This window comes from Methylobacterium sp. 37f, assembly GCF_023093475.1.
Taxonomy (GTDB): Bacteria; Pseudomonadota; Alphaproteobacteria; order Rhizobiales; family Beijerinckiaceae; genus Methylobacterium.
Map to the genome: position 1 here is coordinate 57,494 of NZ_JAGHKN010000008.1, position 57,142 is coordinate 114,635.

General features: G+C 68.8%; 53 protein-coding genes, 1 tRNA gene and 1 riboswitch (1 of these 55 only partly in view). Of the genes, 21 read left to right on the forward strand and 33 right to left on the reverse strand.

Translation table 11 applies throughout. The features are described from left to right. The first annotated feature begins 103 nt into the window (after positions 1–103). From J7U37_RS07565 to J7U37_RS07590, 6 genes are all read left to right on the forward strand, one after another. Complete coding sequence (locus J7U37_RS07565; RefSeq protein WP_247635318.1) at positions 104–709, forward strand: CvpA family protein; 606 nt, start codon at positions 104–106, stop codon at positions 707–709. Between the two features lie 108 nt (positions 710–817). Then, the gene (gene purF, locus J7U37_RS07570) at positions 818–2,308 is read left to right on the forward strand and encodes an amidophosphoribosyltransferase (protein WP_056190038.1); all 1,491 of its coding nucleotides are present in this window, start codon (positions 818–820) and stop codon (positions 2,306–2,308) included. Between the two features lie 8 nt (positions 2,309–2,316). Continuing rightward, positions 2,317–3,066, forward strand: coding sequence for an SDR family NAD(P)-dependent oxidoreductase (locus tag J7U37_RS07575; RefSeq protein WP_247635319.1), 750 nt, complete (start codon positions 2,317–2,319; stop codon positions 3,064–3,066). Positions 3,067–3,911: 845 nt separating this feature from the next. Next, positions 3,912–5,636 (forward strand): FAD-dependent oxidoreductase, encoded by a 1,725-nt coding sequence (locus J7U37_RS07580; protein ID WP_247635320.1) that lies wholly within the window; start codon positions 3,912–3,914, stop codon positions 5,634–5,636. Between the two features lie 283 nt (positions 5,637–5,919). After that, a complete protein-coding gene (locus J7U37_RS07585) occupies positions 5,920–6,339 on the forward strand; it encodes a dihydrofolate reductase (RefSeq protein ID WP_056478903.1) in 420 nt (139 codons plus the stop codon). A gap of 36 nt (positions 6,340–6,375) precedes the next feature. Continuing rightward, entirely contained in the window at positions 6,376–7,503 is a 1,128-nt protein-coding gene (locus J7U37_RS07590; protein ID WP_247635321.1) for a carboxylate-amine ligase, read from the forward strand. A 9-nt stretch (positions 7,504–7,512) separates the two neighbouring features. Here the strand turns inward: J7U37_RS07590 and der are convergent, their stop codons facing one another. The 3 genes from der to J7U37_RS07605 all read right to left on the reverse strand — a co-directional run bounded on the left by der (position 7,513) and on the right by J7U37_RS07605 (position 10,339). Then, a complete protein-coding gene (gene der, locus J7U37_RS07595) occupies positions 7,513–8,871 on the reverse strand; it encodes a ribosome biogenesis GTPase Der (protein WP_056190028.1) in 1,359 nt (452 codons plus the stop codon). A gap of 46 nt (positions 8,872–8,917) precedes the next feature. Further along, on the reverse strand, positions 8,918–9,631 hold the full coding sequence (locus tag J7U37_RS07600) for a tetratricopeptide repeat protein (protein ID WP_247635322.1): 714 nt from the start codon (positions 9,629–9,631) through the stop codon (positions 8,918–8,920). A 99-nt stretch (positions 9,632–9,730) separates the two neighbouring features. After that, entirely contained in the window at positions 9,731–10,339 is a 609-nt protein-coding gene (locus J7U37_RS07605; protein ID WP_247635323.1) for an NnrU family protein, read from the reverse strand. A gap of 117 nt (positions 10,340–10,456) precedes the next feature. Here J7U37_RS07605 and J7U37_RS07610 point away from each other — a divergent pair, with 117 nt between their 5' ends. Next, entirely contained in the window at positions 10,457–11,650 is a 1,194-nt protein-coding gene (locus J7U37_RS07610; RefSeq protein WP_056190022.1) for a hypothetical protein, read from the forward strand. Here J7U37_RS07610 and J7U37_RS07615 read toward each other — a convergent pair. Then, positions 11,634–12,545, reverse strand: a complete 912-nt coding sequence (locus J7U37_RS07615) for a LysR family transcriptional regulator (protein WP_056190020.1) — start codon at positions 12,543–12,545, stop codon at positions 11,634–11,636. The genes J7U37_RS07610 and J7U37_RS07615 overlap by 17 nt on opposite strands. A gap of 101 nt (positions 12,546–12,646) precedes the next feature. Here J7U37_RS07615 and J7U37_RS07620 point away from each other — a divergent pair, with 101 nt between their 5' ends. After that, positions 12,647–13,633 (forward strand): aldo/keto reductase, encoded by a 987-nt coding sequence (locus J7U37_RS07620; RefSeq protein WP_247635324.1) that lies wholly within the window; start codon positions 12,647–12,649, stop codon positions 13,631–13,633. Between the two features lie 10 nt (positions 13,634–13,643). On the opposite strand, the gene J7U37_RS07625 is transcribed toward J7U37_RS07620, so the two are convergent. Next, a complete protein-coding gene (locus tag J7U37_RS07625; RefSeq protein WP_247635325.1) occupies positions 13,644–16,223 on the reverse strand; it encodes an FtsX-like permease family protein in 2,580 nt (859 codons plus the stop codon). A gap of 4 nt (positions 16,224–16,227) precedes the next feature. After that, the gene (locus tag J7U37_RS07630; protein ID WP_056190016.1) at positions 16,228–16,941 is read right to left on the reverse strand and encodes an ABC transporter ATP-binding protein; all 714 of its coding nucleotides are present in this window, start codon (positions 16,939–16,941) and stop codon (positions 16,228–16,230) included. A 61-nt stretch (positions 16,942–17,002) separates the two neighbouring features. Between J7U37_RS07630 and J7U37_RS07635 the strand changes: the two genes are divergently transcribed. Then, entirely contained in the window at positions 17,003–17,716 is a 714-nt protein-coding gene (locus J7U37_RS07635) for an arylesterase (RefSeq protein WP_247635326.1), read from the forward strand. Positions 17,717–17,720: 4 nt separating this feature from the next. Next, positions 17,721–18,260 (forward strand): RNA 2',3'-cyclic phosphodiesterase, encoded by a 540-nt coding sequence (thpR, locus tag J7U37_RS07640; RefSeq protein ID WP_247635327.1) that lies wholly within the window; start codon positions 17,721–17,723, stop codon positions 18,258–18,260. A 21-nt stretch (positions 18,261–18,281) separates the two neighbouring features. Here thpR and coaA read toward each other — a convergent pair whose 3' ends face one another. From coaA to petA, 11 genes are all read right to left on the reverse strand, one after another. Further along, positions 18,282–19,253, reverse strand: a complete 972-nt coding sequence (gene coaA / locus J7U37_RS07645) for a type I pantothenate kinase (protein WP_056190110.1) — start codon at positions 19,251–19,253, stop codon at positions 18,282–18,284. A gap of 65 nt (positions 19,254–19,318) precedes the next feature. Beyond that, a complete protein-coding gene (locus J7U37_RS07650) occupies positions 19,319–19,642 on the reverse strand; it encodes a phosphoribosyl-ATP diphosphatase (RefSeq protein ID WP_056190012.1) in 324 nt (107 codons plus the stop codon). Between the two features lie 93 nt (positions 19,643–19,735). Further along, on the reverse strand, positions 19,736–20,512 hold the full coding sequence (hisF, locus tag J7U37_RS07655) for an imidazole glycerol phosphate synthase subunit HisF (RefSeq protein WP_056190010.1): 777 nt from the start codon (positions 20,510–20,512) through the stop codon (positions 19,736–19,738). A gap of 18 nt (positions 20,513–20,530) precedes the next feature. Continuing rightward, positions 20,531–21,289, reverse strand: coding sequence for a 1-(5-phosphoribosyl)-5-[(5-phosphoribosylamino)methylideneamino]imidazole-4-carboxamide isomerase (gene hisA, locus J7U37_RS07660; protein ID WP_247635328.1), 759 nt, complete (start codon positions 21,287–21,289; stop codon positions 20,531–20,533). Between the two features lie 47 nt (positions 21,290–21,336). Beyond that, complete coding sequence (gene hisH, locus J7U37_RS07665) at positions 21,337–21,999, reverse strand: imidazole glycerol phosphate synthase subunit HisH (RefSeq protein WP_247635329.1); 663 nt, start codon at positions 21,997–21,999, stop codon at positions 21,337–21,339. Continuing rightward, complete coding sequence (locus tag J7U37_RS07670) at positions 21,996–22,481, reverse strand: DUF2628 domain-containing protein (RefSeq protein ID WP_247635372.1); 486 nt, start codon at positions 22,479–22,481, stop codon at positions 21,996–21,998. The genes hisH and J7U37_RS07670 overlap by 4 nt, the downstream gene beginning before the upstream one ends. Before the next feature lie 40 nt (positions 22,482–22,521). Next, positions 22,522–23,124 carry an imidazoleglycerol-phosphate dehydratase HisB gene (gene hisB, locus J7U37_RS07675; protein ID WP_247635330.1) on the reverse strand — a complete coding sequence of 201 codons (603 nt, stop codon included), beginning with the start codon at positions 23,122–23,124 and terminating at the stop codon, positions 22,522–22,524. Positions 23,125–23,223: 99 nt separating this feature from the next. After that, entirely contained in the window at positions 23,224–24,099 is an 876-nt protein-coding gene (locus J7U37_RS07680; protein ID WP_247635331.1) for an S-methyl-5'-thioadenosine phosphorylase, read from the reverse strand. 199 nt (positions 24,100–24,298) lie between these two features. Then, a complete protein-coding gene (locus J7U37_RS07685) occupies positions 24,299–25,195 on the reverse strand; it encodes a cytochrome c1 (protein WP_247635332.1) in 897 nt (298 codons plus the stop codon). Positions 25,196–25,217: 22 nt separating this feature from the next. Next, positions 25,218–26,504 (reverse strand): cytochrome b N-terminal domain-containing protein, encoded by a 1,287-nt coding sequence (locus J7U37_RS07690; protein WP_056189996.1) that lies wholly within the window; start codon positions 26,502–26,504, stop codon positions 25,218–25,220. Positions 26,505–26,537: 33 nt separating this feature from the next. After that, positions 26,538–27,113: a ubiquinol-cytochrome c reductase iron-sulfur subunit gene (petA, locus tag J7U37_RS07695; protein WP_056189994.1), complete on the reverse strand. Its 576-nt coding sequence runs from the start codon at positions 27,111–27,113 to the stop codon at positions 26,538–26,540. Positions 27,114–27,669: 556 nt separating this feature from the next. On the opposite strand from petA, the gene J7U37_RS07700 reads away from it, so the two are divergent. Further along, positions 27,670–27,981 (forward strand): hypothetical protein, encoded by a 312-nt coding sequence (locus tag J7U37_RS07700; RefSeq protein WP_056189992.1) that lies wholly within the window; start codon positions 27,670–27,672, stop codon positions 27,979–27,981. A gap of 50 nt (positions 27,982–28,031) precedes the next feature. Then, on the forward strand, positions 28,032–30,989 hold the full coding sequence (locus J7U37_RS07705; protein WP_247635333.1) for an ATP-binding protein: 2,958 nt from the start codon (positions 28,032–28,034) through the stop codon (positions 30,987–30,989). Positions 30,990–31,132: 143 nt separating this feature from the next. Here J7U37_RS07705 and J7U37_RS07710 read toward each other — a convergent pair whose 3' ends face one another. The 5 genes from J7U37_RS07710 to J7U37_RS07730 form a co-directional block, all read right to left on the reverse strand. Then, on the reverse strand, positions 31,133–32,062 hold the full coding sequence (locus J7U37_RS07710; RefSeq protein WP_247635334.1) for an amino acid ABC transporter substrate-binding protein: 930 nt from the start codon (positions 32,060–32,062) through the stop codon (positions 31,133–31,135). A gap of 337 nt (positions 32,063–32,399) precedes the next feature. Then, positions 32,400–34,061, reverse strand: a complete 1,662-nt coding sequence (locus tag J7U37_RS07715) for a porin (protein ID WP_056478870.1) — start codon at positions 34,059–34,061, stop codon at positions 32,400–32,402. Positions 34,062–34,780: 719 nt separating this feature from the next. Next, positions 34,781–35,395, reverse strand: coding sequence for a bifunctional 4-hydroxy-2-oxoglutarate aldolase/2-dehydro-3-deoxy-phosphogluconate aldolase (gene eda / locus J7U37_RS07720; RefSeq protein WP_247635335.1), 615 nt, complete (start codon positions 35,393–35,395; stop codon positions 34,781–34,783). A gap of 32 nt (positions 35,396–35,427) precedes the next feature. Then, complete coding sequence (gene edd / locus J7U37_RS07725; RefSeq protein ID WP_056189983.1) at positions 35,428–37,251, reverse strand: phosphogluconate dehydratase; 1,824 nt, start codon at positions 37,249–37,251, stop codon at positions 35,428–35,430. A gap of 256 nt (positions 37,252–37,507) precedes the next feature. Further along, on the reverse strand, positions 37,508–38,986 hold the full coding sequence (locus J7U37_RS07730; RefSeq protein WP_156375908.1) for a SulP family inorganic anion transporter: 1,479 nt from the start codon (positions 38,984–38,986) through the stop codon (positions 37,508–37,510). A 359-nt stretch (positions 38,987–39,345) separates the two neighbouring features. On the opposite strand from J7U37_RS07730, the gene J7U37_RS07735 reads away from it, so the two are divergent. Continuing rightward, positions 39,346–40,716, forward strand: a complete 1,371-nt coding sequence (locus tag J7U37_RS07735; protein WP_247635336.1) for a GGDEF domain-containing protein — start codon at positions 39,346–39,348, stop codon at positions 40,714–40,716. 28 nt (positions 40,717–40,744) lie between these two features. Here the strand turns inward: J7U37_RS07735 and J7U37_RS07740 are convergent, their stop codons facing one another. Continuing rightward, positions 40,745–41,377 (reverse strand): L,D-transpeptidase, encoded by a 633-nt coding sequence (locus J7U37_RS07740; protein ID WP_247635373.1) that lies wholly within the window; start codon positions 41,375–41,377, stop codon positions 40,745–40,747. A gap of 86 nt (positions 41,378–41,463) precedes the next feature. Further along, entirely contained in the window at positions 41,464–41,901 is a 438-nt protein-coding gene (locus tag J7U37_RS07745; RefSeq protein WP_056189981.1) for a globin family protein, read from the reverse strand. A 314-nt stretch (positions 41,902–42,215) separates the two neighbouring features. Between J7U37_RS07745 and J7U37_RS07750 the strand changes: the two genes are divergently transcribed. Both J7U37_RS07750 and J7U37_RS07755 read left to right on the forward strand, forming a co-directional pair. Continuing rightward, positions 42,216–43,097 carry a DUF4336 domain-containing protein gene (locus J7U37_RS07750; RefSeq protein WP_247635337.1) on the forward strand — a complete coding sequence of 294 codons (882 nt, stop codon included), beginning with the start codon at positions 42,216–42,218 and terminating at the stop codon, positions 43,095–43,097. A 206-nt stretch (positions 43,098–43,303) separates the two neighbouring features. Next, positions 43,304–44,233 carry a hypothetical protein gene (locus tag J7U37_RS07755; RefSeq protein ID WP_247635338.1) on the forward strand — a complete coding sequence of 310 codons (930 nt, stop codon included), beginning with the start codon at positions 43,304–43,306 and terminating at the stop codon, positions 44,231–44,233. A 46-nt stretch (positions 44,234–44,279) separates the two neighbouring features. Here J7U37_RS07755 and J7U37_RS07760 read toward each other — a convergent pair. The 3 genes from J7U37_RS07760 to J7U37_RS07770 all read right to left on the reverse strand — a co-directional run bounded on the left by J7U37_RS07760 (position 44,280) and on the right by J7U37_RS07770 (position 45,909). Then, a tRNA-Leu gene (locus J7U37_RS07760) sits at positions 44,280–44,366 on the reverse strand. A gap of 65 nt (positions 44,367–44,431) precedes the next feature. Beyond that, positions 44,432–45,622: an FAD-dependent monooxygenase gene (locus tag J7U37_RS07765; RefSeq protein WP_056190106.1), complete on the reverse strand. Its 1,191-nt coding sequence runs from the start codon at positions 45,620–45,622 to the stop codon at positions 44,432–44,434. Positions 45,623–45,654: 32 nt separating this feature from the next. After that, complete coding sequence (locus J7U37_RS07770) at positions 45,655–45,909, reverse strand: zinc-finger domain-containing protein (protein ID WP_247635339.1); 255 nt, start codon at positions 45,907–45,909, stop codon at positions 45,655–45,657. Between the two features lie 212 nt (positions 45,910–46,121). On the opposite strand from J7U37_RS07770, the gene map reads away from it, so the two are divergent. The 6 genes from map (at position 46,122) to J7U37_RS07800 (ending at position 51,971) form a co-directional block, all read left to right on the forward strand. Next, complete coding sequence (map, locus tag J7U37_RS07775; protein ID WP_247635340.1) at positions 46,122–46,952, forward strand: type I methionyl aminopeptidase; 831 nt, start codon at positions 46,122–46,124, stop codon at positions 46,950–46,952. 10 nt (positions 46,953–46,962) lie between these two features. Further along, entirely contained in the window at positions 46,963–47,709 is a 747-nt protein-coding gene (gene radC / locus J7U37_RS07780; RefSeq protein ID WP_247635341.1) for a DNA repair protein RadC, read from the forward strand. 99 nt (positions 47,710–47,808) lie between these two features. After that, positions 47,809–49,248, forward strand: a complete 1,440-nt coding sequence (locus J7U37_RS07785; RefSeq protein WP_056189972.1) for a circularly permuted type 2 ATP-grasp protein — start codon at positions 47,809–47,811, stop codon at positions 49,246–49,248. A gap of 129 nt (positions 49,249–49,377) precedes the next feature. Continuing rightward, complete coding sequence (locus J7U37_RS07790) at positions 49,378–50,322, forward strand: alpha-E domain-containing protein (protein WP_056189969.1); 945 nt, start codon at positions 49,378–49,380, stop codon at positions 50,320–50,322. 37 nt (positions 50,323–50,359) lie between these two features. Further along, on the forward strand, positions 50,360–51,187 hold the full coding sequence (locus J7U37_RS07795) for a transglutaminase family protein (RefSeq protein ID WP_056189966.1): 828 nt from the start codon (positions 50,360–50,362) through the stop codon (positions 51,185–51,187). A 31-nt stretch (positions 51,188–51,218) separates the two neighbouring features. Further along, positions 51,219–51,971, forward strand: coding sequence for a hypothetical protein (locus J7U37_RS07800; RefSeq protein ID WP_056189963.1), 753 nt, complete (start codon positions 51,219–51,221; stop codon positions 51,969–51,971). Positions 51,972–51,978: 7 nt separating this feature from the next. Here the strand turns inward: J7U37_RS07800 and J7U37_RS07805 are convergent, their stop codons facing one another. The 6 genes from J7U37_RS07805 to J7U37_RS07830 all read right to left on the reverse strand — a co-directional run. After that, complete coding sequence (locus J7U37_RS07805) at positions 51,979–53,046, reverse strand: nitronate monooxygenase (RefSeq protein WP_247635342.1); 1,068 nt, start codon at positions 53,044–53,046, stop codon at positions 51,979–51,981. 3 nt (positions 53,047–53,049) lie between these two features. Beyond that, entirely contained in the window at positions 53,050–53,673 is a 624-nt protein-coding gene (locus J7U37_RS07810; RefSeq protein ID WP_348772982.1) for a thiamine phosphate synthase, read from the reverse strand. Between the two features lie 97 nt (positions 53,674–53,770). After that, positions 53,771–54,556, reverse strand: coding sequence for a thiazole synthase (locus J7U37_RS07815; protein ID WP_247635343.1), 786 nt, complete (start codon positions 54,554–54,556; stop codon positions 53,771–53,773). A 3-nt stretch (positions 54,557–54,559) separates the two neighbouring features. Continuing rightward, positions 54,560–54,772 carry a sulfur carrier protein ThiS gene (gene thiS / locus J7U37_RS07820; RefSeq protein ID WP_056189952.1) on the reverse strand — a complete coding sequence of 71 codons (213 nt, stop codon included), beginning with the start codon at positions 54,770–54,772 and terminating at the stop codon, positions 54,560–54,562. Next, complete coding sequence (gene thiO / locus J7U37_RS07825) at positions 54,769–55,953, reverse strand: glycine oxidase ThiO (protein WP_247635375.1); 1,185 nt, start codon at positions 55,951–55,953, stop codon at positions 54,769–54,771. Before thiO ends, thiS begins: the two co-directional genes overlap by 4 nt. A gap of 101 nt (positions 55,954–56,054) precedes the next feature. Then, positions 56,055–56,183: riboswitch (TPP riboswitch) on the reverse strand. Positions 56,184–56,336: 153 nt separating this feature from the next. Continuing rightward, positions 56,337–57,142, reverse strand: the 3' portion of a protein-coding gene (locus J7U37_RS07830) for an adenylate/guanylate cyclase domain-containing protein (RefSeq protein ID WP_247635344.1). 442 nt of this gene lie beyond the right edge of the window; only the last 806 of its 1,248 coding nucleotides appear in the window; its start codon lies off the right edge, out of view; the stop codon is at positions 56,337–56,339.

The following is a 57,142-nucleotide window of genomic DNA, read 5'->3' on the forward strand; positions in this document are numbered from 1 at the left end:
GTGACGGCCGAGGTTCCGCACGATATACAGAGCCGCGGCCGGGGGAAGCCGCACGATCCGGTCATCGTCGCCGCTCCGCCCCATGAAGTGACAATCGTCAGAGATGCCGTTCTCCGTTCTCGATCTCGTCGTGCTGGGTATTGTCGTGGTCTCGGCGCTGCTGGCCGCCGTCCGTGGCGCGACCCGCGAAGTGCTTGCCATCATCGCCTGGGTCGCGGCCGCCGCCATCGCGTGGAAATTCCATCCCCTGCTGCTGCCCACGGTCAGCCAGCATGTGAGCAACCCGACCGTGGCCCTCGTCGCCTCGATCGCGGCGATCTTCCTGCTCACCCTGATCGTCGTGTCCATTCTCACCGTGAAGGTGTCGGACATGATCCTCGATTCGCGCATCGGCGCCATCGACCGCTCGCTGGGCTTCCTGTTCGGGGCCGGACGCGGCTTCCTGATCTGCGTCATCGGCTGGGTGTTCCTGGCCTGGCTGGTGCAGGGCAAGATGCCGCCCTGGGCCTCCGAGGCGCGCAGCCGACCGATGCTGGAGAAGTCCGGCGAGGCCCTGGTGGCGCAGCTCCCGGAGAATCCCGAGGGTCTTCTGAAGCAGTTCAAGAAGCCGAAAGCCGACGCGCCGGCCGATCCGGTCGAGCCGCCGGAAGGCGAGGTTCCGGCCCAGCGCCGCACCGAGGCGCCAGCCACGCCCGCCCCGCGACGCTGATCTGCGTCGCCGTGCGCTTGGTCGCGCGGCGAAGGCCGATTACATGACGGTCATCTGACGGCGCCTGCGCGGGGATTCGCACGGGGCCAACCAGGGAACGACATCATCATGTCTGTAGCCAAGTCGAGTGCCCGTCCCCCGGTCGAGGTCGTGGACGGGCTCGACCGCGACGGCGATACGCTGCGCGAAGAGTGCGGCGTCTTCGGCATCTTCGGCCACCCGGACGCCTCCGCCATCGTCGCGCTGGGGCTCCATGCCCTGCAGCACCGGGGCCAGGAAGCGGCCGGCATCGTCTCCTTCGACGGGGCGGTGTTCCATTCCGAGCGTCGTCCGGGCCTCGTCGGCGATTCGTTCTCGGACCGCTCGACCATCGAGCATCTCGAAGGCCCGGCCGCCATCGGCCATGTCCGCTACTCCACCACCGGCGGCACCATCCTGCGCAACGTGCAGCCGCTCTTCGCCGAGCTGGCCAGTGGGGGCTTGGCGGTCGCCCACAACGGCAATCTCACCAACGCCCTGTCGATCCGCCGCGACCTGGTGCGCGACGGTGCCATCACGCAATCGACCTCCGACACCGAGGTGATCCTGCATCTCGCCGCGCGCTCCCGTGCGCCCCGCATCGTCGAGCGCTTCACCGAGGCCCTGCGCCAGATCGAGGGCGCCTACGCCATCGTGGCGCTGACCAACAAGAAGCTGATCGGCGCCCGCGATCCGCTGGGCATCCGCCCCCTGGTGCTCGGCGAACTCGACGGCCGCTATATCCTCGCCTCCGAGACCTGTGCCCTCGACATCATCGGCGCCAAGTTCATCCGCGACATCGAGAACGGCGAGATCGTGGTGATCTCGGAAGAGGGCATCGAGTCGATCCGCTTCGCGCCCGCGCAGCCGATGCGCCCGTGCATCTTCGAGTACATCTACTTCGCGCGCCCCGATTCGGTGGTGAACGGCAAGAGCGTCTACGCGGTGCGCAAGAATATCGGCCACGAATTGGCCCGCGAATCGGCGACCGCGGCCGACGTGGTCATTCCGGTGCCGGATTCCGGTGTGCCCGCCGCCCTCGGCTTCGCCCAGGAGACCGGCCTGCCCTTCGAGATGGGCATCATCCGCAACCACTATGTCGGCCGCACCTTCATCCAGCCGACCCAGTCGGTGCGCGAACTTGGCGTGCGGATGAAGCATTCGGCCAACCGCGCCGTGGTCGAGGGCAAGCGCATCGTGCTGGTCGACGACAGCCTCGTGCGCGGCACCACCTCGGTGAAGATCGTCCGCATGATGCGGGAGGCCGGCGCCAAGGAGGTGCATTTCCGCATCGCCTCGCCGCCGATCACCTATCCGGACTTCTACGGCATCGACACGCCGGAGCGGGAGAAGCTGCTGGCCGCCACCCACGACCTCGAGGGCATGCGCCGCTACATCGGTGCCGATTCGCTGGCCTTCCTGTCCATCGACGGTCTGTACAAGGCCATGGGCGAGGCCCGCCGCGATGAGGCCTGCCCGCAATACACCGACCATTGCTTCACCGGCGACTACCCGACCGGCCTGACCGATCTGGCCATCGCGGGGCCGCGCCGCCTCGCCATGCTGGCCGAAGCGGACTGAGCCGGCCGATGAGCACGCCCGAAAAAACCCTCGCCGGCCGCGTCGCCGTCGTCACCGGGGCGTCGCGGGGCATCGGCCATGCCGCCGCCCTGGCGCTGGCCGAGGCCGGCGCCCACATCGTCGCGGTCGCCCGCACGCAGGGCGGCCTGGAAGCGCTCGACGATGCCATTCGGGCGCGCGGCGGCAGCGCCACCCTCGTGCCCCTCGACCTCACCGATTACGACGCCATCGACCGGCTCGGCGCCGGCATTCACGAACGCTGGAAGCGCCTCGACATCCTGGTGGGCAATGCCGGCATCCTGGGCAATCTCACACCGATCGGGCACGTGACTCCGAAGACCTGGGCGCAGGTGATGGAGATCAACGTCACCGCCAATTACCGGCTGATCCGCTCCCTCGATCCGCTGCTGCGGATGTCCGACGCCGGCCGCGCCATCTTCGTCACCTCCGGGGCGGCGCAGAAGTGCCGGGCGTATTGGGGCCCCTATTCGGTGTCGAAGGCGGCTCTCGATGCCCTGGTGCGGACTTACGCAGCCGAGACCGCGACGACTCCGGTGCGCGCCATGCTGCTCAACCCCGGCCCCCTGCGCACCACCATGCGCAAGGCGGCGATGCCGGGCGAGGACGAGATGACCCTGAAGACGCCGGAAGACCTCGCCCCGCACTTCGTGCGCCTCGCGAGCCCGGATTTCTCGGAATCGGGCAAGATCTACGACTTCCCGAGCGACCGGATCCTGACGCCCCAGATGGCAGGCTGACGCCGCAGCGTCGGCACAGTCGCCGCCGGACCCCGGCCGCGACCGATCACCGGTGAAGGCAGCCCCGCTCGGTTCCGAAGCCGCCCTCCCCCCTCCCGGCATCGCGCGACCGGGACATCGCCTCCGCGTGATCGTCCCGCTGGCTCTCTCCGACGACCCGGTTCGCCTCGGACGGCCGAACCATGGGCGGAGGCTATCGAGGCTCGGTCGCCACCAGATGGACCCATGCCCCCGCGCGGCATCGTCGCCGCCGCCCGGCGAGGCGGATGACAGCGGCGCATGAGGGCCGCTCGTGCATCGAGCGAGCGGGCTATCCCGATCTGCCGGGATCAAACCGTTCGCGATCGATCTGCACCAAGGCCAAGGCTTGGGACGTCTCTCGCGCAGATGCGGTATTTGGGTGCCTTCCCGGCCAGAAGCCCCTCGACCGGCCCCTTGCCTCGCCCGGACCCTTGCCTCGCCCCGACCAGCGGTCGAACTCCTTCCCGTCTCCCGGGTGGTCTCGCAACGCCGCGAAGCGCGAGACGATGGGTCCGACCACGATCACGCCCGAGGCATAAACATCGTTGCTAATCTAATCAGATCTGCTGCGAGACATGGTACTTCGAGAAGAACCAATTTTTATCAAATAGTCGGCCAGGACGCGGGATCACATTTATCACTGTTCAAGTTGCCCTATAGAAACAGGAGCATTTTTCTGTTTCCGATCGCGAATAAATTCGAAAGGTCAGACTGCGCAGAATCCGATTCGACTCATTGACCATATGTGACAAGCCGATACGTGGTTTTCCGTTCTGTATGATCGTCGATCGCGCTTTTGAAGAAACTCCGAGAGACTCCCCATCATGGTTTCGCGACGTTCTTTTCTCGGGGGTGCCGCCGCAACGCTTCTCTATCCGCTCTCCGCTCGGGCCGGACACTTGAGCTTCGACATCGTCGTCTACGGCGCGACCAGCGGCGGTATCGCGGCAGCGTTCGAGGCCAAGCGCCAGGGTCGCTCCGTCGCGCTGGTCGGCGGTTGGCGGGAGAGTCACCTGGGCGGCATGATGTCGGGCGGGCTCGGGTATTCCGATGTGGACTCGCCGCGCGCCTACGGTGGGCTGGCCCGTTACGTGATCGACCGCATCAACGAACGCGCCGGACATCCCCCGGGGACCTTCGCGTTCCAGCCGCGATTCGCCGAAGCCGTGTTCCAGGATCTGCTGGCACGACACGATATTCCGGTGTTCTGGTCACTGGGGGTCACCCGGGTTCGCAAGGAGAACGGCCTGATCGTCGAGATTGCGACGACGATGGGACAGACATTCGCGGCGAAAGTCTTCATCGACGCATCGTACGAGGGCGACCTGGCCGACAAGGCCGGAGTGACGACCTTCATCGGTCGCGAGGCCGCGTCGCCGCAGGACCTCTACAATGGCTACCGGAACGTCTTCAACGACGGCGGCGGAAGCAATCACAACTTCGTCCGGCCGCGCTTCTTCCTGAAATTCCTCGCCGACCGCCACATCTATCTCGATCCGTTCGTCACGCCCTCCGATCCGGCATCCGGCCTGTTGCCGGGCGTTCGCGAACGCCCGCAACTGCCCTCCGCCTCGGGGGACGGCGCCGTTCAGGCCTATAACTTCCGCCTGACCCTGACGCGGGACCCGCGTGCCCGGGTGCCGTTCGCGAGCACCCCGCCGGACGGCTACAAGAAAGCTAACTACGAAATTCTATTCCGCTATCTCGAGGCGCTGCGGGACGGTGGCTTCCTGAAGCCGACCTCGACGATGGCTGAAGAGAATTTTCTGCTCTGCAACAACATCGGCGACGGTCTGTACGACGTGAACAACCGGGGAGCGGTATCCCTCGACCATGTCGGCGGTTCCTGGTCCTATCCGTCCGCAAGCTATGCGGAGAGAAGCCTGATCTGGAAGGAGCACGAGCGGTGGATTCGCGGCCTCTTCTATGCCTTCCAGCACGAGAACGACCCGCGGGTGACGGAATCCGTCCGGGAATCCATGCGGGCCTTCGGCCTGGCGGACAATCACTACCTCGACCCGTTTCCCGGCGACGAACGCCATTGGCCCTACCAGCTCTACGTCCGCGAATCCCAGCGCATGGTGTCGGATTTCGTGCTCCACGGCGCCGATATCGCGGCTCGTGACGGCTCGGAGCCGCGCAGCCTCAGTACGATCGCGGCCGGAAGTTACAATCGGGACAGTCATCACACGCAACGGATCGCGGTTCCGCTCCCTGTCTGGCACGTTCGCAACGAGGGGAATTTCGAGGTCGGGAATGGCGGAAAGGACAAGATCTTCCCCATCCCCTACGAGGTCACGGTTCCTCGGCGCGCCGAGTGTCGAAACCTTCTGGTGGCCTTCTGCGTCAGTGCCACGCACGAGGCGTTCGGCGCATTCCGGATGGAACTGACCTTGATGCAGGTCGGCCAATCCCTCGGCATGGCCGCCGCGATGATTGCGGAGCATCCCTGCTTTCTGGCGGTGCAGGATGTGCCGTATGCGGATCTCCGCCGGCGCCTGCTGGAAACGCCCGAGACCACGAAACCCTATCTGCCGCAAACGAACTGAGGTCCGGCCCTCACCTGGGGGGCTCACCGTGGACGCTCACCGAGGGGCATTGGCGGTACCCGGCGCGGCGTCATCGATCGGGAGGAATTGTCCCCGCACGGGCGCGAAGTTGCGATTCGCAATCGCGCTGACGGTCCAGATCTGCCATCAGCCGATGGACCCTGTCCGTGCGGCGGCCCGATCCGAGAGCGAGCCGCAGCACCCCGATCCTTGCCGGTGCCATCGGTGCGACCCTCCATCGGCAGGTCGCGCCATTCCCCTCCCCTCTTCGGACGAGCCTCTCATGATCGACGTTCGCTGCATCTGCGCCATCGGCCTTCGCGGCCAGCTCGGCCTCAAGGGACACCTGCCCTGGGAGGGCAACACCGACCCGCTCTTCGTCGAGGACGTGACGCGCTTCTTCGCCATCACCATGGGGCACGTCCTGATCGCCGGCCCCAAGACCATCGCGTCGGTGCCCGAATTTGCGTTCAAGGACCGCACCATCGACGTCATCCGCAGCCACGAGGACCCGGAGGCGGTTCTGGCGCGCTATCCCGGACGGCGCATCTTCGTCGGCGGCGGCATCGCGGTCTGGAACGTCTATGCCCGCTATATCCAGCACTGGGACGTCACCCGCCTGCCCTATGACGGCGAGGCCGATCGCTGGTTCGATCCGGCCTGGCTCGTCGGCGGCCCGGCCCGGGCACAAATGCCCGCCTGACGGGTTGAGGGGAGCAAGCAACCGACAAGGCTCCCGATGACGTCCGCCCCCTTCCGTTTCGGCATCGAGGAGGAATATTTCCTGGCGGATGCGGAGACGCGCGGCACGCCCCGGCGCTCGGTGAAGCCCTTCCACGTCCAGGCCGGCGAGGAACTGCCCGAGATCGGGCGCGAACTGCTTCAATGTCAGGTCGAGGTCTGTACGCCGCCCTCGACCGACTTCGCCGGGGCCCGAGAGGTGCTGGCCCGGCAGCGGGCGGCGCTGGCCAAGCTCGGGCGCGAACACGGTCTCCTGGTCTTCGCGGCCGGCACGCATCCGGTCGCGGATTGGGCGCGCCAACTCCCCACCAAAGGCGACCGCTATCGCGGCATCCTGCGGGACGTGGGCCTAGCCGGACGGCGCAGCCTGATCTGCGGCATGCATGTCCATGTCGAAGTGCCGGACCCGGACGGGCGGGTCGATCTCATGAACCGGCTGCTGCCCTTCCAGCCGATGCTGCTGGGGCTCTCGGCATCCTCGCCGTTCTGGCAGGGCAAGCCCACCGGCCTCAGCGCCTATCGCCTCAGCGCCTTCGGCGAGTTGCCCCGCACCGGGCTGCCGGAGCTGTTCGCCGACCCGGCCGCCTATGCGCGCTACGTGCGGATCATGACCCAGGCCGGCTCGATCCAGGATGCCAGCTTCCTGTGGTGGTCGCTTCGTCCCTCGATCAAGTTCCCGACGCTCGAATTGCGGATCGCCGATTCCTGCACCCGCCTGGACGACGCCCTCGCCATCGCGGCGCTCTATCGCTGCCTCGTGCGGCTCGTCGTGCGTCGGCCGGAGCTGAATGCCGGCCTCGACGGCGTCTCGCGCGCGCTGGCGCAGGAGAACCTGTGGCGCGCCCAGCGCAGCGGCACCGAGGCCGAGCTGATCGACGAGGCGAGCGAGGAGGCCGTGCCCTTCGCCCAGGCTTTGGACACGCTGCTGACCCTCATCGCCGAGGACGCCGCCGCGCTTCACTGCGAAGCGGAGGTGGCGCAGGCCCGCCGCATCCTCGATCACGGCACCAGCGCCGAGCGACAGGTCGCCACCTTCGAGGCCACCCGCAACGGCGACACCTCGAACCGGCAGGCCCTCGACGCGGTGGTGGACTGGCTGGCGGAGACGACGTGTGGGCCGCCGTGACCCCTGTCCTCAGCCCTTGTTCTCGCGGTCGAACGGGTTTTTCGAAGTTCGCAGCGACAGCCGGATCGGCGTGCCCGGCAATTCGAAGGCCTCGCGCAGGGCGTTGACGAGGTAGCGGGTGTAGGATTTCGGCAGGCCGTCGAGCTGATTGCCGAACAGGGCGAAGTGCGGCGGGCGCGCTTTCACCTGGGTGGCGTAGCGGATCTTGATCCGGCGGCCCGACACCGCCGGGGGTGGATTGCGCTGGGTGGCGGCGCTCAGCCAGTCGTTGATCCGCGAGGTGGAGACGCGGGTGCTCCAGATCTCCTCGGCGTTCGTCACGGCCTGCATCAGCTTGTCGATGCCCTCGCCGGCGAGGCCGGAGAGCGGCACCACGGCGACGCCGCGCACCTGCGGCAGCAGGCGGGTGCAATCCTCGCGCAGCTTCTTGAGCAGGCCGTTCTGGTCGGCGACGAGATCCCACTTGTTCAGCCCGATCACCAGGGCGCGGCCCTCGCTCTCGATCAGGTCGACGATGGTCAGGTCCTGCTTCTCGAACGGAATCGTGGCGTCGAGGAGCACCACCACCACCTCGGCGAAGCGCACGGCGCGCAGGCCGTCGGTCACCGCGAGCTTCTCGAGCTTGTCGTCGATGCGGGCCTTACGGCGCATGCCGGCGGTGTCGTGCAGCTTGATCCGGCGGCCGCGCCATTCCCAGTCGAGAGAGATCGAATCGCGGGTGATGCCGGCTTCGGGTCCGACCAGCAGACGATCCTCGCCGAGCATCCGGTTGATCAGGGTCGACTTGCCCGCATTGGGCCGGCCCACGATGGCGACCTTGAGCGAGCGGTTCGACGGATCGTCGTCGTATGCCTCGTCCTCGTCGTCGAGCTTGGGAAGCGCCTCGATCAGCGCGTCGTGCAGTTCGCCGGTGCCCTCGCCGTGCTCGGCCGAGAACGGTATCGGGTCGCCGAGCCCGAGGGAGAACGCCTCGTAGGCGCCGGACATGCCGGCGCCGCCCTCCGCCTTGTTGGCGATGAGGATGACGGGGCAGCCGGCCCGGCGCACCATGTCGGCGAAGGGCTGGTCGGCCGGAAGCACGCCCGCGCGGGCGTCGATCACGAACAGCACCACGTCGGCTTCGAGGATCGCCGCTTCGGTCTGGGCGCGCATGCGGCCGAGCAGCGAACCCGGATCGGCCTCTTCGAGGCCGGCGGTGTCGATGATGCGGAAGACGAGACCACCGAAATTGACGTCGCCCTCGCGCCGGTCGCGGGTCACGCCGGGGCGGTCGTCCACCAGCGCGAGCTTCTTGCCCACGAGGCGGTTGAACAGGGTCGACTTGCCGACGTTCGGCCGTCCGACGATCGCGACGGTCGGCATATCCATGGTGTGCTCGTTTCGATCAGGCGTACGTGAGAAGCGGGTCGAGGGCTCAGCGCGTGACGGGTGGGGGAGCGGCCGGCGCGGCCGGAGCCGCCGCCGTCACGGTGACGGGTCCGCCAGCCACCAAGGCCGCGTAGACTTCGATGCGCTGGCGCAGGTTCTGCGGCGTCTGGGAATCGGCGTTGATCTGGTCGAACCAGCGGCCGGCGCCCTCGTAATCGCCACGCTTCAGCGCGACGAGGCCGAGCATCTCGCGGGCGGTGTGGCGGAACGGGGCGTTCGGCGCGGCGAGGCCCTGGAGGGTGCCCAGCGCGGCATCGGGGTCGGTGCCATCGAGCCGCAGCAGGGCGGAGCGCAGGCGCGCGAGATCGCGCAGGCCGGTGCTGACCGAGGTGTCGTTGGCGAGGGCGTCGTACTCGGCGGCACCGGCCTTCGCATCGGTCTTGCCGGTCTCGGCCGCCGAGCGGAACCGGGCCAGAAGGGCATAGCCGGCGGGCGCATCGCTCTCGATCGCCTCGAACGCCTTGTCGGCCTCCGTAGACTTGCCCTCGCGGGCGAGGCGGTTGGCGACCTCGAAGCGCTCGGAGGCGGCCTCGGCGCGCACGCGCTGGTCGTGCTGCCAGTAGCGCCATCCGCCCACGCCGGCCACGACGAGAATCGCCAGGGCGATGATCACGCCGCTATAGCGGCGCCAGATCTCGGCGACCTGATCGCGGCGATAGTCCTCGTTGACCTCGCGGATGAACTCGTTGTTTTCGGCCATGTCGTCTCACGCCGCCCGAAACCCCGGCGGCCGCTCAAGAAAGTGGAAGGCCTGCGCCTAGCACAGGCGCAGGCCCTTGGCGACCGGCTTCGAAACGGCTCAGGCCTGGCCCGGCCAGGCGGCGACGCCGATCAGCAGCGGATGCAGGTACTTCCCGAACACGAACCAGACGCCGAGGCCGACGACCACCGCGAGCGCGTCGTTGCGCCAGCCGGCGGGCGCCGCCACCGGGCCGCCGTGCTGGGCCGCGATCGCACCGGCCGAGAGCGCCCGGCGCTTGGCGCTGATGCGGGCCACCACGGCCCAGGCGAGGAAGCTGCCGAACAGCAGGATCGAGCCGAGGTCGCCGTTGGCGAGGAGGTGGGCGGTGGCCCAGATCTTCACCGCCAGCAGCATCGGGTGCTTGGCCTTGGCGCGGATATGCCCCGGCAGGTAGGCGGAGGCGAGCACGATGAAGGCGAGCGCCGTCAGCAGCAGGGACAGGTGGCGGGTCCAGACCGGCGGGTCCCAGACGGCGATGTAGCCGGATTCGCGGTAGAGGTGGAAGCCGTAGGCTATCAGCACCAGCCCGAGGAGGGAGGCCAGGGTGTAGGCCAGCTTGAAGCGCCCCTCCCCGACCTGGCCGACGACCTCGGCCCGCTTGGTCCGCGCCATGGAGAAGGCGTGCGTGCCGAGAAACAGCACGAGGCCGAGAATGAGGATCAACATGGGGGGCTTTCGCGAGAAATGGGCGTCGGTGTGGATAAGCTCGGAGCCGCCGATGCCGGGACAAGCAGACTGTAACGGTTCAAAACCCAATCCTGGTCCGATGTCCAGGCTTCCCCGATGACGCGCCCGTCCCGCCTCGCCGCCCTCGGGCCGGTTCTCGCCCTCGGCTGGCTGCTCGGCGCGGGGACCGCGCAGGCGGCGCCCGAGCCGCCGGTCTCGGCTCTGACGCTGGTCGGGCCTCCGGTGGTGATGTTCAAGGCGACCCGCGACGCCTGCGACGGGGACGACGTGCCGGATGCCTCGGCAAGGGCGTTTCGCGACGCGTCCGGGGCGGTGGCGCTGTTCGGGATGCACTACCGCAACCGTGCCTTCCGCGGCCCGAGCCTGGATGCGCTCAAACTCGACTGCACGGTGGTGCTGGATTCCGGCGGTCAGGCCGATCCCGCCGCCTATGACGACGCCTCCTGGATCACCGCCACCTGGACCGAGGACGGGCGCCGCGTCGCCGCTCTGGTCCATCACGAGTACAGGGCCAACGAGCATCCGGGCCGCTGCCGTTCCGCGGTCTACCTGGAATGCTGGTACAACAGCGTGATCGCGGCGACGTCGCCGGATGGCGGGCGCAGCTTCACCCGGGCGAGTCCCCCGGTGGTGGTGGCCGGCGCGCCCTTCCGGCAGGAGGTCGACCAGGGTCGCCATCGCGGCTTCTTCAATCCCTCGAACATCGTCGGCGACGGAAGGTGGCGCTATTTCCTGGCCTCCACGACCGGATGGCGCCTGCCGGGCAGCGACCAATCGGCCGGGGTCTGTCTGTTCCGTTCGGACAATCCCGCCGACCCGACGCTGTGGCGGGCCTGGACCGGAACCGGCTTCACCGCCGCCTTCCCCGATCCGTATGCGAAGCCGCCCAAGCGGCCGGCCACCTGCGCGCCGATCGCGCCGTTTCCGACCCCGGTCGGCGCGGTGGTGCGGCACCGGGCCAGCGGCGCCTGGATCGCGGTCTTCATGGCCAAGGCCGGCGAGGGCTTTCCGCAATCGGGCTTCTACTGGACCACCTCCCGCGACCTCCTGGCCTGGGACCAGCCCCGGCTGCTGCTGGCGGGTGCGACTCTCTACGACGATCCCTGCCGGGCGCCCGGCGGCCTGATCGCCTATCCGTCGCTGCTCGATCCGGACGCGCAGGGGCGCAACTTCGACGATACCGGCGATCGCGCTATCCTGACCTACGTCACCCTGCGCACCGAGGGCTGTACCATCACCTCCGACCGCGACCTCCTGCGGCGGACCCTGGCGATCAAGGTATGGCCGTGAGGTCGGGCTCGGGGCGGCGCACCAGATCGATAAAGGCCTGGAGCGGCGGCGGGATCTGGCGCCGGCCGGCATAATACAGGAACAGCCCGGGGAAACTCGGGCACCAGTCGGGCATCAGGCGGACCAGCCGACCGGACGCCAGGTGCTCGACGACGCTCTCCTCGAAGACCAGTCCGAGTCCGAGCCCCGCGAGGGCCGCCTGCACGATCATCTCCTGGTCGTTGACGATGAGCGGTCCGTCGACGGAGACCGCCACCGCCCGCCCCTCCTTCTCCAGCTCCCAGCGATAGATCGCCCCGCCCGGAAAGCGCTGCCGGATGCAGAGGTGCCGGCCAAGATCGTCCGGACCTTCCGGGTGCGAACGCCCGGCGAGGTAGTCGGGGGACCCCACCACGGCGAAGCGCTGCGCCCCGCCGAGCGCCACCGCGATCATGTCGCCGGCAAGGTGCTCGCCGAAGCGCACCCCGGCATCGAAGCCGCCGGCGACCACATCGGTCATGGCATCGTCGGCCACGACCTCGACGCGGACAGCCGGATGACGGGCGAGGTAGCGCGCCACCAGCGGCATCAGGACGAAGCGACAGGCCGAGCGCGGGGCATTGATCCGCAGGGCGCCCCCGAGCGTCGCCCGGAACGCTCCTGCCGCCCCCACCGCCTCGGCGATCTCGGCCAGGGCCGGCCCGATCCGGGTGAGCAGCGCCGCTCCCGCCTCGGTCGGAGCGACGCTCCGGGTGGTGCGATGGAGCAGCCGCACGCCCATCCGGGTCTCCAGGCCTCGGAGGGCGTGGCTCAGCGCCGAAGTCGAGACGCCGAGTTCGAGGGCCGCCCGGCGGAAGCTGCCATTCCGTGCGATGGCGGCGAACACCGTGAGGTCGGCGAGATCGCTGCGCTGCATTGATGAATCTCGCTCAACGGTTCGTCAGGGCGGGTCGATCTTATCGCCGCAGGTCCCGCATGGCACATCGCGGGGGCGAAACCCGAATCCAGGAGCCGCCCATGCGACAGCAACCCCTCGGCCAGACCGGCCTCACCGTCTCCGTCCCGGGCCTCGGCTGCATGGGCATGTCGGAGTTCTATGGTCCGTCCGACGAGACGGAATCCCTCGCGGTCCTCGCGGCGGCGCTCGATCGCGGCTACGATTTTCTCGACACCGCCGACACCTACGGCCTCGGCCACAACGAGACCCTGCTGGGCCGCTTCCTGAAGGGCCGGCGCGACCGGGTGGTTCTCGCCACCAAGTTCGCCATCGTGCGCCCGCCCGACAGCACCGAGCGGCGCATCGACAATACGCCGGCCTACATCGCCCCCGCCTGCGAGGCCTCCCTGACTCGCCTCGGCGTCGAGACCATCGACCTCTATTATTGCCATCGCCGCAATCCGGAGACCCCGCTGGCCGAGATGGTGGGCGCGATGGCGCGGCTGGTGGAGCAGGGCAAGGTGCGGGGGCTCGGCCTGTCCGAAGTCTCGCCCGAAACTCTGCGGGCCGCCCACGCGATCCACCCCATCGCGGCGGTGCAGAGCGAATATTCCCTGTGGAGCCGGGCGCCCGAGGACGGGATGCTGGAGACCTGCCGCGAACTCGGCGTCACCTTCGTGGCCTACTCGCCGCTCGGACGCGGCTTCCTCACCGGCGGCCTCGACACGGCCGGACTCGCGGCGGACGATTTCCGCCGGGGCAATCCGCGCTTCCAGGCCGATGCGCTGGCCCGGAACCAGGGCCTGCTGGACGGGCTCGGGGCCATCGCGGCGCGCCGGGGCGCCGGTGCGGGGCAGATCGCCCTCGCGTGGCTCGTCGACCGGGCGCCGGGCGTGGTCCCGATCCCGGGCACCCGGCGGGCGGTCCGACTGGCCGAGAACGCCGCGGCGATGGACCTCGCGCTGACGCCGGCCGAGATCGCCGAACTCGACGCCCTGTTCGATCCCGGCGCCGTCGCCGGTGCCCGCTATGCCGAGGGTGGAACCGCCGGCATCGAGGTGCTGTGAGCCCGGTGCCTCAGAACTGGCGCAGGTAGGGCGCCGGCTTCTGGCCGAGGATGCGCCAGGTGCCGGCGAGGCCGAGGACGATCGCGAAGGCCACCGCCAGCGCGGCGGCCACGATCGCGCCCGACAGGTCGAGGGTGAACTCGAGCTTCATCACGCGGGTGACGATCACCCAGCCGGCAAGGGTGCCGGCGGCGAGACCGAAGATCGCCGTCGCCAGCCCGAGGGCGCCGTATTCGAGGGTGTAGGCCGCGAGCAGGCGGGACCGGGTGGCGCCCAGGGTCTTGAGCACGACGGCATCGTAGAGCCGGGCGCGGTGGCCCGCCGCCAGCGCACCCGCCAGCACGAACAGGCTGGCCACCACGGCGATGCCGCTGGCGCCACGGATGGCCAGGACCAGCTTGGCGACGATGTCGCTGACGGCCTCCAGCGCCTCCTTCACCCGCACGCTGGTGACGGAGGGATAGGCCCGGGCGACATCCCGCAGGATGGTGGCCTCGGCCTTCGCGTCCGGCCCGTTGGGCAGGGTCAGGGTGGCGAGGTCGGAATGCGGCGCCCCCCGGAAGGTGCCGGGCGTGAACACCATGACGAAGTTGATGCCGAGCGAGCGCCATTCGACCTTGCGCAGGTTGGCGATCTTCGCCGTCAGGGTGCGCCCGAGGACGTTGACCGTCACGGTGCTGCCGACCTTGAGATCGAGCTTGCCCGCCAGTTCGGCATCGAACGAGACCAGCGGCGTCCGCGCCTCCTCGGCATTCCACCACGTGCCGGAGACCAGGGAGGAGCCCTCGGGCAGATCCTCCGCGTAGGTGATGCCCCGATCGCCGTCGAGGACCCAGGCGGCATCCTCCGGCGGCTTGATCTCGCCCGCCGGGACGCCGTTCAGGGCGGTGATCCGCCCGCGCATCATCGGCACCCGCTCGATCTTGGCGCCCGGGGCCTGTGCGCCGAGGAAGCCGTGGAACGCATCCGCGTCGCTGGACGGGATGTCGAGGAAGAACAGGTTCGGGGCCTTGGCCGGCAGGGAGTTGGTGAGCGTGCGCCGCACGTTGGCGTCGATCAGGCTCAGGGTGACCAGGAGGGTCACGCCGAGGCCGAGGGAGAGCACGATGGCGGGGGTGAGCGCCCCCGGGCGATGCAGGTTGGCGAGCGCCATCCGGGGGGCGGCCCGACGCGGGCGCGGCAGGCGGCGGGCGAGCGCCATCAGCCCGACGGCGACGAGGCGCAGTAGCCCGAAGGCGAGCCCGGCGGCGACGATGAAGATCAGCGCCAGACGCCGGTCGAAGGCGGTGACCAGGGCCAGGGCGACGAGCCCGGCCAGGGCCGCGCCCAGGATGAGGCGATAGCGCAGCCGCGTCCGGATCGAGCCCGGATCGACCACGTCGCGGAACAGGCCCGAGACCGGGATGTCGTGGGCGCGGCCGAGGGGCAGGATCGCGAAGGCGAGCGCGGTCAGGAAGCCGTAGGCCGCCGCCAGGGCCAGTTCGCCCGGCGCCAGCGTCGGATTGAGGGGCAGCGGCAGGGCATCGTGGAACACGGCGTCGAGGCCGAAAGGCAGCGCCGCGCCGACCGCCAGCCCGATCGCGATGCCGAGGGCGGCGATCAGCAGGACCTGGGTGAGATAGAGAACGACGACCTGCCCGCCCGGCGCGCCGACGCTCTTCAGGGTGGCGATGGCGCCGCGCTTGCGCTCGACGAAGGCCGCGACCGCATTGGCGACGCCGACGCCGCCGACGATGAGCGCGGTGAGCCCGACCAGGGTCAGGAACTGGGTGAAACGCTCGATGCTCTTGGCGAAGCGCGGGTCCGCATTGGTCCGCGCCCGCATCTCCCAGCCGGCATCCGGGGCCGCCTTGGCGATGGCGGCGACGCGGGTGTCGAGTTCGGCATCGGCGACGTTCGGAACCTGCAGGCGGTAGCTCCAGCGATTGAGGCTGCCGGGCCGGATCAGGTCCGAAGCCGCGAGCGCCGCGTGCGAGATCAGCACGCGCGGCCCGAAGCCGATGCCGTTGGCGATGCGGTCGGGCTCTGACACCAGGGTGGCCCGAATCGCGAAGGGCTTGCCCGCGATGGTGATCCGGTCGCCGACCTTGAGGTCGAGGCGCGTCAGCAGCACGGGGTCCGCCACCGCACCGGCGGCGCCGTCGCGCTCGGCCAGCAGATCCGCCAGGGGCTCGGCCGGATCGGTGACGAGGTCGCCGGCGCTGGGATAATCGGCGCCGACCGCCTTCAGCTCGACCAGGGCGGCACCGGTCTCGCCCGCCACCGCCATCGCCCGCAGGGTGGTCACCACGGAGACCCTGCCCTGGGCGTCGAGGGCAGCCCGCTCCTCGGGCGTCGCCTCCCGGTTGATCAGGCTGTAGGTGAGGTCGCCGCCGAGGATGCGGGCGCCCTCGCGGCCGAGCCCGTCGGTCAGCGAGCGCGAGATCGAGGCGACGCCCGCGATGGCGGCGACGCCGAGCGCGATGCAGGCGAGAAAGACGGTGAAGCCCGCGAGACCGCCGCGCAATTCGCGCAGGGCGAGCCGCAGGGTGAGCGGGATGCGGGGGCCGGCCCGCCGGGGCGTCGCGGTTTCGGGAAGGGTGCCGTGCATCGGATCAGGCCTGGACCGGCGCCGGCGCTTCCACCCGGCCGGAGCGCAGGCGGACGGTGCGGTCGCATAGGCGCGCGAGGCCGGGATCGTGCGTGACCAGCACGAGGGTGGCGCCGCGGTCCCGCTTGAGGGCGAATAGCAGGTCGACGATCTGCCGACCGGTCGCCTCGTCGAGATTGCCCGTCGGCTCGTCGGCCACGAGGATCGCCGGGTTCGGCGCGATGGCGCGCGCGATGGCGACCCGCTGCTGCTCGCCGCCGGAGAGCTGGGCCGGGTAATGGTGCAGCCGGTGGCCGAGGCCGACCGCCTCCAGCTCGGCCTGGGCCCGGCGATGGGCGTCGGGCTGGTCGGCGAGTTCGAGGGGTAGGGCCACGTTCTCCAGGGCCGTCATGGTCGGCACCAGGTGGAAGGCCTGGAACACGATGCCGATGCGACGCCCGCGAAAGCGCGCCAGGGCGTCCTCGTCGAGGGTGCCGAGATCCGTGCCCTCCACGACGATGCGACCCGCATCGGGCCGCTCCAGCCCCGCCATCACCATCAGGAGGGTCGACTTGCCCGATCCGGACGGGCCGACCAGGCCAACCGCCTCACCGGGCGCCACGTCGAGGGAGATTCCGCGCAGGACGTGGACGCGCGCCGCGCCGCGGCCGAGGCTTAGGTCGATGTCGGAGAGGGCGATGGTCCGCGCCGTCGGCGCCGTGGGCTTGTCGGACTTCAACGGGCGACCGATCTGTGGGCAACTGAGGTCATGGTGAACCGAGGGTCGGGGTTGTGATCGAATGGGTCTGTGTGGAGTCTCACGTCTCGCCGATATGGTCCGGGCGCAAGCGGCGCGCCATGCCGGTCTCGGCCTCGCGGCCCTGATGACGCTCTTTGCCGCACTCGGGCCGGGCGATACGCCCGCACGCGCCGCCGCCGACACGCCCCCCGTGAAGCTCGTGGCCTTCGGCGACAGCCTCACGGCCGGATACCGCCTGCCCTCGGATGCCGCCTTCCCGGCCGTGCTGGAACGGGCCTTGAAGGCCCGCGGTCGCGCCGTCTCGATCGCCAATGCGGGCGTCTCGGGCGACACCACCACGGGCGGGCTCGACCGCCTCGACTGGTCGATCCCGGACGGGACGGACGGGGTCATCCTGGAACTCGGCGCCAACGACATGCTGCGCGGCACCGATCCGGCCGTAACCCGCAAGGCCCTCGACGCAATGATCGCCCGGCTGAAAGCGCGCGGAATCCCGGTCCTCCTCGCGGGCATGAAGGCCGCACCCAATCTCGGGCCGGATTACGTGGCGCGCTTCGATGCGATCTATCCGGACCTCGCCAAGAGCTACGGCCTCGTCCTCTACCCGTTCTTCCTCGAGAGCATCCTGGGCGATCGGCAGGCCCACCTCGATGACGGCCTGCACCCGAACGCCAAGGGGGTGCAGGCCATCGTGGCCGGCATCCTGCCCACGGTCGAGAGCTTCCTCGATCGCCTGACGCCGCAGGGGCGCTGAGGCCGTGCCCCGCCTGTTCACCGGGCTGGAGATCCCGCCGGACGTCGCCGAGGCGCTATCCCTCAAGCGCGGTGCCCTGCGCGGCAGCCGTTGGATCGAGCCATCCGATTATCACGTCACCCTGCGGTTCCTCGGCGACGTCGAGGTCGAGATCGCCGAAGCCCTGCACGCGCGGCTGGCCGAGGCGCGGCCCCGGGCGCCCTTCGCCGTCACCCTCGACGGATTGGCGAGTTTCGGGGGCGACAAGCCCCGGGCGATCCTCGCCACGGTGGCGCCGAATGCTGAACTCGGCGATCTCCAGGCCGAGCACGAGCGCCTCGCCCGCCAGGCGGGGGCCGAAGCCGAGCGACGAAAATTCACGCCCCACGTCACCCTGGCGCGCCTGCGCCGCGAGGCCGGCGCGGAGGATGTCGCCGCCTATCTCGGTGAGCGCGGATTGTTCACGCCGCTGACCTTCACGGTGGAGCGGGTCGCACTGTTCTCGGCGCGCGAGTCGAAGGGCGGCGGCCCCTACGTGGTCGAGGCGGCCTATCCGCTGGGATGACCGGTTGATCGCGCGCCGTTATCAGAGCCGGCGCAGGGCCACCGTCTCGATGCGGTGGCTCGCCCCCTTGGCGAGGATCAGGCTGGCCCGCTGGCGGGTCGGCAGGATGTTGTCGCGCAGGTTGGGCAGGTTGATCGTCGTCCACAGGGTGTCGGCGATCTCGATCGCCTCCGCCTCCGTCACCTCGGCATACTTGCGGAAGTAGGACAGCGGATCGCGGAAGGCGGTCTGGCGCAGGCGCAGGAAGCGGTTGACGTACCAGCGATGCAGGTCGTCCTCGTGGCCGTCGAGATAGATCGAGAAGTCGAAGAAGTCGGACACGAACGGGATCGCGGTGCCGTCGCGCGGCAGGCGCGCGGGCTGGAGCACGTTCAGACCCTCGACGATAAGGATGTCGGGCGATTCGATGATCCGCTCCTCGCCCTGCACCACATCGTAGACGAGGTGCGAGTATAGCGGGGCGGCCACGCGCTTCTTGCCGGCCTTGATGTCGGTGAGGAAGCGCAGCAGCGCGGCGGTGTCGTAGCTTTCCGGGAAGCCCTTGCGCTCCATCGCGCCCATGCGCTTCAGCTCGGCATTCGGCAGGAGAAAGCCGTCGGTGGTGATGAGGTCGACCTTCGGGGTGTTGGGCCAGCGCGCCAGGAGCGCCGCCAGCACGCGGGCCGAGGTCGATTTGCCGACCGCGACCGAACCGGCGAGGCCGATGATGTAGGGCACTTTGGTCTCGTGCTCGGCCAGCAGGAAGCGCTGGGTCGCCTTGAACAGCCCCTGCGTCGCCGCGACGTAGAGCGAGAGCAACCGCGACAGCGGCAGATAGATCGCCTCGACCTCCTCCACCGAGATCGGATCGTTGAGAGATTGGAGCCGGGCCACTTCCTCGGCGGCCAGGGTCAGCGGGGTGTCGGCGCGCAGCTGCGCCCATTCCTCGCGGTTGAACAGGCGATAGGGCGAGAGCCGCTCGGAGCCCTCGCCGGTCACCGGGTCGTGACCCATCACCGGATTCTGTCCCCGAATGGCGGGACGTTCGGGCCGGCCCATCGGCATGGGGGGCTCGGCGTTCACGCGGGCCTCCGTGCGGCCTTCTCGGCGATCCCGCTCTGGACCGTCCGCCGCTGCAATTCCGCCAGGACCTCGTCGAGGGCGATGCCGCCCCCGCGTAGCACAACCAGGAGGTGATAGAGCACGTCCGCCGATTCGCTGACGAGGCCTGCGCGATCACCCTGGACCGCGGCGATCGCGGCCTCGACAGCCTCCTCGCCGAGTTTCTTGGCAGCCCGGGCGGGGCCACCGGAGAGGAGCTTTGCGGTGTAGGACGTCTCGGGGGAGGCCGCCGCACGGTCCGCGACCAGGGCTTCGAGGTCGCTGAGAGTAAATTGGGTCATACCATCCTGATCCCGGCGAACCGGGCTTATCGTGCCATGCAACCAAGCGTGCGGCACGATGGATCATGACGCAAGGGCTGCGACAACTCGGCCTCAGGGATCGAGGCGCATGGAAAGGCCGGCCGCGGCCATGTGGGCCTTGGCCTCGGAAACGGTGTGCTGCCCGAAATGGAAGATCGAGGCGGCCAGGACCGCGCTGGCGCCGCCATCGCGCACGCCCGCCACCAGATCGTCGAGACCACCGACGCCGCCGGAGGCGATGACCGGCACCGAGACGGCGTCGGCGATGGCCCGGGTCAGGCCGATGTCGTAGCCGGAGCGCATCCCGTCCCGATCCATCGAGGTCACCAGCAATTCTCCGGCGCCGCGGGCGGTCACGGTGCGGGCGAAGGCGATGGCGTCGATGCCGGTCGGTTTGCGTCCGCCATGGGTGAAGATCTGCCATTGCGGCGGCGCGTCGGGCGCGGAGGTGCGCTTGGCATCGATCGCCACGACGATGCATTGGCTGCCGAACTTCTCCGCCCCGCGCGCCACGAAATCGGGATCGTTGACCGCCGCGGTGTTGATCGAGACCTTGTCGGCCCCGGCCAGCAGCAGCGTGCGGATATCCGCCACCGTGCGGATGCCCCCACCGACGGTGAGCGGCATGAAGCAGGCCTCGGCGGTGCGGCTGACCACGTCGAGCAGCGTGCCGCGATCCTCGTGGCTCGCGGTGATGTCGAGGAAGCAGAGTTCGTCGGCTCCGGCCGCGTCATAGGCCTTGGCGGCCTCGACCGGATCGCCGGCATCGCGCAGTTCGAGGAACTGCACGCCTTTCACGACGCGACCGTCCTTGACGTCAAGGCAGGGGATGATGCGGGTCTTGAGCACGGGAGTCCTCGAACCGGATCAGGCCGCCGGACCGGCATCGGCCGCGCCGGTGGCGCGCCGGATCGCCGCCAGGGCCTCACGCGGATCGATGCGGCCGTCGTAGAGGGCGCGGCCCGTGATGGCGCCGGCGAGCAGCGCGCAATCCGGCTCCAGGATGCGGTGGACATCCTCGATCGAGGCGAGGCCGCCGGACGCGATCACCGGGATGGTGACGGCGCGGGCGAGGCCGAGGGTCATCTCGATGTTGAGGCCCTTCAGGATGCCGTCACGGGCGATGTCGGTGTAGATGATGGCCGCGACGCCGGCATCCTCGAACCGGCGACCGAGTTCCTCCGCCGTCATGCTGGAGGTGGTCGCCCAGCCTTCGACCGCGACGCGGCCGTCCTTGGCGTCGATGCCGACCGCGATCTTGCCCGGATAGAGACGGGCCGCCTCGCGCACGAAGGCGGGATCGCGCACGGCGGCGGTGCCGATGATGACGCGGCTGACGCCCTTGGCGATCCAGGCCTCCAGCGTACGCATCTCGCGGATCCCGCCGCCAAGTTGCACCGGCAACTTGGTGCGGGCCAGGATCGCGTCGACGGCGTCGGCGTTCATCGGGGCGCCCGCGAAAGCGCCGTCGAGATCGACCACATGCAGCCAGGAGAAGCCCTGTTCCTCGAAGACGGCGGCCTGCGCGGCCGGGTCATCGCTGAACACGATGGCCTGGGCCATGTCGCCCTGGACGAGGCGGACGCAGCGTCCTTCCTTGAGATCGATGGCCGGGAACAGGATCACGCGTCGGTTCGCTTTCGGGTGGACGGTTCAAAAGTGGGGTGCGGGTCTCAGGGGTGCCAGCGCAGGAAGTTGGCGAGGAGCGCAAGGCCGAGGTGCTGGCTCTTCTCCGGATGGAACTGGGTGCCGGCGACGTTGTCGCGCGCCACCATCGCGGTCACCGCGCCACCGTAATCGCTATGGGCGACCCGGTCCTCGGACCGCTCCGGCGACAGCGCGTAGCTGTGCACGAAGTAGGCGTGCAGGCCTCGCTCGCCGGTGGGGATATCGGCCAGCAGCGCGTGCTCGCGGTCCACCTGCAGGGTGTTCCAGCCCATATGCGGCACCTTGAGGCCTGGATCGGACGGCTGAATCGGTCCGACATCGCCGGGAATCCAGCCGAGGCCCGGCGTCGTGTCGTATTCGAGGCCGCGCGTCGCGAGGAGTTGCATGCCGACGCAGATGCCGAGGAAGGGGCGACCCCGCGCATGCGCCGCATGGGTCATCGCCTCCACCATGCCCGGCACGGCGTCGAGGCCACGGCGGCAATCGGCGTAGGCGCCGACGCCGGGCAGAACCACCCGGTCGGCCCGCGCGACGGTCTCGGCCTCGTCGGTCAGGACGATCCGCGTCGCATCCAGGCCGGCCTCGCGCGCGGCGCGCTCGAAGGCCTTGGCGGCGGAGTGCAGATTGCCCGAGCCGTAATCGATGATGGCGACGGTCTCGACGCTCACCGGCGCGTCTCGCTGAAGGGGAACATGCCGATGGCGAGATCGCTCGGTGGGACAGCGAGTCCGCCAGAGGGGGCCGAGGACGGCCGTGCGGGGGGCGCGCCTTCCAGCCAGCGGGCGGAGGCCTTCATCTCGGCTTCCTCGGTGCTCGCGGCGATCACCGCATCCCGGACCGGTTGCCCGACCCGGGCATAGGTCCAGCGCCGCAGGGAGGAGGCTTCGAGGCCGATCAGGATCGAGACCAAGAGCGCGATGATCGACGCCGCCACCGGCGTCAGGCCGAGGAGGCGTCCACCGAGCGCCACGCCGGCGAGGAGTACCAGCACGCCGAGGCCCGCGAGCCAGAGACGGTGGAAGAAGAACCACAGGGGTCCGAAGGCAAAGGCCGGCCAGGAGAAGCCGTCCGGCACCAGGTGCGCGCGTTCGAGGCCGTAAGCCTCGCCGGCCAGGGCGTCCCGCTCCGGGTGCAACGTATAGGTGCGCATCACGTCTCGCATCCTCCCTGCCGAGCCGCCCCGAGGCGGATCAGAGCGATCCCTTCGTGGAGGGAACCCGACCACCCTCGCGGGGATCGATCGCCACCGCCTGGCGCAAGGCGCGGGCCAAGCCCTTGAAGCAGCTTTCGGCGATGTGGTGGGCGTTGTCACCGTACAGCGTCTCGACATGCAGGGTGAGGCCGGCATTCATGGCGAAGGCCTGGAACCACTCGCGCACCAGTTCGGTGTCGAACTGCCCGATCTTCTCGACCCGGAACTCGGTGCGGAACACCAGGAACGGGCGGCCGGAAATGTCGATGGCGACGCGGGTCAGCGTCTCGTCCATGGGCAGGTGGATGTCCGCGTACCGGGCGATGCCGCGCTTGTCGGCCAGGGCCTGCGCAACCGCCTGCCCAAGGGCGATGCCGGTGTCCTCCACCGTGTGGTGATGGTCGACGTGGAGATCGCCGGACACCGCGACGTCGAGGTCGAACAGGCCGTGGCGGGCGAACAGTTCGAGCATGTGATCGAAGAAACCGACGCCGGTCGAGACAGCCGCGCGTCCGGTTCCGTCGAGATCGACCGAGACGCGGACGTCGGTTTCCGCCGTCTTGCGGCTGATGCTGGCGAAGCGCCTGGCCTCTTGGGTCACTGATCGGTTCCGGTTCTTCGAGAGGAACCCGCCTTCTAGTGCGAAGACCGGCCCCCGTGAAGGGCGCCAGGTGCCGAATCCACCGGCGCGCCGATCACGTCAGGCGGAGAGGACTCGTCCGGCCACGGCATCGAGCTTGGCCAGCAGGGCCGGATCGCGCTGCGCCGGGGCGGTCATGATGGCGCCGTCGAGGGCCCGCTCGGTGCCCGCCGGACAGGCCGCGCGCTCGGCCGGGAAGTCGCGGGCGAGACGGGCGACGAGCCGAGCGGCCTTGTCGGCATTGGCGCGCGCCACCGCCACCACGGCGGCCACGTCCACCGCCTCGTGGGTCGGGTGCCAGCAATCGAAGTCGGTCACCATGGCGATGGTCGCGTAGGTAATCTCGGCCTCGCGGGCGAGCTTGGCCTCCGGCATGTTGGTCATGCCGATGACGTCGTAGCCGAGGGCCTTGTAGGTGGTGGATTCCGCGTAGGTCGAGAATTGCGGCCCCTCCATGCAGACATAGGTCCCGCCGCGATGGACGGCGATGTCCTCGGCCTGCGCCGCCTCGGCGATGCGGCCCTGCAAGGCGGGACCGATCGGGTGGGCCAGGGAGACGTGGGCGACGCAGCCGTCGCCGAAGAAGGACGCGGCGCGGCCGTGGGTCCGGTCGACGAACTGGTCGACGAGGACGAAGAGGCCGGGATGCAGCTCCGCCTTGAACGAGCCGCAAGCCGACAGCGAGACGAGGTCCGTGACCCCAGCCCGCTTCAGGATGTCGATATTCGCCCGATAATTGATGCCGGAGGGCGAGAAGCGGTGGCCTCGCCCGTGGCGGGCGAGGAACACCACCTTGGTCTCGCCGATGCGGCCGATGCGCAGGGCGTCCGAGGGCTCGCCCCAGGGAGACTCGATCCGCTCCTCGCGGACATCCTCCAGGCCGGGCAGGTCATAGACCCCGGACCCGCCCATCACGCCGAGCACCGCTGCCGTCATCCCCATCTCCAAAAGTTCGCGCCGGTCGCCCCTCCTTGGGGCGCCGGCGCGGGTCGTGTCAACGAAGGGCCGGCGGGTCCATCCAGACCGCCGGGACTTTGTCAGCGAGACTTGGTCAGCGAGACTTTGTCAGCGGGGCTTGGTCAGCGAGACTTGGTCAGCGAGACTTGGTCAGCGAGACTTGGTCAGCGAGACTTGCTCAGTAGGTCTTGTGCAGCTCGGGCTGGAGACCGTGGACCTCGCCGCCGACCTTCGCCCAGATCTTCTTCTTCACGTAGTAGAGCAGGCCGGAGAGCACGAGCAGGAACAGGATCACCCGCAGGCCGAGGGCCTTGCGCGCCATCATGTGGGGCTCGGCCGCCCAGGCCATGAACGCCGCGACGTCTTTCGAATACTGCTCGGTGGTCTCCGGCACCACCGGCTCACCCTTGTCGTTCTTGGCGTACGTCACCTGCCCGTCGCTGATCGGCTTCGGCATCGCGATCAGGTGACCGGCGTAATACTTGTTGTAGTAGGTCCCTGCCGGAATCTCCTTGCCGGCCGGCGGGTCCTCGTAGCCGTTCAGAAGCGCGTGGATGTAGTCCACGCCCTGCTCCGAGAAGCCGATGAACGGCATCGCGTCGAGGACGAACCACGGGAAGCCGCGCTCGTAGGTCCGGGCTTTCGCCAGCACCGAGAAGTCGGGCGGGGCCTTGCCACCGTTGGCGGCGGCGGCCGCCTTCTCGTTCGGGAAGGGCGACGGGAAGGCGTCGGCGGCACGGGCGGGACGCTCGACGTCCTCACCCGCATCGTTCTGCTCCTTCACCTTGTACTGGGCGGCGAGTTCCTTGACCTGCCCGGTGGTGAAGCCGGGGCCCCCCTCCTCCGAGAGGTTGCGGAAGCGCACGAGGCTCATGCCGTGGCAGCTCGAGCAGACTTCCTTGTAGACCTGGAAACCGCGCTGAAGCTGGGCCTGGTCGAAGCGCCCGAAGGTCCCGGCGAAGCTCCACTTTTCGCGGGGCGGATTCGGTGGGCCATGCTCCTCCTCTGCCTGGACGGCAGAGATGCTCATGACGGCCGCGAGCAGGGACGCGGCGAGAAGGCGGGTTGTTTTCATGGTTCTTAAAAGTCCCCTGCCCTCAACCCTTGGACGATGGTGCGGCCGCCGCACCCACCGGCATGCCGGACCCGCTGATCTGCTTGCCGGGGCCGGTCACGGTCTCGAGGATCGAGCCCGGAAGAGCCTTCGGCGTCTCGAACAGGCCGACCAGCGGCATCACGAGCAGGAAGTGCAGGAAGTAATAGGCCGTGCAGATCCGGGCCGCGATGACGTAGCCACCCTCCGGCGGTTTCGCGCCGAGCCAGCCGAGCACCACGCAGACCACCACGAACAGCCAGAAGAACTGGCGATAGATCGGGCGGTAGTTGCACGAACGCACCCGGGAGGTGTCGAGCCACGGCGCCAGCGCCAGGATCAGCACTGCGCTGAACATCAGGATGACGCCGCCGAGCTTGTCCGGCACCGCACGCAGGATCGCGTAGAACGGCAGGAAGTACCATTCCGGAACGATGTGGGCGGGCGTCACGGCCGGGTTGGCCGGCACGTAGTTGTCGGCGTGGCCGAGGTAGTTCGGCTGGTAGAAGATCCAGTAGGCGAAGAAGGCGAAGAACACCACCGAGGCGAACACGTCCTTGACGGTCGCGTAGGGCGTGAAGGGAACCGCATCCTTGCCGGTCTTGATCGGGATGCCGGCCGGGTTGTTCTGGCCCGTCACGTGCAGCGCCCAGACGTGCAGGATCACCACGCCGGTGATCATGAACGGCAGCAGGTAGTGGAGCGAGAAGAAGCGGTTCAGGGTCGGATTGCCGACCGAGTATCCACCCCAGAGCAGGCTCTGGATGGTGTCGCCCACCACCGGGATCGCCGCCAGGATGTTGGTGATGACGGTGGCGCCCCAGAAGCTCATCTGGCCCCACGGCAGGGTGTAGCCAAGGAACGCGGTCGCCATCATCAGCAGGTAGATGATCACGCCGAGGATGTAGAGCACCTCGCGGGGGGCCTTGTACGAGCCGTAATACAACGCCCGGAAGATGTGGACGTAGACCGCCACGAAGAACATCGACGCGCCGTTGGCGTGCATGTAGCGCAACAACCAGCCGTAATTCACGTCGCGCATGATGTGCTCGACGGAGTTGAAGGCGTTGGCGGCGGAGGGATCGTAGTGCATCGCCAGCCAGACGCCGGTGACGATCTGCGACACCAGCATGGCGATCAGAATCGCGCCGAAGGTCCAGAAGTAGTTGAGGTTCCGCGGCACCGGGAAGGAGACGAAGGACGAATGCACCAGCCCGATCAGGGGCAGGCGCGATTCGAACCACTTCGCCAAGGCACTCTTGGGAACGTAGATATTGCCGTGTCCGCTCATGGGGCGACCCGCTCCAAATCCTGTTTCAGGGTGTCAGGCGACGGCCTTGCCGCCCTCTTCGCCGATCCGGATCTTGGAATCCGATTCGAAGATGTAGGGCGGGATCGGCAGGTTCGTCGGGGCGGGCCCCCGGCGCACCCGGCCTGACGTGTCGTAGAGGGAGCCGTGACAGGGGCAGGACCAGCCTTCGTACTGGCCCTGATGGCCGATCGGCACGCAGCCGAGATGGGTGCAATTGCCGTAGACCACGAGCCACTTGGCGTGGCCCTGCTTCACGCGGGCGGCGTCCGTCTGCGGATCGATGAGATCCGCCATCTTCACCTCGCCGGCTTCCTTGATCTCCTTCTCCGAGCGGTTGCGCACGAAGATGAGCTTGCCGCGCCAGAACACGTTGACGATCTGACCTTCCTGGATCGGTGCCAGATCGACTTCGAGCGGAGCACCGGCCGCGATGGTCTCGGCGTCCGGCGCCATCGAGGCGACGAAGGGCCAGGCGAGCGCGCCGGCGCCGACGGCCAGGGCCGCTCCCGTCGCGAGGAACATGAAGTCACGTCGCGTGCCGTCCGGCGCGCCGTGAGAGTTCTCGGGATCGGCTGCCGTGTTCGCCAAGTGTCACACTCCAAGCATGATTGCGCCGGATGAGCCTCATTCCGGGTGCGGAATCGGCCAGACGGGACCTTAGAGGCTTTCAAAGGAAAGTCAGCCCGGCGGGACGGAAGCACCATCCCACAGCATTGTGCAATGCGACCCCGCGTCACCCGAAGTCAAGGCGCGAACCCGTTCTGAATCGGCCGTTTCCGACCTTGGCGCAGCAGCGTTGCGGCAGTGCCGCGCGGGGGTCCTCCGAGCCATGCAGAAGGGCGAGTCTCGGGTGCGTTCGCTGGTCTTGCCATGCGCTCGGCGTGGGCGCGGATGCCGTCCGGACCATGAACGATATCGCAGGTCGGCCTGCTCCGTTCACCGCGCCATCGATGGCCGCCCCAGGGTCCGGCGATCGGTCCGGCCCGGATCGTGCTGAACACCCATGCGACGATGGCTGCCGGCCAGGGGTTGCGATCACCCTGCGTCGCATCCGCTTTTTGCCGCCTGTGCGCAACCGCGCAGATGCGTTACCCGGAACCGCATAGCTTGACCGTCTCGTCAGGCCGCCGACGCCGAGAGACTCATGGACGTCACCGATCCGCCCTTCACCCCGGACGGGCTGCGAATTGCCGGCGGCGTCCTGCTGCCCGTCATCGCGGCGAGGCTTGGCGTCGGCACGGACGAGACCAATTCCGCCGGCGACGAGCGCGTGCCCCTGTGGCGGGCGGTTCACACCAACTTCGTCGCTATCCCGATGGCCCAGAAGGGCGGCACCGCCGCGTCGCGGATTGTCCACGCCACTCCCATCGGCGCCGCGATCGGAGCCTCCCCGGTGGCGGCGGTACTGCCTCTCCCGTTGCGACGGCACCTGCTTGGGGAGCATCGGACGGCGTGAAGATCCGCCCGTCGGAATTCAGACCTAGCCTCGCCGGGGTCCCGCGCTGGATGGCAGTTGGGGCCGCACGCGGCACGCCGGTCTTCCTGTTTGCCGCTCAACCCGCATCCGCGATCGAAACCGGGTCCCTGCAGGCGTGGTCACCGGGCAGCTTCGGGATCGGCGTCGGATTGGCAGCCCTGGTCGGCGCGGGCACGCTCGGGCTCGTCCGGTGGCGGCGTCGACCAGCCGCTCTTGCGGCGGGCCGCGACGCCGGTCTGCTGAACGCCGTGTTCGATGCCTCGGCCGATCCGCACCTCGTCTTCGCGGTCGCGCCGGACGGCGGTTTCCGTCTCGCCGCCTGGAATGCTGCGGCAGCGGCCGCCTTCGGGGGCGACGACGGCCGGATCGGTCGCGACGTCTCGGCGCTGCTGCCCGCATCCGAGGGTGCGGCGATGCGGCGGGATCTCGCCCAGGCGGCTGCGAGCGGAACGACGGTGCGGAGCCAGATACCGGCGGACGGATCATCGGCGGCGCCCGCGACGGAAACCACCTGTGTGCCCCTGCGACGACCCGGCACCGGCCCGGTGGATCGCGTCCTCGTCACCCGACGTGACATCAGCCACCTCGCGCAGGCGCAGCCCGAAACCCTGGATGCCAACCGCCGCCTCGTCCTGGCCGAGCAGGTCGCCCATATCGGCCACTGGCATCTCCACCTGGCCTCGCGCGTCCTGACGTGGTCCGACGAGGTCTACCGCATCCACGGGCACGAGCCGCAGAGCTTCGTTCCCACCATCCCGGGCAGTATCGCCGCCTGCCACCCGGACGACCGTCGCGGCATGGTGCGGCGGATCGCCCGCGCATTGCGCCGGCACGAGGGGTTCGACATCGCCCTGCGGCTGGTCCGGCCGTCCGGCGAGGTGCGGGACGTTCTCGTGCGCGGCCTCTGCCTGCCCGAGCGGTCCGGCCGCGATCCCTCCAACGACACCCAGCCGGAGGCGATCTTCGGCGTGTTTGCCGACATCGCCGAGTTGAAGCAGGCCGAGCGTGCCCTGGCCGAGAAATCCGCGCTGCTCGAAGCGACCCTCGAGAGCATGGATCAGGGGCTGCTGAGAATCGACGGGACCGGGCACATCCCCGTCATCAATCGCCGGGCCATGGAGATCCTGGCGATCTCGCCCGAGATCCTGGCGACCAAGCCGGACTATCGCATTCTCCGCCAGCATCTGCGCGAAACCGGCACCTGGGGTACCCTGATCCAGGACCCGAAGCACTGGCACCTCGACGAGAACCGGCGCACCACCGAACTGCGCTCCGAGCGCCGACGGGCCGACGGACGGGTGATCGAGACCCGCTCGCTGCCGATGCTGAACGGCGACGGGCACCTTCAGACTCTCACCGACATCACGCACCGCCGTCACTCCGACGAGCAGTTGCGGGAGAGCGAGGCGCGCTATCGCCTGCTCGCCGACTACACCGCCGATCTGATCGTCCTCGACGATGCCTCCGGGCGCCACCTCTACATCTCCCCGGCCGTGACGGGGATGCTCGGCTACGATGCCGTCGAGGCCAATCGCCTCGGCCTGCGCACCCTCGTGCATCACGAGGACATCGCCAATCTCTCAGCCACCCTGCACGCCCTCGGCCCCGAGCAGCCGACCGGGTCGGTCATCTATCGGATGCGCCACAAATCCGGGTCCGACATCTGGGTCGAAGCCGCCTTCCGGCGCATCGAGGAAGGGGGCGACGTCCAGATCATCCAGGCCATCCGCGACGTGTCGCAACGCCAGAGCCAGGAAGCCGACCTGCAGCGGGCCCGCGTCGCCGCCGAGGCCGGCGCCCGCGCGAAGGCGGAGTTCCTGGCCAATATGAGCCACGAACTGCGCACCCCGCTCGTCGGTATCCTCGGGGTCCACGATCTCCTGCGCGGGGACGCGCAGCTCACACCGGATCAGGCGCGTCTGGTCGGGCTGGCCCAGGAGTCCGGCCGCTCCCTCCTCACCATCGTCAACGACATTCTCGATTTCTCGAAGATCGAGGCCGGCCAGCTCGTCATCGAATCCGTACCGTTCAGCCTGCGAGCGCTGGTCGAGGCCTGCCGGGAGTTCAGCGCGGAGATCGCGCAGGTTCGCGATGTCCGGTTCGTCACCGAGATCGCCGACGACGTGCCGGACTGGCTGCTCGGCGACCCCACCCGGTTACGGCAGGTCATCCTCAACCTCGCCACCAACGCGATCAAGTTCACGCCCGCGGGCTCGGTGACCCTCCGGGTCACCTGGGCCCCGGCGCCCGACGATGCGCCGCGCCCGGGCGCGACCCTGCGGATCGCCCTGATCGACACCGGGATCGGGATCGCGCCGGAGACGCTGTCCCAACTCTTCGAACGCTTCGCCCAGGCCGATGGCTCGACCTCGCGCCAGTACGGCGGAACCGGCCTCGGACTCACCATCTGCCGACGGCTGGTGCACCTGATGGGTGGCGAGATCGGCGGCGAGAGCCGGCTCGGCGAGGGGTCGACCTTCTGGTTCTGGCTGCCGCTACACCGCGCGGCCGGCGCGGATGCCGCGGCGGCGCCGACCCCGACGACGCTGGCTCGGCGAGCCGGGCCGAGCTGGCAGGTGCTGCTGGCGGAGGACAACGCCATCAACCAGGAGATCATCGGCACGGTGCTGCGCCAGAAGGGGCATGTGGTCGACGTGGTCGACGACGGCGAGCAGGCGGTGACGGCGGCCTTCGACCGTCCCCGCGACCTCGTCCTCATGGACGTCCAGATGCCGGGACAGGACGGGCTGGCGGCGACGCAGGCGATCCGCCTCCGCGAGCGCCTGGAGGGCCGGCCGCGCACGCCGATCATCGCCCTGACCGCCAATGCCATGCCGGAGGAGATCGAGCGCTGCCGGATTGCCGGCATGGACGCCCACGTGGCCAAGCCGGTGGACTGGTCGGTGCTCTTCGCCACGATGGAACGGCTCGCGGGCTCTGCCGGAGGAGAGCACTCGGCCGCAGGGGGTGAGACGGCCGGGCGATGAGATTCGGCGCGGGGGTTCGCGTCTTTCGTTTGTCTTGTGGGGATCATCGGATTTCGACGGATCCCTGACAGACGCCAGGACGCGAAACGCCCCGCCCTGAGGAAGGGCGAGGCGTCGGTGGATGGTCGTCCGGATGGTTCGGTTCAGTAAGCGGCCGGGTCCGGGCTGTCGCTCGGCGAGGCGAAGGCCTTGATCATGGCCTCGCTCATCGGGAGGTTCAGGTTGATGCCGCGCGGCGGGATCGGCTTGGTGAACCACTTGTCGTAGAGCGCCCGGCCCTCGGCGCTCTTGTAGAGCTTGGCGGTCGCCTCGTCGGCCACGGCCTTGAACGGAGCGTCGTCCTTGCGCAGCATGATGCCGTAAGGCTCGGGCTTCGAGATCGCCTCGCTGGAGATCGCGTAGGCACCGGGGTCCTTCGAGCTGGCGGCGAGGGAGGCCAGCAGCACGTCATCCATCACGAAGGCAGCGGCCCGGCCGGTCTCGACCATCAGGAAGGCTTCGGCATGGTCCTTGGCCGGCAGGATGGTCAGGCCGAGGTTACGCGCCGTGTTGACCTCGTTGATCTGCCGAATGTTGGTGGTCCCCGAGGTCGAGACCACGGTCTTGCCCTTCAGATCTTCGATCTTGTCGAGCTTGGCCGACTTCTTGGCGACGAAGCGGGTCGCGGTCAGGAAGTGCGTGTTGGTGAAGGCGGCCTGCTTCTGACGGTCGGGATTGTTGGTCGTCGACCCGCATTCGAGATCGATGGTGCCGTTGGCGATCAGCGGGATGCGGGTGGCGGAGGTGACGGGGTTCAGCTTCACCTCGAGATTGGGCATCTTGAGGTTGGTCTTCACCGCCTCGGCGATCTTCTGACAGATCTCAAGGGCGTAACCGACCGGCTTCTGATCGCCGTCGAGATACGAGAACGGCACGGACGCGTCCCGGTAGCCGATCGTGATCGAATTGGTTTCCTTGATCTTCTTCAGGGTCCCGGTGAGGTCTTGCGCCTGGGCGCTCCCTCCCGCGAGCACCGACAGCGCGAAGCTGAGGGCGACGGCAGGCAGGGTGGATCTCTGATGGCACGAACGCATCTGCAGGCTGACTCCGGAGGGTCGATCGCCGCACCGGCGATCACTGAGACTTACATAAGCAACGTAGCAGGGGACTTTGCCGCCGCAATCGTTGTTTTCGCGCTGTCCAAGACGGAAACGCTTCCCGCCCTGGCAAGGGGCGTGCCGCGAAGCGTCAACCGGACTTCTAAAGCCTCAGACATGGCGTCCCGAGCCTCAGACTGTCCTGCCGCCACGCTCCCATCGGGCGATGCTGCGCACATGCAAAAAGGCCCGACTTTGCAGCCGGGCCAGTTCGCCTGTCTCGAAGATGGAGGGCCCGGGCTCAGCGGGAACCCGGACCGGACCGTTCCGTCGCTTAGAAGTCGCGCTGGACGCGGGCGCGCAGCTGGAAGGTGTCGTCTGCGGTGACGGTACGGACACTGCCGTTGGCAATGTTGGCGGCCGTGACGGCGCCGTTGGAACGGGTCATGTCGACGACGCGACCGTTCTGGACACCAACCTTGGTGTAGAAGCCCTCGAGACCGATATCGAGATCCTTGACGGGCGACCAGATGATGCTGGCGCCGGCGACGATCTGATAGTTGTCACGCAGCACGGGGCTGACATTGAAGGACACCTGGCCGGGAACACCCGTGAACTGACCGGTCGAGCCGGTCGACTGGAACACGGCGGCATTGGCGGCGCGGGCGCCACGAGCGAAGTTCAGCTCGCCGTAGCTGGCGAACACGGCCGAACGCCACTCGGGAGCCCAGTAGTGCAGGAACGAACCGACAACCGTGAAGCTGGTCGACAGCTCGATCTTGCCCGTGAAGGGGTTGAGCGTGGCATCGGACATGTAGGGGTCGAACGCAGCGCCGTTGATGGTGCTGGCGCGCGACGCGTAGCTGCCATTGTAGGAAGAGTAGCCGGTGTAGAGCGTCGCGCCTTCGCCGTAGGCACCCTGGAGGTACAGGGTATCGCCGGGTGCGATGAAGGGCATGTTGATCTTGGCGCCGGCCTGAACGGCCCAGCCGTACTCGCTGGCGGGACGCTGGAGCGTGCCGGCCAGACCGGCGAAACCGGTACCGGCGAGGTTCGGAGCAAGCGCCGTTCCGTTCGGGCCGAGAGCGGCGCCCGAGATGAAGTTGCCGGTGTTCAGCTCCTTGACGGCGGCGGAGATCTGCGCCGAGCCCCAGGCGGCATCGTACCGAAGGACACCGACGAAGTCGGGCATGCGGTTACGCTGCGCGACATCGACGTTGGAGAACCCGTTACCCGTGAAGATCGGCGACGGCGCACCGGTGTTGGCGACGTTGATGCCAACCTGCGAGCCAGCGGGGGTGAACGTGGTGTTGGCACCGAACACCTGCGAATAGATGGTGTTGCGGCGGAAGGTCGGGTCTTCCAGCGAGATCGTGGCCGAGAGGCCGCTGCCGCCGAGCTTGCTCGTGTAGGCGAGCAGGTTGGTGGACTGCAGGTCCGAGTTGGCGGTGGCGCCGGCGAACTCGAAATCGTGGGCGTAGAAGTCGAAGAACGACGACGCGCGACCGGCGGTGAGGCCGGCGAACTGAATGAACGCCTTGTCGGTATTCACGAACTGCTGGGCGCGACCGTTCTGGTCCTGGCCGGTGGCGCCGAAGGCGTTGCCGATACGCTCCTGGGTGCCCGAGCGAAGGCCGCCGGTGGCACCGGTCCGCGAGGCGAACTGGAGGCGCACGAAGGCGCGCAGGGTGCCGTAGGCGGTCTGCGTGCGGGCATCGACGTTGATGCGGGCGAGGCCGATATAACCGGTGGTGTCACCGTTCGAGCCGGAGCGGCTATCGGTCGGCTGGTAGCCGACGTCGATACGGGCGCGGCCCGAGAGACGGATGCAGGTGTCGGTGCCGGGGATGTAGAAGAAGCCTGCGCCGTAGGCGGAGCAGACACGGACGTATTCGATCGGGGCAGCCTTCTTGACCGGAAGGTCGGCTGCCTGTGCTCCAGCGACCGCGGCAAATCCTGCAGCGGAGGCGAGAAGCGAGCTCTTCAAGAGCTTCATTGAATTCTCCAAAAGCTTCGAGACCCGAGGAAAGCGTACTACGCCCGAGATCTTCGAGGATCTCGATGTCGCGTCGCCCTTTGTTCTTGAATGACCAGGCGTTACCGCCGGAAATTGTTGATTGCCCCGGAGTTGCCCCCAACGCCCAATCACTGTGTGCGAGCGCCTTCTTTGCGGCAACTCGGAATCGTGATCGCGGCGGCGGTTCCGGCCTGCTGTTGCGGGCTTGCAACGTTGAACAGGTGGCTAAGTGACTGTTCTGAGGGCAGCTTTTTCGAAGCGGTGCCTGTTTTCCGCGCCGGTCGGGTGGTCCGGGATGAGCTGCAAGTCTCAGGAAATACGGAATAATCTGTGATTTATGACACTTCTGAGAAGGCCGCAGACAATCCGGCTCCATCCCGATTGCTCAGCGAATGGTCTCAAACCGACGCTTTGTCCGCTGGCATACCAAAATGATCTCAAGCAGATCTTTGGGATGTGGATGACCGGCTCAGGACGGGAAACGAGCCGCGCGGCACGATTCGCGAAGCTCCGCTTGCGGGTCCCAGGGATGAGAATCAGATACCCTTCGTGACGGATCACAAGAGACCGGCCGGGATCGACACAGCAGGCATCCGTGACTCGCCGATCCTCTTGGCCGACGGACGCGAAACCGACGTGTCCGCTGGCCGATTCCTCCACGGCCGGCGGCTGCGGGTCTCGGAGAGATCGGCGGGATTTTAGCCCCTGAGGCGGCTGGCCGCCTCGGCCGAGCGGCGGATCACCTCCGGCTCCGGCACGCCCGGGGGAACCACCCAGCTGCCGCCGACGCAGAGCACCGGCGTGAGGGCGAGCCAATCCGGCGCCGTGGCCTCGGAGATGCCGCCGGTCGGGCAGAACCGGACCTGCCCGAAGGGGCCTGCCAAAGCCTTGAGCGCCTTGATGCCGCCGGAAGCCTCCGCCGGGAAGAACTTGAAACGATCGAGGCCGTGGTCGAGGCCGCGCATGATGTCGGCCGCATTGGCGACCCCCGGCAGGTAGGGGACGCCGCGAGCAAGCGCGGCCCGGGTCAGCGGATCGGTGAGGCCGGGGCTGACGATGAACTGCGCGCCCGCCTCGAGCGCCGCGTCGAGGTCGCGGGCATTGAGGACGGTCCCGGCGCCGACCACGGCGCCCTCCACCCGCGCCATGGCCCGGATGACGTCGAGGGCGGCGGGCGTCCGCAGGGTCACCTCCAGGGCGGTGAGACCACCCGCCACCAGGGCGCGGGCGATGGGCTCGGCCTGGGCGACATCCTCCACCACCAGCACCGGAATGACGGGGACGGAGCGCATCAGGGTGTCGATGGTGGTCATGGACGGCATCCTTGGCTGGGCGGAGGCGAGTGTCAGAGGCCGGCGGCGGCGAGCATGGCGGAGGCGCCCTGCTCGGCCCCGTCGGCGCCGTGGCGCAGGAAGGCGAAGAGCTCGCGACCGGTGCCGAAGGCCGGCGGGGGCGGCACGGCGTCGGTCCGGCCCGCCCATTCGGCCGGGTCGACCAGGGCTTCGAGGGTCCCGGCCTCCGCGCTCAGGCGCACGATGTCGCCGTCGCGCAGCTTGGCCAGGGGGCCGCCGCCGAGTGCTTCCGGACTCAGATGGATCGCCGCCGGCACCTTGCCGGAGGCGCCCGACATCCGTCCATCGGTGACGAGGGCGACGCGGAAGCCGCGATCCTGCAGCACGCCGAGCTGAGGCGTGAGCTTGTGCAGTTCCGGCATGCCGTTGGCGCGCGGTCCCTGGAAGCGCACCACCACCACCACGTCCCGTTCGAGTTCCCCGGCCTTGAACGCCGCCATGACGTCGTCCTGGTCGTCGAAGACGCGGGCCGGCGCCTCGACGGTCCAGCGCGACGGATCGACGGCGCTGGTCTTGAAGGTGGCGCGGCCGAGATTGCCCTTGACGAGGCGCATGCCGCCATCCGGCTGGAAGGCCTCCGCCGGGCTGCGCAGGATGGTCTCGTCATGCGAGCGCTCCGGCGCGTCCTCGTAGACGAGCTGGTCGTCGATCAGCTTGGGGTCGCGGGCATGGTCGCGCAGGCGGCTCCCGGCCACGGTCAGGATGTCGTCGTGCAGGAGCCCGGCATCGATCAGGCTGGCGATGACGTAGGACATGCCGCCGGCCGCGTGGAAATGGTTCACGTCGCCAGAACCGTTGGGATAGACCTTCGCGACCTGGGGCACGACCGCCGAGAGCCGGTCGAAATCGGCCCAGTCGAGGACGATGCCGGCCGCCCGCGCGATGGCCGGCAGGTGGATGGCGTGGTTGGTCGATCCGCCGGTCGCCAGCAGCCCGACGACCGCGTTGACGATGGCCTTCTCGTCGATGCAGTGGCCGAGGGGCCGGTAATCGTTGCCGTTGGCCCCGATCTCAGCGAGGCGATGGACCGCCGCCCGCGTCACGGCCTGGCGCAGCTTCGTGCCCGGGTTGATGAAGGATGCGCCGGGCATGTGGACGCCCATCACGTCCATCATCATCTGGTTCGAATTCGCCGTGCCGTAGAACGTACAGGTGCCGGCTCCATGATAGGAGGCGGATTCGCTCTCCAGCAGCTCGTCGCGCCCGACCTTGCCCTCCGCATAGAGCTGGCGGATGCGCTGCTTCTCCTTGTTGGCGAGCCCCGAGGGCATCGGCCCGGCCGGGATCAGGATCATCGGGAGGTGGCCGAAGCGGAGCGCGCCGATCAGCAGCCCCGGCACGATCTTGTCGCAGATGCCCAGCAGCGCCGCCCCGTCGAACATGCCGTGGCTGAGGGCCACCGCCGTGGACAGCGCGATGGTATCCCGCGAGAACAGCGACAGCTCCATGCCGCGCTGCCCTTGCGTGACGCCGTCGCACATGGCCGGAACGCCGCCGGCCACCTGGGCGGTAGCGCCGACCTCGCGGGCGAACAGCTTCATCTGCTCGGGGTAGCGGCCATAGGGCTGATGCGCCGACAGCATGTCGTTGTAGGCGGTGACGATGGCGAGGTTCATCGCACGCCCGGACTTGATCACCGTCTTGTCCTCGCCGGACGCGGCGAAGCCGTGGGCGAGGTTGCCGCAATTTAGCATGGGCCGGTGGACGCCGGATTCGCGCTCGCGCGCGATCAGGTCGAGATAGGCCTTTCGCGAGGGGGCCGAGCGCTCGATGATGCGCGCCGTGACGGCGGCGATTTCCGGGTGAAGCGCGCTCATGACCTCTGTCTCCTCGCGTCCGGGCGGATCCCGACGCAGCTTGCCTCAGCCGCGGCAGGTTGCGCCAGCATGACCGTAGCGCGCCAGCGCGACGGTCATGCGATTGTTGTGTCTGATGTCAGCCCGGTCTCGGGTCGGTCAATGGCGCCGGGATGCGACCCGCACCCGACCCGCGCCAGCCCGACCCGCTGCAGGTTGCGGGCCAGCCCCCGCTTCCCGGTCGTCGCCCGCCCCGGCGGCCTCCGAACGAGGCCCCTCAATGACCACCCGCGGCCAGAGCCGCGCCCGGCCTGTGATGGGTTCCCAGGCGTTCGACCATCGTGGCGGTGGCGGCGTTCATGCCGACGATCTCCACCGCGATGTCGTGATGGCGGAACTTGAGGACCACGCGGTCGAGGGCGTTGACGCCGGTGATGTCCCAGAAATGGGCCTCCGACAGGTCGATCACGATCCCGGTCAGTTCGACCTCGCGGAAATCGAAAGCGGCGTGAAAGGCTTCCGCCGTGGCGAAGAAGATCTGCCCGGTGACCCGGTAGGTCCGCACCGTCCCGGTCCGATCGGAGGTGACGGCGAAGAACCGGGTCACCTTGTGGGCAAAGAACAATCCGCTGAGAACCACGCCGAACAGGACGCCCTTGGCGAGATCGTGCGTCGCCACCACCACCGCGACCGTGCCGAGCATGACGAAGCTCGAACTCTTCGGATGGGTCAGCAGGGTCCGCAGGGACCCCCACTGGAAGGTGTTGATCGACACCATGATCATCACCGCCACCAGGGCAGCCATCGGGATCTGTGCCACGTAGGGGCCGAGCACCACGATGAGGAAGAGCAGGAAGGCGCCGGCCCAGAGCGTCGAGAGGCGACCGCGGCCGCCGGACGAGACGTTGATCACCGATTGCCCGATCATGGCGCAGCCCGCCATACCGCCGAACAGACCGGCCCCGACATTGGCGAGGCCCTGTCCGGCGCATTCGCGGTTCTTGTTCGAACCGGTGTCGGTCATCTCGTCGAGGATGGCCGCCGTCATCAGGCTCTCCAGCAGGCCGACCATAGTCAGCGTGAGCGCGTAGGGCAGGATGATGCGTAGGGTCTCGAGGGTGAAGGGCACCTGCGGCAGCGCGAAGAACGGCAATTCGGTGGGCAGCGCCCCCATGTCACCGACCTTGTGGATCGGCAGCCCCATCGCCATCGAAACGGCGGTGAGGAGCAGGATGGCGATGAGCGGAGACGGCACCGCCTTCGTGAGGTAGGGCAACCCGTAGATCAGCCCGAGGCCGACCGCCGTCATCAGGTAGACGGTATTTCCCTGTCCGATCAGTTCCGGCATCTGCGCCAGGAAGATCAGGATCGCCAGCGCGTTGACGAAGCCGGTGACGACCGAGCGCGAAACGAAGCGCATCAGGTTGCCGAGACGCAGGGCACCCGCCGCCATCTGCAACAGGCCGGTCAGGATGGTGGCGGCGAAGAGGTAGCCGAGGCCGTGATCCTTCACCAGGGTGACCATCACCAGCGCCATGGCGCCGGTGGCGGCGGAGATCATCGCCGGCCGCCCGCCCGCGAAGGCGGTGATGACCGCGATGCAGAACGAGGCGTAGAGCCCGACCTTGGGGTCGACCCCCGCGATGAGCGAGAAGGCGATGGCTTCGGGGATCAGCGCCAGGGCGACCACGGTGCCGGCCAGCAATTCGCGCGTGATATCGGGAGCCCATTGGCTCCGCAGGTTCGTCAGGGACATGATTTGAAACGATCCAGGCGTTCCCGCACGACCGGCGTGACGGAAAGACGAATTGGACGTCACCTGCCCATTGCGGCAGCAAGCGACGGAGATGCGAGTGATGTTCGTGGGAGAGCGACGGCTACGGCGGCGTTGGCCGTGCGTACAATCTGGCTCGATCCTTCAGCATTCGGTCAGCCTTATCAGGATCGCGCATGAATGCAACGCGGGCGCATCTGCGACCGATGGAACGCGCTCCGATCTCGCTACGACACGACGCCGGAGATTTCTGAACGGGAAATCGTCAGGACCGGTGGAATTTTTACAGGTCTCTCCCGAGCCATGGCCTATAGTCCCGGCACTGAAGCTGGCAGATCTCCATGGACACCGTAAATCCGATTTTGAACGGGCCAAGTCTGATCGAGCCAAGTCTGAACGGGCCAAATCTGATCGAGCCAAGTCTGGTCGGGCCAAGCCTGATCGAAGGAGCCCGTCGCAGGCCCTGGTACCGTCTTCGCCTGCCGGGAGACCTCGAACGCCAGTTCGACGCCACGATCCGGTGGTCGTCGGGCACCTATATCCAGTCCTGGCTCCTAATCTTCATCGTCTTCAACGTCATTTCCCTGAAGATGGACTACGACCTGTTCGGTTCCGAACGGTTCTTCATTCCGGCCTTCCTGACGCTGGCCGTGTTCATCCCACTCTGCACGCTGGCGATCCTGGCCCTGGGCGGCATCACGACGGCCCGGCGTCAGGCCGCCCTCGTGACGGGCGTGGCGTTGCTCGACATGGCCATCGTGCTGAACAGCGCCCGGATCGCCCCGCCGGCCCACGCGGACACTTATCTGGTCATCGCGGTGATCGTGCCCATGGTGGTCGGTATGATCGCACCGCTGTCCTTCCGGCACAGCCTTGTGCTGTCCGGCAGCGCCCTGGCCCTCTACGCGACCTACGTGATCGGGATCGCACTTCCGCGGAGCGAGGCCACCGGCCTGCCCCTGCTGATCGCCAGCCTCATCCTGGTCCCGTTGAAGCTCGCCTATTCGCGCGAATGGACCCGTAAGGAATCCTTCCTGCTCACCCTGGAGAAGGCGGCCCGCGAGGTGGACCTGGCCGAGGCGAATGCGCGCCTGACCATCCTGTCCGAAACGGATGCGCTCACCGGGCTGCCCAACCGCCGCAGTGCCACGTTGCGGCTGCAGGCCGGCTGGCAGGAGGCCTGCGCCCGCGGAGAATGGGCAACCCTGGTCCTCATCGATATCGACGCCTTCAAGCGTCTCAACGACACCTCCGGACACCTCGAGGGCGACCGCTGCCTGCGCTGCGTGGCCGAGGCTCTGGCCGATTCAGCCAGGGCCTGTGGGGCGCAGGTCGCGCGCTACGGCGGCGAAGAGTTCATCGCTTTCCTGCCGGGCAACGATCCCGGCCAGGCCGCGACCATCGCCGAGAGCCTGCGCGCGGCGGTCTTGCGCCTCGCCTATCCGCATCCGGGACTGCCGGGCGGCACCTGCGTCACGGTCAGCGTCGGCGTCGCGACGGCCCATGGTCATCTCGGAAGGCTGGCGACCGGCGCCCACGATCTCCTGCGATCCGCCGACGATGCCCTTTACCGGGCCAAGCGCGCGGGGCGGAACCGGGTCGAGACCGTCATCCTGTCTCTCGCCGCACCGATCCACGACGCGTCCGTGCAGGATGCGTCAAACCACGACGCGCCAAATCACGACACGCAGCGGGCGAATGCATGGCGATGAGGCGCGTCGCGAACGCGGCCCTGACGGATCAATCGAGGCCGTCGCCGACACCGTAGGGACCACCGTCGAAGCCCGGATCGCCGACATCGTAGGCGGACGGTCGGCGCGGGACCGCGCGAACGGCCACGACCGGTCGCTCGACGCGACCGGAGGGCTCGCGTCCCATCTGCATCCCCGCCGACATGATGCCGTCGTCGTCCTGGCGGCGGCGGCGGGAGGCCGTGATCGCGCTGCCTTCGATGACCACCCGCGTCCGGGCCATGCCCTCGGCCTTCACGAGATTGAACAGGGTCGCGGCATTCTTCGGCGCGAGTCGGACGCAGCCATGGGAGGCCGCGCTGCCCAACCGGCGGGTCTGGTTGGTACCGTGGATGGCGTGTCCCTGCCCGGTGAAGAAGATCGCATTGGGCATCGGCGCGTCGTCGAACTCGCGGGAGTAATGGGTTCGCTCCATCCGGAACGGCCGGTGTGCTCCGCTCGGAGTGTCGTAGCTGTCGGCGCCGGTCGAGACGGGCCACGTGTAGCGGGTCTGACCGTCGACCGCGACTGTCATGCGCTGCGCGTCCTTGTCGACCGAGATCAGAACCTCGGCGGCGGCGGGACAGGCCAGGACCAGGGCCGCGACGAGGCCGGAGAGAAGGGGCGACAGGCGGCGGCGCATCGAGGCCCTTTGCACACGGGAGACCATCACGCAGACGCGTGTCCGGTCGGTTGGTTCCAGCGCCACCCCGAGGCCGCGAGGCCGGATCACGCTGCGCTGGGGGCGGCGGGGGGCCGGACCTCGGCCGCCGCGGCCTTCATGACGCTCGCGACCAAGCCGTAGGTCTCCACCCAAGCCTCGCGCACCTCCGGGGTGAAATCCGGCCCCAAGCCCTGCTCCAGGGTCCAAAGGAGGGCCGCACCGACGGGTTCGTAATGGGCGGCCTGGGTTCCGAACGACACGTGCTGGCGGCCGAGGGTCTGGAGAGCCGGCACCACGGTCTCCGGCTTGTGGAGATTGGTCACCGCCAGGCCCAGCATCGCCATCAGCTTCTTCTTCTGTTCCCGCATGTCATCGGGAAACATCGGGCGAACCTGAGGAGCGATCTCGAACAGCCGGCCATAGAACAGATCCGCCGCCGTGTCGGCGATGGGCCGGACCTTGGCGAAACTGTCCTGAACGAGAATCACCTGATCCGGGGTCATGCGGGCTCCTCAGGGAAAGACGGTCGCGCGAAGACGGCGCGACATGGCCCCGTTTACTGGTCAGCGGCAAGGTCGCTCAAGCCTGAACCCCGGCCATGCCGACGAACGACGAGACAGATCGGTGAATTCCGTCACGCCCGGAGCACCGGACGGAACCGATGCGTGTATCGGGACCGGCCCTGTCGCGGTCCGGTGGTGAGGGACGGGCATTCGCGAGACGGCCCGAAGACCGCCCCCGCGATTCGGCGCAGGGACCCCGGGGTCGCAGCTCCGCGTTCTCCCGGGCGACCACATCCGCGAGGGAGTTCGAGCGCTTGGCCCACGAGTATCATGACACCCGAAAGATCCAGGATGCTCAGGACATCAGCTATCCGCCCCTGAACATTCCGAAGCCGGTCACCGATGGTGTCTGGATCGTCGATGCGGCGCCGATCCATGCGGGCGGCCTGCCGCTGCCGATCCGCATGACGGTGCTGCGGCTGGCCGGCGGCGAGCTGCTTCTGCATTCGCCGGTGCCGTACCGCCCGGAGCTTCAGCGCGCCTTGGAGCGGCTGGGACGCATCGGCCACCTGGTGGCGCCGAGCGTGGGGCACTGGATGTTCCTGCGGGACTGGCAGGGCGCCTGCCCCAACGCGATCACCTGGGCGGTGCCGGGACTCGAGGATCGGGGACAGGTGCGCCGCTCGGGTGTCCGGATCGATGCGGAGCTGACGGACCGGTCGCCGCGGGTCTGGTCCGAGGAGATCGACCAGGTGCTGATCACCGGGCCGGTGTTCCGGGAAATCTGCCTGTTCCATCGGCCAAGCCGGACGCTGCTTCTCACCGATCTCGTCATCAACCTGGAGGGCGACCTCCTGCCGGTGATCATGCGCCCGGTCGCGCGCCTCCTCGGGATCGTCGCACCGGACGGCAAGGCGCCGCTCTACCTCCGCCTCCTGTTGCGCACCAATCACCAGGCCGTCCTGAACGCGGCGCAGCGGCTGGTGGCCTTCCACCCGGACAGGGTCATCTTCGCGCACGGGCAATGGTTCGACCGGGACGCGCCGGCGGAACTGCGGCGCTCCCTCGCGTGGATTCTCGGACCGGGAATCGACCGGGACCAACGCCGCCAACCGGGAGCCTCGCCGCTGGTGATCGGCGCGGCCGTGTTGGGTGTCGCGGCGGCGCTCGCCTATCTTCGGCGGAAGCGACGCTAAGCGCGGCATCCCGAGCCGCGCCCTGCTCCGCCCCCCGACGCAGCCGGCTCGGTCGAGTCAGGTCCGGTCATCGACCCTCCGGCTGATCCATCCTGCCGGCCTCGGGGTGGCCGATCGCGCACGGTTCGACAGCGCCGGACAGCATTGACTTAATCACACCGCTCATCCTAACTCATATAGCACTGGCTATAATATGAGGGGTGACGATGCAGGGTTGGGAGGTTCCGAAGGCTCGCTCGGCATTCGCCACGCTATGGGCGGCCGTTTCGCTGGCCGGCGGACAGGCGCTTCTTCCATCCGGCGCCCAGGCACAAACCCTTCCGACGGCCGCGGAAAACCTCACCCCCGGTGACCTCGACAGCGAGCACCTGTTCGGCTTCACCGAGGGCAGCGACCTCGGCGTCCCCGGCGAGGCGGAGCTGGAATGGGAAACCTCCGGGCGTCTGGGCAAGCGTCTCGGGCGGTTCGTCGCCATCGACAGCGGATTGGCGCTGAAGGTGCCCCTGACGAGCAATGTCCGGCTCGCCCCCGGCATCACCTTCAATGCCTACGAGATCGACGTGCCGGGACATCCGGCGCGGCTGAGCGGCGGCCCGGCGGGCGCCTTCCTGGAAACCCGCCTGCGCCTCCTCGATCGCCGGACCGGCCCGTTCGGGCTCACCCTCAACATCGTCCCCAGCTATAGCGCCGTCGACAGCGGGTCCGGAGCGAGGGCCCGCAGCGTCGGCACCGAAATCGGGCTGCTGGCGGATTACGAACTGATCCCGGGCCGGCTCGTCGCCGCCCTCAACGCCACCGTCGCCTTCGCGTCGACGCGGCTCGACGCGGGCGACGACCTCGCGCTCGCCTCGGGCACCGAATGGGCAGGCGCCCTCGCCTACCAGGTGCAGCCCGGCCTGTTCGTCGGCGGCGAAGCGCGATACGCGCGCACCTATGACGGGCTGACCCTCGGTCGCCTCGCCGGCCAGGCCGTCTATCTCGGGCCGACCCTCTACACGACGCTGTCCCCCCACGCCTGGGCCTCCGTCACCTGGAGTTTCCAGGTGGCCGGAACCGCCATCGCCGAGCCCGGCCCCCTCGACCTGACGAACTTCGACCGCCACCAGATGCGACTCAGGGTCGGCTACAGCTTTTGAGATTTTCGACGCGTTTGTCGTCGCTGCCGTTCGGACGATTATGGGTTGGTGCGGACGGCGGGACTCGAACCCGCACAGCCTTTCAGCCGCAAGATTTTAAGTCTCGTGCGTCTACCGGTTTCGCCACGTCCGCATGCCGGGATCAGCGGTAGCGGGGCCGCATCCGGAGATCAAGACGTCCCGTCCGGACGGGCCGGATCAGGGCGTCCAGCCGTAGAGCCAGGCGTAGCGGCGGTTCATGCCCTCGGGTCCGAGACGGCGCATCACGGCGTTGCGGATCGGCGCCACCAGGGCGCCTGCGTGGTAGGTGCGGCCGTTGGCGCGGGCGGCGCGGCGGACCCGGCGGACCCGGGCCGTGCGCAGGCGGCTGTAGCGCGCCAGCGCCGCGCCGGGATCGAGCGGGCCTTCGCGGGGGTCGAGGACCCTGGCCAGGGTCGCCGCATCCTCGATCGCCAGCGCGGCGCCCTGGGCCAAGAATGGCAGGATCGGGTGGGCGGCATCGCCCAGGAGGGCGAGGCGGCCGCGGGCCATTGGCCGCGACGCGTCGCGGTCCTCGAGGGACCAGACCAGCCAGGAATCCGGCACCGCCAGGAGGGCCGCGAGTGGCGCCGCCGCATCGCGAAACCGGGCGCGCAGCACGGCGGGCTCGCCGAGTTGGCCCCAGCCCTGGCTGCCGGTCCGCTCCGGGATGACCGCCACCACGTTGACGTGCTGGCCGCCCCGGATCGGGTAATGCACCACGTGCCGCGCCGGCCCGAGCCACAAGCCCGTCGAATCCCCGTCGAGCTCGGACGGGAAGGCCTCGCGCGGCACGATCGCCCGCCACGCCGCCGCGCGGCTGGAGCGCAGGCGGTGGCCGTCGAGATGCCCGCGCAGGCGGGACCGGACCCCGTCGGCGCCGATGACGAGATCGGCCGGGAAGGTTTCGCTGCGCGACCCGCTCGCGCTCTCCAGGGTGAGGTCGATGCCGTCCGGCCGTTCGGCGAGGGCGGTGACGTCGCGTCCGACCAGGAGGCGGATGTTGGGGCGCCCGCGCACGGCGTCGAGGAGCAGGGTCTGCAGGTCGGCCCGGTGGATCACATAGTAGGGCGCGCCGAACTGCTCGCGCAGGCTGGCGCCCAAGGCGACGCCGCCGATGACGTGGCCGGAGGCCAGCGCCCGTACCACGACCCCGGGGGGCTCGCTCGCCGCCCGGCGCAGGGCCGGCCCGAGGCCGAGCCCGATCAGCACCCGGCTGGCGTTCGGCGAAATCTGAATGCCGGCGCCGACCTCGCTGAAGCCGGTCCGGCGCTCGATCAGGGTCACGGCGTGGCCGGCGGCGTCGAGGGTCAGCGCCGCCGTGAGGCCGCCGATCCCCGCCCCCACGATGGCGATGCTTAATGCTGGCACGAAGTCGCCCGGCACGGAGCCGATCCGCCCGGTCAGGCGGCGGCCGGGGTCCGGTCGTCCCACACGCAGATGGCGGGGTCGGCGTTGCCGGCGGCCAGGGTCGGGCGGTAGCGGTACAGCGTCGAGCAATACTGACAGATAATCTCGTCCTCGACGCCCATGTCGAGGAAGATGTGCGGATGGTCGAACGGGGGCTTGGCCCCGATGCACATGAACTCCTTCGAGCCGACATGGATCACGGCCACGCCGGGCTCGTTGTGGAAATGCGGCACCGCCTTGTCAGCCATCGCCTCGTCCTGCCTGCCGGCCCGCCGGGCCATCGTCCCGATCGGGCATCCGTGTCGTGGGGTCTGCCGAGATCCGTCTCTAGCCGCTCGCCCGGCGCAAGCCTAGTGCGGACGGCGCGAGCCGCGTGAAAACGGAGCAAGGGTTGGCCTCGCGCCGACCTCACCGTACATAGGGTTCGAGCCAGCCCCGGACCGCTTCGCGAAATTTTTCCATGACCCAGAACGAACAGGCCGTCTCCGACAGCGGACGGCGGGCGCCCCAGCCGCCGATCCATGGCCCGGAGGGGTTCGAGGGTATGCGCAAGGCCGGCCGGCTCACCGCGGAAGCCCTCGACGTGCTGATGGAGGCGACCGCCCCCGGCGTCACCACCGAACATCTCGACAAGCTCGCCTACACCTTCGCCATGGACCACGGCGCCTACCCGGCCTCCCTGCTCTATCGCGGCTATCCGAAGTCGATCTGCACCTCGATCAACCACGTAGTCTGCCACGGCATCCCGAACGACAAGCCCCTGCGCGAAGGCGACATCGTCAATCTCGACATCTGCCTCATCGTCGACGGGTGGCACGGCGATTCGAGCCGCATGGCGTATGTCGGCGAGGTGCCACGCCGCGCCCAGCGCCTGTGCGAGATCACCCACGAATGCCTGATGCGCGGCATCGCGGCGATCAAGCCCGGGGGTTCGACCACCGATATCGGCCGGGCGATCCAGGCCTATGCCGAATCGGAGCGCTGCTCCGTGGTGCGCGACTTCTGCGGCCACGGCCTCGGGCGCACCTACCACGATGCCCCGACCATTCTGCACTACGTCGAGCCGAGCTACGACGTGAGGTTCCAGCCCGGCCAGTTCTTCACGGTGGAGCCGATGATCAATCTCGGCCGCCCGGCGGTGAAGGTGCTCTCGGATGGCTGGACGGCGGTGACGCGCGACCGCTCGCTCTCGGCGCAGTTCGAGCACACGGTGGCGGTGACGGAGACAGGGGCGGAAATCTTCACCCTGTCGCCGAAGGGACTGCACCAGCCCACGCCCACCGCTACCTGACCGCGACGCCGTGACGGACCGGCCGCCTCCCAGACCTGACCGACGACCGGACGGCGGGCCGGAGGAGGCCGGCAGCGGCCCGGCGGAGCCCCACTACCTCGGGCACCGCGACCGTTTGCGGGCGCGCTTCGCCCAGGGCGGGGCCGACGCCCTGCCGGATTACGAACTGCTCGAGTTGGCGCTGTTCCGGGCGATTCCGCGCCGGGACGTGAAGCCCCTGGCCAAGGCCCTGATCCGGCGCTTCGGCAGCTTCGCCGAGGTGGTGAGCGCCGAACCCGCCCGACTTGCTGAAATTGAAGGCATCGGCGCCGGGGTCATCGCCGACCTGAAGCTCATCGAAGCGGCAGGTCACCGGCTGGCGCGCGGCGCCATCGCCGATCGGCCGCTGCTCTCCTCCTGGAGCGCCGTGCTGGACTATTGCCGCGCCACCATGGCCTTCGCCCCGCGCGAGCAGTTCCGCATCCTGTTCCTCGACCGCCGCAACCACCTCATCGCCGACGAGGTTCAGGGTCGCGGCACCGTGGATCACACTCCGGTCTATCCGCGAGAAGTCGCGCGCCGCGCCCTCGAACTCTCGGCGACGGCGATCATCCTGGCCCACAACCACCCGTCCGGCGATCCGACGCCCTCGGCCGCCGACATCCGCATGACCCGCGAGATCCTGGGAGTGCTCGATCCCCTCGGCATCGTCATCCACGATCACATTATCCTGGGTCGCGAGGGACACGCGAGCTTCAAGGGCTTGAAGTTGATCTGAACGTGCTACCGTACACGCCAGGGCGGTACCTTCGGGGCCGATGTCCGATCGCTGGCGCGTGTCTTGCCTAGCTAGACGGTGTTCAAGGGGGAGACGCGAATGGCGCTCGCTGCATTCGACGAGATGACCGGGCTGCCCGACGGGGCGCTGAGCAACCCCGCCGTGCGCGAAGCCTACGACAGCCTGAAACACTGGCTCGACACCACGCCGCCCGAGCATTTCAACACGCGCCGCAGCCAGGCCGAGATGCTGTTCCGGCGCATCGGCATCACCTTCGCGGTCTACGGGGCGAACGAATCCACCGAGCGCCTGATCCCGTTCGACATCATACCGCGGGTGATCACCAAGCCCGAGTGGAGCTTCCTGGAGCGCGGGCTCAAGCAGCGCGTCACGGCGATCAACGCCTTCCTGAAGGACATCTACGGCGCCCAGGAATGCATCAAGGCCGGCGTGATCCCGGCCGACCTCGTCTACCGCAATCCGCATTACCGCATGGAGATGCGCGCCTTCCGGGTGCCGCACGACCTCTACGTCCACATCGCCGGCATCGACATCGTCCGTACCGGCGAGAACGACTTCTTCGTCCTGGAGGACAATGCCCGGACCCCGTCCGGCGTGTCCTACATGCTGGAGAACCGCGAGGTGATGCTGCGGCTGTTCCCCGAGCTGTTCTCCCGCCACCGGGTCGCCCCGGTCGAGAACTATCCCGACGCCCTGCTGGCGACCCTGCGGAGTCTGGCGCCCTCGACGGCGACCCGCGATCCCACCGTCGCCCTGCTCACCCCCGGCCGCTACAACTCGGCCTTCTACGAACACTCGTTCCTCGCCGACAAACTCGGCGTCGATCTGGTGGAGGCCTCCGACCTCTTCACCAAGGACGATGTCGTCTACATGCGCACCACGGAGGGTCCGCGCCGGGTCGACGTGCTCTATCGCCGCCTCGACGACGACTTCCTCGACCCGCTGGTGTTCCGCCCGGATTCCGTCCTCGGCGTTCCGGGCATCATGAACGCTTACGAGCGCGGGACCGTGACGCTGGCCAACGCGGTCGGCACCGGCATCGCCGACGACAAGGCGGTCTACAGCTACATGCCGGAGATCGTGAAGTTCTTCACCGGCGAGGAGCCGATCCTGCACAACGTGCCGACCTATCGCTGCCGCGAGAAGGAGGCCTTCGCCTACGTGATGGACAACCTTTCCGAACTCGTCGTGAAGGAGGTCAACGGGTCGGGCGGCTACGGCATGTTGGTCGGGCCGCACGCCACCAAGCGCGAGATCGAGGAGTTCGGGCGCAAGCTGAAACACGCGCCGGACGGCTTCATCGCCCAGCCGACCCTGGCGCTCTCCACCTGCCCGACCTTCGTCGCCTCCGGCGTGGCGCCCCGGCACGTGGATCTGCGCCCGTTCGTCCTGTGCGGCTCGGACGAGATCCGCATCGTGCCCGGCGGCCTCACCCGGGTCGCGCTCAAGGAGGGCTCGCTGGTGGTCAATTCGAGCCAGGGCGGCGGCACCAAGGACACCTGGGTCCTCGACGCCTGAGACATCGACGGGCGTCCGACACGACGTTTCGCGTCGGACGCCTTTTCAACGCGGTGCCCCCACCCGCATAGTCCTCCCCGCCCTGCGGCCTGCGTGATCCGACGCCGGCCGACGTCCCGATGGAACCCCATGCTGTCCCGGACCGCCGACAACCTGTACTGGCTCTCGCGCTACGCCGAGCGGGCGGAGTTCGTGGCCCGCATCCTCGATGCGGCCCTGCGCCTCGCCGCCCTGCCGTCCAGCTATGGCGGCGGCGAGACCAACGAGTGGGCCTCGGCCCTGGCGTCGGCGGGCGACCCGGAGGTGTTCAAGCCGCTCTACGACAGCGTCACGGAAGCCACCGTGTGCGATTTCCTGGCGTTCAGCCCGCACAACCCATCTTCGATCCGCTCCTGCATCGAGACTGCGCGCGAGAACGCCCGCAGCGTGCGTACCGCGCTGACCACCGAGATGTGGGACGCGATCAACGGGGCCTGGCTCGAGCTGCGCAACTACGAGGGGCGCGAGCTCAACCGCGACGAGTTCACCCGCTTTCTCGACTGGGTGAAGGGCGTCTCCCTCGCCTTCGACGGCTCGGCCTACCGCACCATGCTGCGCAACGACGCGTATTGGTTCACGCGCCTCGGCACCGCGATCGAGCGGGCCGACAACACCGCCCGCATCCTCGACGTGAAGTACCGCATCCTGCTCCCCGCCACGGAGAAGATCGGCGGCAGCCTCGACTACTTCCAGTGGACCACGATCCTGCGCGAGGTCTCGGCCTTCAACGCCTATCACTGGGTCTACCGGGAGAGCGTGAAGCCCCTGCTGGTGGCCGACCTGCTGATTCTCAACCGGCAGATGCCGCGCTCCTTCACCAATTGCTACGGCATGCTGGTGGAGCATCTCGATCTCATCGCCGATGCCTATGGCCGGCGCGGCGCGAGCCAGCGCCTGGCCAGCAACACGCTGGCGCGTCTCGAAGGCGAGAACATCAACCGCATCTTCTCGTCGGGCCTCCATGAGTTCGTGACGGAGTTCATCGTCGAGAACAATCGTCTCGGCGCCGCGGTGATCGAGCAATATCTGGTATAGGGCCGGCTCGAACCCGACGCCGCGCAAAGGTCGTTGCATGCGAATCCGCGTCTTTCACGAGACCAACTACACCTACGAGCAGCCGGCTCGCGGCCTGATCCAGGTCCTGCGCCTGCGCCCGCGCGACCATGACGGGCAGTACGTGCGGCGCTGGCGCATCGAGCCCTCCGTCGATGGCCGGGTCAGCGAGCGCGAGGACGGCTTCGGCAACGTGGTGCACTGGTTCACGGCGGACGAGCCGGCCGAGGCCCTGTCGATCCGGGTGACGGGCGAAGTCGATACCCTTGAGATGCACGGCATCGTGCGCGGCACCATCGAGCGGCTGCCGGACGTGTTCTACCTGCGCGATTCCGATCTCGCCCTGGCCAACGACGCGATCCAGGACTTCGCGCGCGAGATCGCGGCGGCCGGCGATCCGGCGCCCCTGCCCTGCCTGCATCGCCTGCTCGCCGCCGTTCACGAGCGGGTCGCGTTCGTGCCGGGTCCGGCCAGCGCCAGCACCAACGCGGCGCAGGCCTTCAGCCAGGAGAAGGGCGTCTGCCAGGACCTCACCCACCTGTTCATCGCGGCGGCGCGGCACCTCGAAATTCCGACGCGCTACGTGTCGGGCTACTTCCACCACGCCGACGACGACGCGGATCAGGGCTCCGGCCATGCCTGGGCCGAATCCCTGGTGCCGGGCCTGGGCTGGATCGGCTTCGACGCGGCCCACGGCATCGCCACCACGGAGGCCCATATCCGCGTGGCGGTCGCCCTCGACTATCTCGGCGCGGCCCCGATCCGCGGCAGCCGCCTCGGTGGTGGGACAGAGACCCTCGACGTGACGCTCCGCGTCGAGCAAGCACAGGCCAGCGTCCAGTCCTGATTCCAGGCGGCCGCGCGGGAAAGATCGCATCATGACCTATTGTGTCGGCGTCCTCGTGGAAGAGGGCCTTGTGATGATCGCCGACACCCGGACCAATGCCGGGCTCGACGACATCTCGACCTATCGCAAGCTCCACCACTTCAACGTACCGGGCGAGCGCGTGATGATGCTGGCCTCCGCCGGCAATCTCTCGATTACCCAATCGGTTCTCAGCCTCCTGTCCGAGGGCGTCGAGGGCGATGCCGGCGAGCCGACGATGAAGCTCGTCGAGGCGCCGACCATGTTCCAGGCGGCGCAGCTCGTCGGCCGCGCCATTCGCCGGGTGCGGGAGATCGAGAAAGCCGGCTTCGAGGCGGCGAACCTGCGTTTCTCGGTCTCGCTGCTGTTCGGCGGCCAGATCGGCACCGATCCGATGAAGCTCTACCTGATCTATTCGGCCGGCAACTTCATCGAATGCAGCGGCGATGCGCCATTCCTGCAGATCGGCGAGCACAAATACGGCAAGCCCATCCTCGACCGCGCGGTGAAATACGAGACCGATCTCTACGACGCTCTCAAGGTCGGGCTGGTCTCGATGGACTCGACCATGCGCTCGAATCTCGGCGTCGGCCTGCCCATCGACATCGCGCTCGCCCGCCGCAACGCCCTCGACCTCGAGGTGAACCACCGGATCGAGGCCGGCGAAAGCTACTTCCACGACCTGCGCGAGCGTTGGTCCGCGGCCCTGCGCGCGGCCCACCGAGCGATCCCGCGGCCGCCCTACGGGCCGTCTACGGCGAAATGATCGGACGTCAGGCCCGTCGGAGAAGCGCCAGGGCCTGCTCTGCCAGCTCGACAGTCAGGCGTCCGGCGTCGATGTCGCGGGCGAGCGGCGCGGCCTGACCGGCCCAGAGCGGCGAGAAGTCGCCCGACCCGCGCCGTTCGGCCTCGATCCGCAGGGGCTGCAAACCGATGGCGGCTGTGGGGAAGACGGGAGCGTCCGCGCGAAGCGGACCGAGTTCGCGGATCGCACGGTTGATCACACCCCGCGCCGGCTTGCCTGTCAGCACGTTGGTGATCGTGGTGTCCTCGTCCCGCGCCCGGCGCAATGCGTCGCGATGGGGAGCGGACAATCCCGCCTCCGTGGTGAGGAGATAGGCGGTCCCCAACTGGACGGCCGAGGCGCCGAGCATGAAGGCCGCCGCGATCCCGCGCGCATCGGCGATCCCGCCGGCGGCGATGACCGGGACCGCGACCGCATCGACCACCTGGGGCACCAGCGCCATCGTGCCGACCTGCGTCGCGGGATCACCACCGAGGAACGTGCCGCGATGGCCGCCCGCCTCGGCTCCCTGGGCGATGATGGCGTCGACTCCGCGCTCGGCGAGCCAGCGCGCCTCGCGCACGGTCGTCGCCGACGCGAGGATGCGGCAGCCGAGCGCCCGCAGGGGTGACAGGAGGTTCGGCTCCGGCAAGCCGAAATGGAAGCTGACAACCGGCGGCCTGAGATCCACCACGACGGCCAGCATGGCCGCATCGAAGGGCGCGCGTTGCGCCATGGCGATGGGTGCGGCCGGGTCGAGCCCGAACTCCGCGTAGTAGGGTTCGAGCCGGCCGCGCCAGGCCGCCTCGCGCGCAGCGTCCGGCGCTTCCGGCGCGTGGCAGAAGAAGTTGAGATTGAACGGCCGCTCGGAGCGCGCGCGCAGCGCCGCGACTTCGGTCCGCACGAGGTCGGGCGTCATCGCCGCGCAGGCCAGGGAGCCCAGCCCCCCCGCCGCGCTGACGCTGGCTGCAAGCGCCGGCTTCGGCCCGATCATCGGCGCCTGGATGATCGGATGCTGCACCGGCACCAGGTCGAGGAAACGGTTTGGACCCCACATCGCTCAACCTCTCCCCGATCCGCTGCGGCCGGATCGCACATCGAGCGACGCGCCGTAGGCCCGCGCCTCCGCCTCGGGATCGGGGCTGCGCATCAGCCCGCCCATCACCGCGATGCCGGCGGCCCCGGCCTCGCGGCAGAGCCCGACGCGGTCGGGGGCGATGCCTCCGAGCGCGATCACCGGGATGCCGAACGGCGCCGCCGCCGCCAGCGCCTGCGGCCCGAGGGCCGGACCGTAGCCCGGTTTGCTCGCGGTCGCGAAGATCGGGCTCAGGGTGACATAATCGGCGCCTGCCCGCGCCGCAGCCTCGACCTCGGCGAGGCTGTGGGCCGACACTCCGAGGCAGCCGTGCGGAAGATGCTCGCGTGCCGACGCCACATCGACCGGAGTTGCCCCGCCGGGCAGGTGAACGCCCTCGGCTCCGAGATCCAGCGCCAGGGCGGGATCACCCCCGATCGAAACGAACCCGCCCCGGGCTCCAACGAGGTCGACGACGTCGCGGGCTAGTGCGCGACGCTCGTCCGGGGCCAAGTCCCGCTCCCGGAACCAGACCCAGCGCACACCACCCCGCATCAGGCCTTCGAGCGTGTCCAGGAGTTGGCGGGCGGCGAGGTCCGGTGGCGCCACGGAGGAGCGCTCCGTTACCGCCAGCAGCGATGCCGGCAGCGATCTCATGCTGGCCGACGCGCGCAACGGGTGGACGGCTCGCCCAAACCGAACCGCCTCACGAGCCGACGAGGCCGAGCTGCGGGCTGGACGGTTCGGCGCGGCCGCGCCTTGGAATGCGGCCGGCCAGATGCGCGTCGCGGCCGGCCTGGACGGCGCTGCGCATGGCGCGGGCCATGCGGACGGGATCGTCCGCCTTGGCCACGGCGGTGTTGAGGAGGCAACCCGCAGCCCCGAGTTCCATGGCGATCACGGCGTCGGAGGCCGTGCCGATGCCCGCATCGACGATCACCGGCACGGGGGAGCGGCGGCAGATGAGTTCCAGGTTGGCGGGATTGGCCACGCCCATGCCCGAACCGATCAGCGAGCCCATCGGCATCACGGCAGCGCAGCCGAGATCGGCGAGACGCTGGCACACCACCGGATCGTCGTTGCAATAGGGCAGCACCGTGAACCCGTCATCGACCAGGTGGCGGCAGGCCTCCAGCAATTCGGCGACGTCGGGATACAGCGTCTCGCGGTCACCGATGACCTCGACCTTGATCCAGGTGGTGTCGAGCGCCTCGCGGGCGAGTTCGGCGGTCATGATCGCGTCTCGCGCCGTCTCGCAGCCGGCCGTATTGGGCAGGAACCGGTGCCCCTTCAGCCGGCGCAGGGTGTCCGATCCGTGTCCCTGCAGCGAGACGCGGCGGATCGAGGCCGTGACCACTTCGGCGCCTGAGGCCGCCACCGCCTCGAAGAGGATGCTCTGGGTCGGGTAGCCGGCCGTGCCGATGAACAGGCGCGAGCCCAGGCTCACGCCGCCGATCACCAGCGCATGGGTGTCGTTCGCGGGTTCAGTCATTCCTCAGCCTCCCTGCATGGCACGGACGATCTCGACGCGGTCGCCCTCGGCGAGCCGGGTCGCGGCCCAATCGCGCCGCCGGACCACCGCGCCGTTGAGCGCGATGGCGATGCCCTGCGGGCTGTCGAGGCCGGTTTCCTCGGCCTCCTCCCGGAACAGGGCGTCGAGATCGGCGGCGGCGCTGTCGCGGGCCTGTCCGTTGACGGTGAGTCTCACGCGAAGGCCCTCGCGGGTTCAGGCTTCGCGAAGCGGGCGAGCCCGAAGTCGCGCGCGTAAGCCGGAAGCGTCCCGTCGGCGACCAGGGCCGCCACCGCGTCGGCGGTGGCCGGAGCCAACAGGTAGCCGTTGCGATGATGGCCGGTGGCGACGACGAGGCCGGGCGCCAGCGCGTCGATGATCGGGGCGTCGTCGTCGGAAGTCGGGCGGAATCCGCTCCACACCGCCTCGACCGCCATCTCCTCGATACCCGGCAGCACGCGGCGGGCGCCCTCCAACAGGGCAAAGAGGCCACCGGCGGTGACACCGGCGACAAAGCCGCAATCCTCCACCGTCGCTCCGACGATGAGGTGACCGTCGCTCTTCGGCGCCATGTGGACCTGCTCGGTCCAGACCATATGGGCGAGGGTTCCGGTGCGGGCGGTGGTCCGCAGGGCCAGGGATTGGCCGCGCAGGGGTCGGACCGGCAGGGCGAGCGAATCAGGCAGCAGACCGGTCTCGCCGCTCCAGGCGCCGGTCGCGAGCACGATGGTGTCCGCCAGGGTGAGTCCGTTGGCATGGCGCACGCCCGTGACCCGGCCGGCGCTCCAGTCGAGCGCCGCGACCGGGCAGCCCTCGACGAGGGTGACGCCTGCCCCGAGACAGGCCTGCACCAGGGCCGCCATCACCCGACTCGGATCGACCTGATGATCGTGCGGACAGAACAGACCGGCGGTGACGGCCGGCCGCAAGCGCGGCTCGCGGGCGCGGACCTCCGGGCCGGTGAGCCAGCGCGCATCGAGGCCCGAGCGTTTCTGGAGATCGTGGCGGAAGCGCAGGCGCTCGACCTCGTCGCGGCCGAGGGCGAGCACCAGGGTGCCCTCCTGCCGGTAATCGATGTCGAGACCGGACGCGGCCTGAAGGTCGTCGCGAAATCCCGGCCAGCGCGACAGGCTTTCGAGGGCGAGCGGCAGCAGCGGATCGGAGCCGGGCTCGTGCTCCGCGGCAGGGGCGAGCATGCCGGTGGCGGCCAGGCTCGCTCCGACGCCGATGGTCTCGCGCTCCAGGACGGTGACGGACCGACCGCCCTGCGCCAGGCGCCAGGCGGCCGAGAGGCCGATCAGGCCCCCGCCGACCACGACGACGTCGCTGCGCGCCGGAGGGACAGCGACGGGCGGCGCAGCACCATGCGTCCGTCGCAGATTGAGGCAGGCCTTCGGGGTCACGTCCAACGCAATCTCCGCAACGGGCGTCGAGATTGGTGGGGCTGCAGCTTCAGGCTGTGAAGCGTGCCGGGCTTGATGAGAAACCCGCGGTCCAATCCCTACGCCGGTATGAACCGGGTCAGGTTCAAAGGATTTCCGCGCCGCCATCCGCGAACGGACGGCCATCGGTTTCTCAGCCCCTTGCCGGGGATCTCCCTGGAACGCTCCTGATGTGGGCCGTCCGCCCGCCGGGGTCAATCCCCGTTATGCCCGAAGGCAGGACTCGGGAAGGGCCACGACTAGCCACAGCCACGACTCGGCCAACAGCATGGCTTGGCCAACAGCAGGGCTTGGCCGAGAGGATGGCTCGTGGGGTGGCCTCAGGCCGCCGGCGGGCGCGTCGGACGATAGACGCCCATCGGCTCGGCGAACCCGTCGAGGGCATGTTCGCCGAGGGGTTCCGGCATGTCCCAGAGGAAATCGACGAACGGCTTCGTCATCAGGATCGGCTCGCCGAGCGTCCGATTCAGGCGGGCGACACGGCTCGCAAGGTTCACGTCGCGGCCGATGACGGTGAAGTCGAGGCGGGCGCCCGAGCCGACATTGCCGTAGGCGGCCTCGCCGTGGTGCAGGGCGATGCCGGCCGCGACCGGGTTGGCGAAGTGACCGAGTGAATTGGCTTCGGCGAGCGCCGCCATGGCGCTCTGCGAGGCGGTGAGTGCGCCCTTGGCCGCGCCCCCAAGATCGTCTCCCGGCTCGCGAAAAATCGCCAGCAGGCCGTCGCCGAGATATTTCAGGACCTCGCCGCCCTCGCGCTCAATGGCGGGCACAAGACAGTCGAAGAAGATGTTCAGCAGGTCGACCGCCTCCTCCGGCGTCATGTCGGCAGAGATCCGGGTGTAGTCGCGCATATCGGCGAACAGGATCGCCGAGCGGATGCGCTGGACATGGCCGCGACGGATCGAGCCGCCGAGGATGGCTTTGTGCGGCTCGTCGCCGACATAGATCCGCAGCACGTGGTCGAGCTGCTTGTTGACGCTGCGCATCTCCATCACGGCGGCGAGCGTCGGCATGACGAAGCGCATGATCGCCACGTCCTCGTCGCGGAACCCGTCCGGGGACCGGGTGGCGAAGGAGATGCCGTTGCGGGTGCCGTTGGTGAAGAACAGCGGCGCCACGATGTAGT

Bases quoted from the DNA above. Each gene is read 5' to 3' on its own strand.
- eda (WP_247635335.1), bottom strand. From the start codon at position 35,395: ATGACCACCATCGACACCCTGATGCGCTCCGTCCCCGTCATTCCGGTG.
- J7U37_RS07785 (WP_056189972.1), top strand. From the start codon at position 47,809: ATGGCGCTCGCTGCATTCGACGAGATGACCGGGCTGCCCGACGGGGCG.
- purF (WP_056190038.1), top strand. From the start codon at position 818: ATGTCTGTAGCCAAGTCGAGTGCCCGTCCCCCGGTCGAGGTCGTGGAC.
- edd (WP_056189983.1), bottom strand. From the start codon at position 37,251: ATGAGCGCGCTTCACCCGGAAATCGCCGCCGTCACGGCGCGCATCATC.
- J7U37_RS07605 (WP_247635323.1), bottom strand. From the start codon at position 10,339: ATGTTGATCCTCATTCTCGGCCTCGTGCTGTTTCTCGGCACGCACGCC.
- J7U37_RS07600 (WP_247635322.1), bottom strand. From the start codon at position 9,631: ATGGCCGAAAACAACGAGTTCATCCGCGAGGTCAACGAGGACTATCGC.
- J7U37_RS07585 (WP_056478903.1), top strand. From the start codon at position 5,920: ATGATCGACGTTCGCTGCATCTGCGCCATCGGCCTTCGCGGCCAGCTC.
- J7U37_RS07795 (WP_056189966.1), top strand. From the start codon at position 50,360: ATGCGAATCCGCGTCTTTCACGAGACCAACTACACCTACGAGCAGCCG.
- J7U37_RS07770 (WP_247635339.1), bottom strand. From the start codon at position 45,909: ATGGCTGACAAGGCGGTGCCGCATTTCCACAACGAGCCCGGCGTGGCC.
- J7U37_RS07625 (WP_247635325.1), bottom strand. From the start codon at position 16,223: ATGCACGGCACCCTTCCCGAAACCGCGACGCCCCGGCGGGCCGGCCCC.
- J7U37_RS07610 (WP_056190022.1), top strand. From the start codon at position 10,457: ATGACGCGCCCGTCCCGCCTCGCCGCCCTCGGGCCGGTTCTCGCCCTC.
- J7U37_RS07590 (WP_247635321.1), top strand. From the start codon at position 6,376: ATGACGTCCGCCCCCTTCCGTTTCGGCATCGAGGAGGAATATTTCCTG.
- J7U37_RS07715 (WP_056478870.1), bottom strand. From the start codon at position 34,061: ATGAAGCTCTTGAAGAGCTCGCTTCTCGCCTCCGCTGCAGGATTTGCC.
- J7U37_RS07815 (WP_247635343.1), bottom strand. From the start codon at position 54,556: ATGACTGAACCCGCGAACGACACCCATGCGCTGGTGATCGGCGGCGTG.
- J7U37_RS07745 (WP_056189981.1), bottom strand. From the start codon at position 41,901: ATGACCCCGGATCAGGTGATTCTCGTTCAGGACAGTTTCGCCAAGGTC.
- J7U37_RS07805 (WP_247635342.1), bottom strand. From the start codon at position 53,046: ATGTGGGGTCCAAACCGTTTCCTCGACCTGGTGCCGGTGCAGCATCCG.
- J7U37_RS07730 (WP_156375908.1), bottom strand. From the start codon at position 38,986: ATGTCCCTGACGAACCTGCGGAGCCAATGGGCTCCCGATATCACGCGC.
- J7U37_RS07670 (WP_247635372.1), bottom strand. From the start codon at position 22,481: ATGCGCACCTATACGTTGCACCCGGAGCGGGACGCCCTGGCCGGCGAG.
- J7U37_RS07565 (WP_247635318.1), top strand. From the start codon at position 104: ATGCCGTTCTCCGTTCTCGATCTCGTCGTGCTGGGTATTGTCGTGGTC.
- J7U37_RS07710 (WP_247635334.1), bottom strand. From the start codon at position 32,062: ATGCGTTCGTGCCATCAGAGATCCACCCTGCCTGCCGTCGCCCTCAGC.
- J7U37_RS07680 (WP_247635331.1), bottom strand. From the start codon at position 24,099: ATGACGGCAGCGGTGCTCGGCGTGATGGGCGGGTCCGGGGTCTATGAC.
- J7U37_RS07790 (WP_056189969.1), top strand. From the start codon at position 49,378: ATGCTGTCCCGGACCGCCGACAACCTGTACTGGCTCTCGCGCTACGCC.
- J7U37_RS07740 (WP_247635373.1), bottom strand. From the start codon at position 41,377: ATGCGCCGCCGCCTGTCGCCCCTTCTCTCCGGCCTCGTCGCGGCCCTG.
- J7U37_RS07700 (WP_056189992.1), top strand. From the start codon at position 27,670: ATGGACGTCACCGATCCGCCCTTCACCCCGGACGGGCTGCGAATTGCC.
- J7U37_RS07650 (WP_056190012.1), bottom strand. From the start codon at position 19,642: ATGACCCAATTTACTCTCAGCGACCTCGAAGCCCTGGTCGCGGACCGT.
- J7U37_RS07705 (WP_247635333.1), top strand. From the start codon at position 28,032: ATGGCAGTTGGGGCCGCACGCGGCACGCCGGTCTTCCTGTTTGCCGCT.
- J7U37_RS07615 (WP_056190020.1), bottom strand. From the start codon at position 12,545: ATGCAGCGCAGCGATCTCGCCGACCTCACGGTGTTCGCCGCCATCGCA.
- J7U37_RS07620 (WP_247635324.1), top strand. From the start codon at position 12,647: ATGCGACAGCAACCCCTCGGCCAGACCGGCCTCACCGTCTCCGTCCCG.
- der (WP_056190028.1), bottom strand. From the start codon at position 8,871: ATGGATATGCCGACCGTCGCGATCGTCGGACGGCCGAACGTCGGCAAG.
- J7U37_RS07755 (WP_247635338.1), top strand. From the start codon at position 43,304: ATGCAGGGTTGGGAGGTTCCGAAGGCTCGCTCGGCATTCGCCACGCTA.
- J7U37_RS07735 (WP_247635336.1), top strand. From the start codon at position 39,346: ATGGACACCGTAAATCCGATTTTGAACGGGCCAAGTCTGATCGAGCCA.
- J7U37_RS07685 (WP_247635332.1), bottom strand. From the start codon at position 25,195: ATGAAAACAACCCGCCTTCTCGCCGCGTCCCTGCTCGCGGCCGTCATG.
- J7U37_RS07580 (WP_247635320.1), top strand. From the start codon at position 3,912: ATGGTTTCGCGACGTTCTTTTCTCGGGGGTGCCGCCGCAACGCTTCTC.
- J7U37_RS07690 (WP_056189996.1), bottom strand. From the start codon at position 26,504: ATGAGCGGACACGGCAATATCTACGTTCCCAAGAGTGCCTTGGCGAAG.
- J7U37_RS07635 (WP_247635326.1), top strand. From the start codon at position 17,003: ATGGGTCTGTGTGGAGTCTCACGTCTCGCCGATATGGTCCGGGCGCAA.
- coaA (WP_056190110.1), bottom strand. From the start codon at position 19,253: ATGGGTCACGACCCGGTGACCGGCGAGGGCTCCGAGCGGCTCTCGCCC.
- J7U37_RS07575 (WP_247635319.1), top strand. From the start codon at position 2,317: ATGAGCACGCCCGAAAAAACCCTCGCCGGCCGCGTCGCCGTCGTCACC.
- J7U37_RS07800 (WP_056189963.1), top strand. From the start codon at position 51,219: ATGACCTATTGTGTCGGCGTCCTCGTGGAAGAGGGCCTTGTGATGATC.
- map (WP_247635340.1), top strand. From the start codon at position 46,122: ATGACCCAGAACGAACAGGCCGTCTCCGACAGCGGACGGCGGGCGCCC.